Source organism: Blautia sp. MSK18_10, assembly GCF_020553185.1.
Lineage (GTDB): Bacteria > Bacillota > Clostridia > Lachnospirales > Lachnospiraceae > Blautia_A > Blautia_A wexlerae.
Map to the genome: position 1 here is coordinate 114,388 of NZ_JAJCGT010000003.1, position 57,671 is coordinate 172,058.

The following is a 57,671-nucleotide window of genomic DNA, read 5'->3' on the forward strand; positions in this document are numbered from 1 at the left end:
TTTCATTCAGTTATGATTTCAAGAATCCTATTACAGGTACCCGGCATTATGGACATTATGGTCTGTCTCTTCCCAGAGTACCAACTATACCTCATCTTGCAGAAGGCGGATTTGTACAGAAGAACACGCCACAGCTGGCAATGATCGGTGATAACCTTCATCAGGGCGAAATCGTCTCACCGGAGAATAAATTGCGCGAGATGGCGATTGAAGCAGCCAGAGCCGCATCCGGAAATGGGATTACCAGGGATGAGTTCGAAAGGATCATCAATAATGCGGTTATGCGTATTGTTGCAGCTCTGTCAGAAATGGGATTTTATCTTGACAGTACACAGATCGCAAAAGCAAGCAAGACAGCACAGGAAATTATTGATATCAGATACAACACAGTAGGAGTAGGCTGATGGCAAGAAGAATTTTATGGTCAGGGAGTGTTACGCTCCCTGCTCCAACAAGCATTACAGTAAATGACGAGATAATATGGACTTCTGACACAGGCAGAACATTAGCAGGATATATGGTAGGTGATCCTGTAGCAGAAAAGAAAACAGTATCAATTAAATGGGGAATACTTACGGAAGCACAGATGGCAGTTATAAAAAGTACATTGGTTCCGGGGTATTTCCCATTTTCGTTCCGTGATGACGGAATCGATATTACGATACAGTCATACAGGGGAACATTGTCAAAAGAACAGATTGGATGGCTGAGTGATGGAATATTTTATTACAAAAGCGCATCGGTTGACATAGTGCAGAGGTAACAAAATGATCAATACATCAAATGCATATAAAAATACAATCAAAGAAAACAGAGTAATTCATAATCAGGTAAGAATTACCTTTGCGGATGGCAGTATAAAGACAGCAGCAGATACAGGACTCTTGCAGTTTGGAATTACAGATGAGACATCAAATAACAGCAGCTTTGATATTGGTTCAGCTATTGCAAAACAGATTACTGTTAAGATCAACAATACAGACGGAGAATTAACGAAAAAGAATTTTTCCGGAGCTGAGCTAAGTGCAAAAGTTGGTCTGGAAGTGAATGGAACAGTGGAGTGGTTGGATAAGGGGACATTTTACGCAGAACCTGGAAAAGATACAGGTGATACCGTGACAGTATCAGCCTTTGACAAAATGTTGTCTTTTGACCAGCCATATACCAAAAGCAAACTGGCGTATCCGGTTACACTGAGAGAAATCTTACAGGATGCATGCACTTGTTGTGACGTTCCACTGGCTGCTGATACAGCAACCTTTGATAATTCAGATCTGACAGTGGAGAGCAGGCCTGACGATTCAGCACTGACATTCAGACAGATAATCCAATGGGTCGCACAGATTTCCTGTAAATATGCAAGAATCAATAATGATGGACAGCTGACTTTGAAATGGTATGATACATCATTACTCGGATTGTCGGTATCAGATATGCAGAACAATAACAGAATAGTCAAAATTGATACCATGAAAAGTGGAAGTTCAGTTGAAACAGATGATGTGGTGGTAACAGGGGTCCGTGTTACCGAAGAAAGTGAAACAGAATCTTCCGGAAAGACGGAAACGATTTATCAGTACGGAGCAGACGGATATGTTCTGGAGATTACAGGAAATAAACTGATCCAGAGCGGGAATGGAAGCAAAATAGCAGAATCTGTCGGGAAAAAACTTACAGGGCTTCAGTTCAGACCTTTAAATGTGATTTGCCAAAGTGATCCATCCACAGAGGCTGGTGATATAGGACTTGTAATAGACAGAAAGAATAATATGTATCGGACCATTATTACTGGAGTTCAGTATAATGGTGGTGGTACACAGACAATTACCAGTAGTGCAGAATCTCCTGAAAGATTATCTTCTACGCGATACAGTGAAGCAACGAAACTGTATAAACAGTTTAGAAATGGCTTGTCAAAAAACAAAACCGAATGGGAAAAAGCCATGGAACAGCTGACAAAAGCCATGAAAGAACAGGTGGGTCTTTATCCGGTTATAAAAACACTGGAGGATGGAAGCAAAATATATTATATGTGTGACCATCCGACGCTGGAGGAATCAAAAGTTGTATTTGAACTTAATGGAAAAGGATGGGCAGTAAGCACAGATGGCGGTAATACATGGAATGCAGGTCTTCTCGTAGATGGCACCATGATTACGAAAATTCTGAACAGCATCGGAATTAATGCGGACTGGATCAACACAGGAGCTCTTGTTGTAAAAGACACAAATGGAGATACTCTTTTCCGGGCGGATATTGATACCGGACAGGTCTATATTAATGCGACAACACTTAAAATCACCGGAAAAGATGTTGAAGAAATCGCACAGGACTCTGCAAAAAAATATGTCACTACAGTAGTTGATGATATTGCAAAAGACATTAATACTCAATATTTTGGGGCGTATGATCCAGGTTTGACAAACCTTCCGGCAAAAGAATGGACAGATATAGAAACAAAAGACAAGCATGTAAACGACCTTTTTTATAATACCGACACAAAGAAACTTTTTCGTTTTATTAAAGACGGAGAAAATTATACCTGGGAAGATTTTCAGGATTCGGAGATACAGAAAGCCCTGGAAGATGCAGCTACTGCTAAGGACACAGCAGACGGTAAAAGAAGAGTCTTTATCAATACCCCCACTCCGCCATATGACGAAGGTGACATGTGGGTAACGTCCATGGAAGATGGGAAAGGAAAGGTCAAAATCTGCAAGACTGCACGTGAAAATGGAACATTTGTTTCAACAGACTGGATTTTCCCAGGATATGTAGACAGTAACGATGTGCAGGACGCTATTGATAATTATGATAATAGTCTGGGGCAGCCTGAAATATTCAATAAACTGACCGACAATGGGAAAAATAAAGGTATTTATATTCAGGACGGTGAACTGTATATAAATGCGAGTTATATCTTATCCGGTGTTTTGGCCGGTAAGTTTATTAATGGAAAAGGCATGAGTGTCACTGATAAGGAAAATAAAACAACATTTTATATTGATAATGATGGCAATGTCATGATTGCCGCCAAAACTCTTACTATAGGTGGTAAGGATGTAGAAGATATTGCTGGAGATACTATTGATGAAAAAATAAAGAAAGCAATTCCGTTGGTTATACAGTTATCAAGTGAGTATCAGGCAATCCCGGTAAATGCGGATGGAAACTATTCAAGTTTTCCAAGATGCGAGGTAAAAGTACAGGTTTTTTATGGGGAATCGGATGTTACATCAGAAGCGGCTATATCGTACTCGACAGAAAACATAACAGGCACGTGGTCTTCAGGTACACACACTTATTCCGTAAAGAGCTTATCCGAAGACATTGGATGGGTTGATTTCTCAACGACTTATAATGGAATAACAATAACCAAGCGCTTTAATCTTGCAAAACAGTATGCTGGCGGGAACGGTACGAACGGAAAAGATGCCACTGTTTATTACCTTGAATGTGAAACAACAACGATCAAAAGATGTTCAAACAGCTCTGGCGGATATGATTATTCGCCTTCTCCGCTGGTGTTTCATTTGTATTCGCAGACAGGAGCAGAGGAGAGAAAACAAAACATTTCCGGTAGATGGACGTTTGAGTATACAGAAGACGGAAGCGCATGGAACGCTATTTCTGGAACTGGCGTGGGAATAGATATGAAATTCTCCACATGGGATAGGATAACTAACAGAACCACTGCCATCAGATGTACTGTCGGAAATTCTTCCGGAGTCATCCTCGGGATGTTGAGCGTATCCGTACTTGCGGATGCGGAAGTGACAAGAGAAGCTGTTTTTAACGCTCTGACTGACAATGGCGATCGTCAACTTATAGCCTATGGCTCAGATGGGAAATTGTACATTAATGGCGAATACATAAAGTCTAAAACCATAACGGCCGATCTTATCGACGTGAATACACTTGATGCGATTGTTGCAAAAATAGGCGGATTTGTGGTCGGGTCTACCAGTATACATACCAGCGGCCGCAATTCCATGACGTCAACTACGCAAGGTATATACATAGGAACAAACGGATTTAGCGTATATAAAGACGCGAGAAATTATTTTAATATGAACACTGGTGTAGGATTGCAAATAAAAGGCGGTACTATCAAATTAGGCAATGTAACTCTTGCGGAAGCATCTGATAAAAAGTCTCTGAGCGTTAAATACGGTATGCAGGTACACACTCAAAGATCATCTGGAGAATTCACGGACGGTTCAGGCGAATTTAAACTAATCAACTTGACTACTGTTTCATCGGGATATCAAACTCTTTGCATTGCGAGTAATATCGTATATAAGTTGTCGTCTTCTTCAAAAAGATACAAAAACCATGTTCGAAATATGGATAGCTCTGAAGCGGATAAACTCCTTAAAGTTCCAGTGGTATGGTTTCAATATAAAAAAGGCTATTTGAGAGAAGGAGACCCATTTGAAGACAAACCAGTGCCGGGATTCTATGCGGAAGACGTGTATAAACAATATCCTGAAGGAGTAATATTCAATGAGGATGGGCAGATAGAAGACTGGAATTACAGAACCATGATTCCGGCAATGATGAAAGTTATTCAGAATCAGAATGAAAGAATTAATACATTGGAAGATACAGTGAGCACATTGAACGAAAGACTGAGTAAATTAGAGGAAATGCTGAAAGGGGTGGTTAAATAATGCTGATTGCGAATTTTACGAAAAAGGATGAGGAAATTTCAATAGATGATGAATTGTGGCAGTATGATTACGGTCAAAAGCTTCAGATTAATGGTTTAAATCTACCCAACGTTTTTGAGGTCCATTTCTTCTGGAAAGGATTGGAAGAAGCAAAAGTTACTACGGGATATACCAAAGATGGGGTATCTTGCGTGGATATCCCGAATAAGGCACTTGAACAGAGACGTGCAATAAATGTATATATTTATCTTTCCACGCCAGAAGAAGGAGAGACTGTAAACACAGTCATAATGTCAGTGAATAAGCGTCCGATTCCGGAAGAGTTTGAATCTCCGGAGGATGTAGACCTGTTTCATTATACATTGGCAGCAGCCGAAGAGTATACAAAACAGGCAAAAGAAGCTGCACATATGGCAGATACCAGAGCAACTGAGTCGGAATCCTGGGCACATGGGCATAAGCTTTATCCAGAACGTGATAAAGACAATGCAAAGTATTATGCAGATCAGGCAAAACAGGTTGCCACACAAAATGGTTTCTGTCGTATGGAAATACGGGAAGATGGACATCTATATTTATCCCGTACAGAAAATATTGTACAGAGTTTGAATTTCAAGATAAATGATAAAGGGAGATTGGGGGTTATGATGTCATGATAGAAACAGATTTAGGATGTGTGACTGCCTATGCTGATGCAGTGGCACAGGGTTACACAGGAACTCGTAAAGAATTTAGTCAGGTGCTGGCTAATTTTGCAGATTCTGCAACACAGGTTGCAAAAGATAGAACTGCCGTAGAAACTGCAAAGAAATCAGTAGAAGTAATGCAGTCAGATGTAACACAGAAACAGGAGACTGCGACATCTAACATGAATACAGCTGTCGAAGCCGCTGAAAAGGCAAAACAATCCGCAAGCGATGCAGAAGCATCAAAACAGGCAGCTGCTCAGTCTGAACAAAACATCAATAATACAGTAACAGCTTTTGATGATCATGTTGAGGAAAAGATTGCCGGCTTTGACAGTAGAGTGTTCGAAGCGGTTGAACAGTCGAAAGAAGAGATTAATACTACAAAACAACAGGCAATAAATACAATCACCAATCAGCAGGACGCATCGGTCAACATCGTAAAAACTGAGGGAGAAAAAATTATAACCAAAATGGGGAATGATGCTAAAACTGTTGCGGATGATAGAGCGACTGTAGAAGAAGCCGCCCAAACGGTTTTGAATAATGCTCAGGAAGTAGCACAAAACACCCAAACGGTTGCCAGTAATACGGAAAAAGCTGCAGCATCAGCTGAAGGTGCAAAGACTTCTGCCGACAATGCGGCCCAATCTGCAAAAAGTGTAGAGGATGCATCAAAGCAGATCGAACAGAATAAAAAGGATGTTGATTCACTAAAGGAAGATATATCCACCAAAATCACAAAGTTCTACGCAAGTTCACAAGGCGAAACTCATATTACTGATTCTGATAATGGAAAGATTCAAGATATGATGATATATGGCAAATCATCACAGGATGGAACACCAACGCCAGAGAATCTAGTTGAGATTAAGAACGTTGTAAATCCGACTGTGAAGGTTTGTGGGAAAAACCTGTGGAATCCAATACTAGGAGGATATATAAATGGCACCAATGGATCAATAAAAGAAGCTTCAAAAACACAAGTCGCCGTAACAGATTTTATAAAAACAAGTGGAAAAGATATTACTGTTATAGCACGCAATTTTAGTTCGGCAATAGAAATAGGTTATGCATATAGAATTGGATTTTATAATGCAGAAAAAAAGTGGATAAAAAATATCAATCTTTCAAACGGAAACAAATATAGCATAAATACATTTAATGTAACGGGTACAGAATATATTAGAGTGTCAGCTCCGTCTGGTATATACGATACAATTCAGATCGAATATGGTTCGGAAGCCACCCCTTACGAGCCATACACCGAGCAATCCGTCCAGCTCCCCTATACTCTCAACGCTATCCCAGTAACATTTGGCGGCAATGTAACGATTGACGGTCAACAGTATATTGCGGATTATGTGGATGTGGAACGTGGGAAGTTGGTAAAGATGGTTGATTCTTCTAAGTTAGATAATACGCAATCTATTGTAGATAAAACCGAATGGTTATTAGCAGAACAGCAGGAAATCGACTTAATACAGGAAGAAGTACAGGCACTTAAAACACTTGCAACATATTATCCAACTACAAACATATTTATCAATTCCGAACAACTTGACGGATATACAGTATTTAACTATCCAATAAGCATGGCAAATGGGTGGAATTATGTCAAAAAGCAACTTAACGATAACCGAGATTATATCTATGACATGGATACACAATTAGCAGAAGCCTATGTCAACAGTGAATATGCAGTAGCACTTACAGAATTGGAGGTATGATTATGTTATTTAGAACATTATTAAAACTTAAAGAAAGAAATGGACTTACAGATGATTTGAAAAATAAGATTGATATTTTCTTCGCAACGGGCAGAATCACAGAGGAACAGTATAATGAGCTGATGGATATTAATAAGGAAGAAGAACCGAAAGCGGAAAATAATTAACTAAAGAGGGCTTTGACTAAGCATGAAGGGAAACAATGAGATAATTGAATAATATTCAAACAAATGATATAATGAAGCAAAAAGTGACAGAGGTGTTGACATGATTTATGCATTTTGGAATAATAAAGGAGGAACTGGAAAAACCAGTTTATCGTTTCAGACCATTACAATGTATGCTAAAATACATAAGAAAGAGAAAATATTAGCAATAGATTTATGCCCACAAGCGAATTTATCAGAACTGCTTTTAGGTGGCCTGCTTGGAAATGGAGCTGGAAATCTGAATAGTCTTTATGGAGAAAAGAGAAGATCTGTTGGTGGCTATTTTCAAGATAGACTTCCATCTCCATTTACTATGCCAGAAATTGATCCTCATGAATATATAACCAAACCGGCAATATGTAATTCGTCAATACCAGAAAATGTATCTTTGTTGGCTGGAGATCCAATCGTTGAATTACAAACAAATGCAATTGCGACATTAGCGAACACGCAGTTACCAGGTACTGATACTTGGATTGCGGTAATTGATTGGATAAGAGATTTTATTCAAAAATTAAATGGAGTCTATGATACTATTTTTTTAGATTGTAATCCCAGTTTTTCTGTTTATACACAGATTGCAATTGCTAGCGCAGATCGACTAATCCTTCCGGTTATGGCAGATGATTCGTCACGCAGAGCGTTACAAAATGCTTTTTCGCTAATTTATGGAATAAAATCTCCCTCAAGTATTTATAGAGAATATTCATTTTCTACAAAATTGCTAGGGGCTGGAAGAACACTTCCCCGAATACATTGTATAGTTAAAAATAGACTAACCCAATATATGGGAACATCTTCTGCATATCATTCAGTATTATTATCAATTGATAATGATGTTGAACAAGTAATGGAAAGCAATCCAGATATTTTTTCATTTTCAGATATACACGATGGAATTGTCAGTATTAGAGATTTTCAGACAACAGGAGTAGTTGCATTTGCGGAGGGAAAACCGTTCACAGAATTAGCAACAGGTATGCATCATATATTTGAAAAAGATACACAAATTAGCAAAGAATATTTAAATAAATGCAATGAAGCAATGGATAACTTAATTAAAAAATTTTGAAGTTTTGCCAGTCACTATTTTTGTGGCTGGTATTTTTATATTCAGAAGGTTAGTGATGATACGAAAATGCCAGAACATAAATGTTTTTTACTTAAAATTGCGCCGGCGCAATTGCCAGAAAGGAAAAAAGGTGGAAACAATTATTTCAGCCTGCATCAGTGCGGCAGTGACACTGGTTGTATGTGTGATCAGCAATAATGCACAGCAGGAAAAGACGCGAACTCTTATGGAGTACAAGCTGGAAGAGCTGACCAAAAGAGTAAATGAACACAATAACCTTATCAAAAGAACTTATGCTCTGGAAGAAAAAATGAGTGTACATGAGGAACAGATTAAGGTTGCGAATCATAGAATAGAAGACCTGGAAAGAAAAGGAGAATGAACATGGAACAGATCACAAATTATGTAAAACCGGAACTCATCGTAGTAGCAATTGCCTTATATTTTGTAGGAATGGCGCTCAAACAGGCACAGGCAGTAAAAGATAAGTATATCCCGCTTATCCTTGGCGGAATCAGCATTGCAATCTGCGCAATCTATGTGTTTGCCACTTGTACCTGCGGGACCGGCCAGGACGTTGCGATGGCAATCTTTACAGCAATCACGCAGGGAATTCTCATTGCGGGACTTTCTACATACGTAAATCAGATCATTAAACAGACAAATAAGGACGAATAATTCAGGGGATGAGTGATCATCCCTAATCCCTATTTTCTCTGTGAAAGGAGACGGACATGGAAATAAGAGGAATAGATGTTTCAGCATGGCAAGGAGCAATCGACTGGGATACCGTAGCAAACTACGGAATGGACTTTGCAATACTCCGGATCACAGAAGCCGGAAACGTGATTGATAGCTGCTTTGAGAAAAATTACTCCGGATGTCAGAAACATAACATTCCAACCGGAGCATATAAATACAGTTATGCCATGACAGTTGCGGAGATACAGAGCGAAGCCAGAAAAGTAGTGGAAGTTTTGAACGGGCGAAAACTGCAGTATCCGGTCTGGCTGGATCTGGAATGGAATAATCAGAGAAGCCTTGGAGCTGAACAGATCCATAAATTGGCAGAAGCATTCGAAAAGATTATCACGGCAGCGGGATATAAATTTGGTATTTATTGCAATGTGGATTGGTACCTGAATGTAATTTGTAGCCATCTGAAAAAATATGATTTCTGGATCGCACGTTATCCGGCATCAGATAACGGCACCTTACAGGAACGACTCCGGCCGGACTTTGGCGTGGGCTGGCAGTATTCCAGTAAAGCAAAGATACCTGGCATCAGCGGAACTGTAGATAGAAATATATTTTACAAAGATTATAACGAAGCAAAAGATATAAAAAAGGAAAACACAGTCATGACAAAGAGTGAAGCTATCAACGTAGTTCTGGGAATTGCAGAAGAAGAGATCGGGTACCTGGAAAAGAAAAATAACAGTAAGCTTGACAGCAAGACTGGAAATGCCGGATCAGCAAACTATACAAAATATTGGAGAGATATAAAACCATCCTATCAGGGGCAGCCCTGGTGCGCAGCGTTTATCTCCTGGTGTTTCATGAAAGCTTTTGGTCTGGATAATGCAAAGAAACTCTTAAAACACTGGCCGTATGTATACTGCCCAACCTTAGGCGTCTTATTTGTAAAAAATGCCAATCCAAAAGTTGGAGATATTGTTATATTTAAACACGGCGATACATTTACCCACACCGGCTTTGTAACAAAAGTAGCCGGAGACAGGTTCTGGACGATTGAGGGAAATACTTCCGGAGCATCCGGTATCGTGGCAAATGGTGGCGGGGTGTGCCAGAAGAGCTATTACAACAGTAATCTTCCGGGGACAAAATTTTGTACACCGGACTATTCAATTGTTTTATCTGCAGATAAAGATGAAACAGACAAGACAACAAACCCAGAAGGAGGCAGCTACATGTTTAATCCAGAGACAGTAAAAGCAGGAGACAAAAATACATCTGTGCTCCTCTTACAGGAAATCTTAAGAGCCAGAGGCTTTAAAGGCAAAAACGGCAAAGCCCTGAAACTTACATGGACAGCAGATGCAAACACGATTTACGCTCTGAAAGCTTATCAGGAATCCAGAAAAGAAGTTCTGGAAGTGGATGGTATTTGCGGATCTGCTACTTGGAAAGATTTAATTGCGATTTAAAGTAAATATAAATAAAAAAAGAGTATGGGTACAATGAGTACCCTTACCCATAAGATATTGTATCAGCTTCATTGCTTCTTATATATTATAGGGTATTACACTATGGGCCACCGTACTGGCTCATGATATACTGTGCAATTTTGGCATTGGGTTGTGTGATATTGATCGGATATTGAAGCCTTTTTTCATAATTCCACATAAATTATCTGCACGCTCCTTCCTTTTCCCATGGGAATGGCTGTTCCATCCATTTCCAGATGGATTCTCCGGTCTGATCTGTAATGTCAATAATCAGGGGACCATATGCTTCGGCGTATTCTTTTAATAGCTTTTTTCGTTCCAGCACAAGTTCGTGACAGTAAGTCAGAGCCTTTTCATCACAGGGATGTGTGTCAAGGTACAGAGTCATATCATTGACTGCGAAACTGACCTGATCGATACGGTTTAATAACTGTTTTTGGGAGCAATCTGTTTTCATCTTCGAATACCTCTCTTTCCACAAAATGGTTTGCATAACTGTGGGAAAATGGTTCCTGCATTTAATGCATACTGCAGTGGGAAATTCTCTGTAAACTTCTGGCAGGGAACATATGCCATTGCAGGTTCCAGATACTGAAGATGCGAAAACATTTCATGTTTTTTTTCTTTGACACCCGGTATAGTACAGTTGCAGCTTGTCGTGTTTCTGACAGAGCATTCGGAACTGTTCATATTTCTATTTGAAGGCTGAGGCATATTCATACCGCAGGTACGGTTATAAGGGCGGTTGCCGGAACATCCCATCCGATAATTTTCCATATATAATTCCCTTCTCTGAAAACTGTTTACATTATATTTTATGTCATGCTCATAAAACCGTGCTCATACAAGTCGAAATTTCATTGCCATAGTGAAGATTCGTTACTGTTCACATACCACTATCCCGCGAGGTGTTTTGGCATGAATATGCCAAAATCCCGAGACATACAAGCCAAAATTCCATTGCCGCAGGCAATCTGGAATTTTGGCTAAGTTACTGTGAACGGAGTGAACAGTAACGAAGATTCATATCGTCTGATAGACAGATTCCTTTTTACTTTAGAATATGCTATTATATATAGGAAATATTTGCTGCCTGCCAAGTGTCAGCATCCAAAGAAAGTCGGGAGGTACATAAAGATGAAACTTACAATATTGGGAACCGGAAATGCAAAGGTGACGAAATGCTATAACACTTGTTTTGCGCTAAATGAAGATAAAGAATATTTTATGATAGACGGAGGTGGCGGAAATACAATTCTGAAGCAGCTGGAGGACGCAGGAATCAGCTGGAAAGAAATCAGCACTATATTTGTGACACATAAACACATTGATCATCTGCTTGGAATAATATGGATGCTTCGTATGTATTGTCAGGGAATGGCAAGAGGACAGTTTGACAGTGAAGTGACTATCTATGGACATGATGAAGTGATCAGCCTGCTGAAACAGATGGCAGAGATGCTTCTCACACCAAAGGAAACGAAATTTATCGGAGACAAAGTCCATCTGGAAGAAATAAAGGACGGAGAAGATAGAACGATTCTGGGACACAGGGTGACATTTTTTGATATTCTGTCTACAAAGGCAAAACAGTTTGGGTTCTGCATGGAGTACGCAGAGGGAAAGAAGCTGACCTGTTGTGGAGATGAGCCATATAATGAATGTGAACAGAAATATGCCAAAAACAGCACATGGCTTCTTCATGAAGCATTCTGTCTGTTCTCTCAGGCAGATAAATTCAAACCATATGAGAAACATCATTCTACTGTAAAGGATGCCTGTGAGCTGGCACAGAAACTGGAAGCAGAGAATCTGATTCTGTATCATACAGAGGATAAAAATATTTCCAGACGAAAGGAGCTCTACACAGAAGAAGGCAGACAGTATTATAAAGGAAATCTCTGGATTCCTGATGATCTGGAAACCTACAAATTATAAAAAAGACAAACCTCCGGAGGCTTGCCTTTTTTACAGCAATCTTTTTAAATGTATCATTTATGAGGGTTGCCATAGTGATTATGCTGTATGGTCCACATGTGTTTTAGTGTCGGAAGACAAAACTTCACATGTAGTATGATCCTGTGAAAAAGTTTCCATAATTCCTGAAATAGTCCTGTGCAGATAAGGACGGTACTCAGCCAGAGACACAGGCTGCTGATACAGAATGCAGCTGTAGCAGGTGGAACCTACCAGCTCAATGATCGTAAAGAGCATCAGTTCTGGATTTTTATAATGTAGTCCGCTTTGAGCAAGCATATCCAGATAGGACTGATAAAAATTATATTCGTCGTCAGGCATTTTTTCCTCAAAAGCACCCTTGAAGACACCCCAGGCAAGATTCTTTGAAATAAACAGCAGGAGAGTACGGTCTTTATTCAACTCAGTAAGAATGTAATCTATAATAAAATGTACCTGCCTGTCAAATTCGCTGATATGTGCATTCTGCACAGCCTCATGGGCCCGGAAAAACAATTCTCCGGTCTTGTGGGAAACCAGTTTATTCCGGATATCATATTTATCCTTAAAATAGAGGTAAAACGTCCCCTTGGCAACCCCGGCCTGATCTACAATATCTGAAATTGTAGTTTTGGTAAGTCCCTTCGTCGTAAAAAGTTCAAAGGCAGTGTTGAAAAGAGCATCTTTTTTCTTCTTTTTATTCAGCTCCAGTTTTCCCATTTCAGATTCATTCCTTCCTCTACTGTATACATAACATTTTAACCGAATCAGGTAAGTCCCGCTGCGGAGTTTGCGAAAAGCAATAAGCGTCTTACTGTTCACAGCAACATAAGCTTACTTTGTAATTATATTGTGATCATATATAATTACTATTTTAAACAAAAATGACTGAAAGTCAATATTACATTTTTGTTCTGGAAAAATTTAGACAAATTGTGAAGAATGATTATTGACTGAAAGTCATTTTTGTTATATAACATTCCATGAAATAAAAAATGACTGTTAGTCATAGAATGATCAAACAGTATCAATAATAAAGAAAGAAGAGGAGAAAAAGATGATTAAGGTAGGAAAGTGGATTGCAAAACACAAGATACTGATCATTATCATCGGAATTGCATTGCTGATCCCTTCATATCTCGGTATGGCGGCGACCAGAATCAACTACGATGTACTGAGTTATCTGCCGGATACCCTTGAGACAGTTGATGGACAGGACATTATGGTAGATCAGTTTGGGATGGGAGCCTTTTCCATGATAGTGGTGGAGGATATGGAACTGAAGGATGTAGCTGCTCTGAAAGAGAAAATCGAAGCAGTTGATCACGTGAAAAAAGTACTGTGGTATGACAGTGTCCTGGATGTTTCCGTTCCTGTAGAAATGCTTCCAAAGGATTTAAGAGAGGCATTTTTTAACGGAGATGCAACTATGATGATCGCGTTGTTTGATAATACAACATCATCAGAAACTTCCATGGAAGCTGTGACGCAGATTCGTAAGATTACTTCAAAGAACTGTTTTGTCAGTGGAATGACAGGCATTGTTACTGATATCAAACAGATTGCACTTAAGGAAATGCCGATTTACGTTGTGATTGCTTCCTGCCTTTCTCTGATAGTGTTGCTCCTTGCAATGGATTCTCTGGTAGTTCCAGTTTTGTTTTTGCTCTGCATTGGTGTTGCAGTCTTGTATAATCTTGGAAGTAATATTTTTCTTGGTCAGATTTCATACATCACTCAGGCACTGACAGCAGTCCTGCAGCTTGGTGTTACCATGGATTATTCCATTTTCCTGCTGAACAGTTATGAGGAGAATAAGAAGCGGTTTGAGGGTGATAAAGAGAGGGCTATGGCACATGCCATCAATGCAACCTTCAAATCTGTAATCGGAAGTTCTATTACAACAGTAGCCGGATTTATCGCACTTTGCTTTATGACCTTCTCACTTGGACGTGATATGGGTATCGTAATGGCCAAGGGAGTTGTTATCGGTGTTCTGTGTTGTGTTACTTTGCTCCCTGCTTTGGTGCTTACTTTTGACGGAGCCATTGAAAAAACAACACATAAGCCGCTGCTTCCAAGCTTTGATAAGGCATCTGCTTTTATTACAAAGCATTATAAAGTATGGCTGATCATTTTCCTGGTAATGCTTTTCCCGGCAATTCATGGAAATAACAATCTGAAGAATTACTACAATATTGACAAGTCACTTCCTTCCACGCTGGACAGTAATGTGGCAAATGCCAAACTTCAGGAAACCTTTGATATGAATAATGTTCATATGGTGTTATTAAAGAAAGGTCTGACATCAAAAGAAAAAACAGAAATGCTTGACCAGATCAAGGATGTTGATGGTGTAAAATGGGCACTTGGAATGGACTCTTTCGTAGGTGCGGCATTCCCTGATACCATGATCCCAAGTAATCTGAAGAAGATGCTGGAAAGCGATGAGTACGAGATGGAATTTATCTGCTCCAAATATAAAACAGCCACAGACGAGGTAAACAATCAGATTGATGAGATCCAGAAGATTGTAAAAGGATACAGTCCGGAATCTATGGTAATCGGAGAAGCACCTCTGACCAAGGATCTTCAGGATGTTACGGATGTGGATTTAAAGACTGTAAATACTATCTCTATCCTGGCAATTTTCATTATTATCATGGTTGTGTTTAAATCCATTTCGCTTCCGTTTATTCTGGTTGCAGTTATTGAGTTTGCGATTTTTGTCAATATGTCCGTTCCTTATTATCAGGGAAAGGAAGTGGTGTTCGTAGCAAGCATTGTTATCGGTTGTATCCAACTGGGAGCTACTGTTGACTATGCAATCCTTATGACCAGCAGATACCAGAAAGAACGTGGTCTTGGAAAGAGTAAGAAAGAATCCATTGCCATCGCACATAAAACTTCCATGAAGTCAATTGTGATCAGTGGCTGCAGCTTCTTTGCGGCAACTTTCGGAGTTGGTCTTTATACACAGGTAGATATGATCGGAAGTATCACAAACCTGCTTTCACGTGGAGCTGTGATCAGTACACTGGTGGTATTGTTTATACTTCCGGCTATGTTTATGATATTTGATTCTCTCATCTGCCACACATCTATTGGATTTGCCAAGAAGAAACCGGCAAAAGAGAAGAAACAGTGATTCAGGATTTTTAAAAAGAAGCTTATTGTAAAGAGATAGAATAAAGGAGTAAGTTATTATGAACAGAAACAGAAAGAAAGCAGCTGCAGCAACGCTTGCAGCAGGAATGGCTGTAGTTCTCGGAGCAGGTACTGTAATGGCAGCTGCATCAACAGGTGATAATGGATTGCAGAAAGAAGAAACCGTTTATGTAAATACAACTGCCGGAGGAGAAGTAACGGATGTCACAGTATCTGACTGGCTGAAAAATTCCGGAGACAGTTCCAATTCTGAGGTGAAAGATGCCTCTGATCTTCAGGATATAAAAAACGTAAAAGGTGATGAAACATTTACTCAGAACGGAAATGATCTGACCTGGAGTACTGATGGAAAGGATATTTATTATCAGGGAAAGACAGAGAAAAATCTCCCGGTTTCCGTAGGAATTAAATATTATATGGATGGAACTGAGGTTTCTCCGGAAGCTCTGGCAGGAAAGACAGGACATCTGAAAATGGAAGTGACATATGCAAATACTTCTAAAACAACCAAAACAGTGAATGGCAAAAAGACTGATATTTATTCACCCTTTGTTATGGTGACAGGAATGATCCTTTCTACAGATAATTTCTCCAATATTACAGTAGATAACGGTAAGGTTATTTCTGACGGAAGCAGAAATGTTGTTGTCGGTTTTGGTATGCCGGGAATGAAAGAAAGTCTGGATATGTCTTCTGATATTGCAGATGAAGTGAATATCCCTGAAGGATTTACAGTGGAAGCAGATGTTACAGACTGTGAGATGAATTCTACATTTACCGTAGCACTTACAGATATTTTCAAAGATATTGATCTGGATGATGTGGATGGACTGGATGAGCTGAAGGATTCAATGAAAGATCTGACGGATGCAGCAGTAAAACTGGTAGACGGAACCAAAGATCTTTATGATGGAACTAATAAACTCAATGACAAATATAAAGAATTTTATGATGGAATCGGAACTCTGAAAAGTGGTGTCAGTGATCTGAATGACGGAGCAAAAGAACTGGATGACGGAGCAAAGGAATTAAGCAGCGGAGCACAGACACTGAATACAGGGGCACAGACTTTAAACAGTGGTGTTTCCTCTTATACAGCAGGGGCAGACACACTTTCAGATGGAATCAAACAATATACAGCAGGAGTAGATACGCTGGACAGCAAGATGGCGGACTATGAGGCAGGGATGAAATCTCTTTCCGATGGTGTAAATGCATATGTTGCAGGCGGCAATCAGCTTGCAGGCGGGGTGCAGAGCTATGTAACAGGAACAACTACTCTGACAGACGGAATGCAGCAGTATATTGCAGGAGTTAATCAGCTTGCAGGCGGTGTGGGTCAGTATGCTGGTGGTATCAAGAGCTTAGTGAATGGAATTGGTCAGGTTGTTCCGGGAATTGATACTGCTGTAAATGGAATCCAGACTGCTGTAGAAAAAATGACAGCTCTTTCATCTAAAATCGATGCAAATCAGATTGCTAATTTCAGTGACAGCATGACGGCTTATACAACAGGCGTTTCTGATTACACTTCTGCAGTTGGCCAGTATATTGAAAGTGTAGAACAGCTTGCATCAGGACTGAGCCAGCTTGAGAGCTCACTTGAAAACATGGGAGCTTCCACAGCTTCAGAAATAGAAGAAAGTGCAAATGCAATGTCCGGACAGTTAAATGACAGTGCTGAAACCATGAACAGTCAGGCAGATGCAATTGAATCCTGGATCAGTGATTCCGCAGAGGCTTCTGTAGATGCATCTTCTGTAGATGCAGGAGTTGCAGCAGTCAGCAGTCAGCTAGAAGCAGCAGAATCTGCTTTGTATAATATTGATACCAGCAATATGGATGATGAAACAGCAGCTGCTGTAGAAGCTGCGATTGATGGTGCGTTAGGTTCTATTCAGGCAGCTGAGGACAGTGCATCTAATATTGATACATCCACAATTACAGCCTCCGCACCTGATACGTCAGCATTGCAGTCAGCAGCAGACGCTTTAAGGGCATCTGCGTCCAGTGCAGAATCAACAGCAGATGCACAGGAAGAGGCAGTCAACAGCAGTATTGAACAGATGAAACAGCAATTACAGGCATTAACTCAGGGAATGCAGACAGTGCAGAAGACTGTATCACAGTTAAATGCAGGTGCAAAAGAGCTTACTTCTAATGATGGCACATTAAAAGCAAGTGGAACCCAGCTTGCTCAGTCAGGAACCCAGATTGCTACAGCAGTAAATCAGATGAGTACATTATTTACCGGACTTGGACAGCAGCTTCCGGAAATGCTGCAGGGAATCGATCAGCTGAAAGCAGGCTCTGATCAGCTGACTACTGCAAATAAATCTCTCCAGAGTGGATATGAAAGCCTTGCAAAAGCAAGCACAGAACAGATGATTTCCGGCGCAGATACACTGCTTAGTTCCGGAAAGACACTGACAGATGGAATTGCACAGCTTCAGGGTGAAAATAATGTTAATGCACAGACACTGTTAAAAGGAGCCAAGACTCTTAAGAGCGCAAGAAAGAGCCTGACCAGTGGTATGTCTCAGATCAATTCTGCAACAGGTCAGATTACAAGTGGTGTGGAAACTCTGGCATCTAACAGTGGAACACTGTACAGCGGAGCAGATCAGCTTTCTTCGAACAGTTCTACATTAAACAGCGGAGCATCTCAGCTTGCATCAGGAACTCAGACACTTGTATCAGGAGCACAGACCCTTGCATCAGGAACAGGCAGCCTTGTATCCGGCACTCAGACATTAATGGATGGTGCGGATAAGCTTTCTGATGGCAGTGATCAGCTTAAAGATGGTATCAGCGATCTGAATGACGGAGCAAAAGAACTGAACAAAGGACAGAAGAAATTCTATAAAGAAGGTATTAAGAAACTGGATGATACAGTAAACGGAGATCTTCAGGATATTCTTGACAGATTTGAGGTAATCCAGTCTGACGATGTAATGTACACAACATTCACAGACAGATCCGGCGATATGGACGGAAATGTTAAATTTATTTTCGAATCTGACCCGATTGAAATCAGTGATGATGAGAAATAGATATCATAAACCTGAGACATACAGAATAAGGGAAAGATGAACAGCCAGACTTATCTAAAATGGGGCAGATGCAATCAGGCAACTGCCCCATTGCTTATGAAAAAGCTTTCTGTTATAATAAAAAAGTCAGATGGGAATTTTAGAAAACAAGAAAGCATCAGGTGATTAAATGGAAAATACAAAATCACAAAAAAAGTCGTATTCAACAGCATCTTCCAAGAGCAGGGTGCGTCGAAAAACAAAAACAGATTATTATGATTACAGTCTGGTAGCAGTTATTGTACTGCTGACCTGTTTTGGGCTTATCATGCTGTACAGTACAAGCTCCTATATGGCTCAGATAAATTACGGAAGCGACATGTATTTTTTTAAAAAACAGGCCATCATCAGCGTGGCATGTATTATCATGGCACTGATCATTTCCAGGCTCAATTATCGGATACTGAACCGTTTTAGCACAGCTTTGTATGTAGCGGCACTGGTGTTGATGGCACTGGTAAAAACACCGCTGGGGCAGTCTTCTCATGGTGCCCAGAGATGGCTGAATCTTGGACCGGTTCAGTTCCAGCCGGCAGAGCTTGCCAAGATAGCAGTTATTGTCTGCCTCCCATATATGATCGTGCATATGGGAAAGAAAGTCCGTACCTTAAAGGGCTGTATGGTTCTTGCTGTTGTGGGAGGCGGACTGGCACTGGCTGCATATGTATTTACGGACAATCTGAGTACAGCAATTATTATTTTCTGTATTACTGCAGGACTGATTTTTGTGGCTCACCCGGATATTAAGATTTTTATTATTATTGCAGGTGTTGTTATTGCGCTGGCAGTGATCGGAGTCATTTTTCTGAATGCAACAGTGAGTGTTGATGGAAGTGGAAGCTTTCGTCTGAGACGAATCATGGTATGGCTTCATCCGGAAGAATATGCGGACAGTTGGGGGTATCAGACAATTCAGGCATTGTATGCGATTGGCTCGGGAGGATTTTTTGGCAGAGGACTTGGAAACAGTATTCAGAAGCTGGGAAGTGTACCTGAGGCACAGAATGACATGATTTTTTCAATTATCTGTGAAGAACTGGGGATTTTTGGAGGTCTTATCGTGCTGATGCTTTATGCATATCTGTTATACAGGCTGTTTGTTATTGCACAGAATGCACCGGATATGTTTGGCTCACTTATGGTCAGTGGGATTTTTATTCACATAGCATTGCAGGTTATTCTTAATATTGCGGTTGTTGTAAACCTTATGCCGAATACAGGTGTCACTCTTCCATTTATCAGTTATGGAGGTACGTCGATCGTATTCCTTATGGCAGAGATGGGACTTGCGCTGAGTGTGGCAAGGCAGATTAAATTTGAGGAATAAAAAATGTAATAAAATAGTGCTTGACAAACAGGAGGGAAGAATATATACTTTGAACATCAAAGTAATCAATCCCGATAAAACCAAATCTGAATAAATGAGACGTATTTACTGGTCTGACGGATGATAAGGTTGAAAACAAGAAAAAGCAGAATCATCATCTGCTTAACAAAATAATAAAAAACAAGTGATAACCGGAGCAGGAAAAAGAGAAGCATTCCGGGGCTTGAATTAAAGGAGAAGAGAAAATTATGTTAGAAAAAATGAGTGAAATGATCGCAGAGCAGTTAAATTGTGATGCAGCAGGAATTACTGCTGAAACTTCTTTCAAGGATGATCTTGGCGCAGACTCACTTGACCTGTTTGAGCTGGTTATGGCTCTGGAAGATGAATACAATATTGAGATCCCGGCTGAAGATCTTACAGATTTAACAACAGTCGGAGCTGTTATGGATTATCTGAAAAACAAAGGCGTAGAGGCTTAATCATATAGAAATGACAAATAACTCCTTGGAGCCAGAGATGGCTTCGGGGAGAATTTTTTGACATTATAATTTGAATATCAAAATATTTTAAACTGAAATAATTTGCAATCAGAAACAAATTGTTATCATCTGATATAAACATAAAAATAAAGGAAAGGAAAATGATATGTCTAAAATTGCATTTGTATTTCCGGGACAGGGTGCACAGTATACAGGAATGGCGAAAGATTTTTATGAAAAATATGCTGTAAGTCGCGAAGTATTTGAAAGCGCATCAAAAGCATCCGGACTTGATGTGAAAGCTTTATGCTTTGAAGAAAATGACAGATTAAATATTACAGAATATACACAGATTGCCATGCTGACAGCAGAAATCGCAATCTTAAGAGCTGTAGAGGAAGCCGGAATCAGGTCTCAGGTAAATGCTGGACTGAGCCTTGGAGAATACGGAGCACTGGTGGCCTCCGGTGTTATGAAGGAAGAGGATGCATTTACTGTAGTGCGAAAAAGAGGAATTTTTATGCAGGAGGCATATCCTACAGGTGGTGCAATGTCCGCTGTTCTTGGAACAGATGCAGAGCTGATTGAAAAAATCTGCAATGAGACACAGGGAATTGTATCCATTGCAAATTATAACTGTCCGGGACAGATTGTGATCACAGGCGAGGAGACAGCAGTTGCAGCAGCAGGGGAGGCATTAAAGGCAGCAGGCGCCAGACGTGTGATTCCTCTTAAAGTCAGTGGCCCATTTCACTGTGAGCTTCTCAAAGGCGCAGGGGAAAAACTGGGACAGGAACTTGAGAAGGTAGAAATCCAGTCATTTACAGTACCTTATGTGACAAATGTAACTGCACAGTATGTGACAGGACCGGAGCAGGTAAAGGAATTGCTTGTCAGTCAGGTTTCATCCTCTGTGCGCTGGCAGCAGTGTGTAGAACAGATGATTGATGATGGTGTAGATACTTTTATTGAGATTGGACCGGGAAAAACTCTGACAGGATTTCTCAAAAAGATCAACAGAAATGTAAAAGCATTACATGTTGAGAAAACAGAAGATCTGGATGAAGTGAGAAAGGAGTGTCTGTAAAATGCTGAAAAATAAAATTGCCCTGATTACAGGTGCAGGACGTGGAATCGGACGAGCCATTGCTATTGCTCTTGCAAAGGAAGGTGCAGAGGTGGTTATCAATTACAATGGTTCTGAAGAGAGAGCGAAGGAAGTAAAACAGACCATCGAAGAAAACGGTGGAAAAGCTTCCATATATAAATGCAATGTCAGTGATTTCGCAGCCTGTGAAGCAATGATCAAAGATATAGTTAAAGAATACGGACACCTTGATATTCTGGTTAATAATGCAGGAATTACCAAAGATGGTCTGATCATGAAAATGAAAGAAGAGGATTTCGATTCTGTACTTAATGTAAACCTGAAAGGTACATTCAATACAATCCGTCACAGTGCCCGTCAGATGCTGAAACAGAGAAGTGGAAAGATCGTCAATATTTCTTCTGTTTCCGGAATCCTCGGAAATGTGGGCCAGGCAAATTATGCTGCATCCAAAGCAGGTGTGATCGGTCTGACAAAAACAATGGCAAGAGAGCTGGGCAGCCGGGGAATTACGGTAAATGCTATTGCACCCGGATTTGTAGACACAGAGATGACAGAAGTACTCTCAGAAGAAATCAGGGAAAATGCATGTAAGCAGATTATCCTGGGACGTTTCGGAAAACCGGAGGATATTGCAAATACAGCGGTATTTCTGGCATCAGACAAAGCAGACTATATTACAGGACAGGTCATCAGCGTAGATGGCGGTATGAACGTATAAATAAGGAGAACAAAATGAGAAGAGTTGTAATTACAGGTATGGGAGCAATCACTCCGGTAGGCCTTAGTGTAGAAGAATTCTGGAACAGTGTAAAAGAAGGAAAAACAAACTTTGCAGAAGTAACACGTTTTGATTCCACAAATTACAGAGCGCATATGGCAGCAGAGATCAACAATTTTAATCCAAAGGATTATATGGATTTCAAATCTGCAAAACGTATGGAGCTTTTCAGCCAGTATGCGGTAGCAGCAGCAAAAGAAGCTATTGAGCAGTCCGGACTGGATATGACAAAAGAAGATCCCTTCCGTGTAGGCTGTAGCGTGGGAAGCGGTATCGGAAGTATGCAGGTGGTAGAGAAATCCTGCGAAATTCTCAACACAAAGGGACCAGGAAGACTGAATCCTCTGATGATTCCTCTTCTGATCTCCAATATGGCATCCGGAAATGTTTCCATTCAGTTTGGACTCCGCGGAAAGAACATTAATGTTGTAACTGCCTGTGCAACAGGAACCCACAGCATCGGAGAAGCATACCGTACTATTCAGTGCTCTGATGCAGATGTTATGGTTGCAGGTGGAACGGAAGCAGCTATCACACCAACAGGCTTTGGTGGTTTTGCGGCACTGACAGCATTGACCTCATCCACAGATCCTGAGAGATGTTCCATCCCTTTTGACAAAGAAAGAAGCGGTTTTGTAATGGGCGAGGGTGCCGGCGTGGTAGTTCTGGAAGAACTGCAACATGCCAAAGCACGTGGAGCGAAAATCCTTGGCGAGGTTGTCGGATATGGTGCAACAGGAGATGCTTACCACATTACATCCCCTGCAGAGGACGGTTCCGGTGCTGCCAAAGCTATGGAATGGGCTGTAAAAGAAGCAGGAATTTCCACAGATGATGTATGGTATGTAAACGCACATGGTACAAGCACACATCATAATGACTTATTTGAAACAATTGCCATTAAGAAAACATTTGGTGAACACGCAAAAGAAATGAAAATAAATTCTACAAAATCTATTACAGGACATCTTCTGGGAGCTGCCGGTGCAGTGGAAGTGATCACCTGTGTAAAAGAACTTCAGGAAGGCCTGATCCATCAGACTGTTGGTTATAAGGTGCCGGATGAACAGTGTGACCTGGATTATGTAGGAAACGGTAATGTAAAGATGGATATCAAATATGCACTTACCAATTCTCTTGGCTTTGGCGGACATAACGCATCCTTACTTATTAAAAAGTACGAAGACTGATCACGCAGATAATAAATGGTATGGTGATTTTGAAAACAATATACGACAGTGATCTTATAATATAGCTATTTCAGCAGGAGGAAATAAATGGAACTGGCAAATATATTAGAACTGATCCACGCAGTCAGCGATTCAGATCTCACAGAATTTAACCTGCAGGACGATACCTTAAATATTTCCATGTCAAAAGAGAAAACAATTGTACAGCAGATGGCAGTCAATACTGATCCGGCAGATGCTCAGCAGTATCAGCCGGTAGTGCAGCAGGCTGTACATGTAGAATCCGTCAATGCTGTTAACGATGAAGTACAGACAGGAAGTGTGGTAAAATCTCCTCTTGTAGGTACCTATTATGCAGCATCTTCTCCGGAAAATCCCCCCTTTGTAAAAGTAGGAGATAAAGTAAGCAAAGGTCAGGTCCTTGGCATTGTGGAAGCAATGAAGCTGATGAACGAGATTGAATCAGAATTTGATGGTACAGTAAAAGAAATCCTTGTAGAAAACGAGCAGATGGTAGAGTTCGGACAGCCGATGTTTGTGATAGAATAGAAGAAGGAGGTAAAAAACTATGAAACTTACAACAAAAGAAATCATGGAGATCATTCCCCACAGACACCCGTTCCTCCTGATTGATACTATTGAAGAACTGGTGCCGGGTGTGAAGGCAACAGGAAAGAAATGTGTTACCTATAATGAGCCGCATTTCGCAGGACACTTCCCACAGGAACCGGTTATGCCGGGAGTTCTGATCGTTGAAGCGCTTGCGCAGACAGGTGCAGTTGCAATTCTGAGTAAACCGGAAAATAAAGGAAAGATCGCATATTTTGCATCGATCAACAATGCAAAATTCAAGAACAAAGTAGTTCCCGGAGATACCCTTACTCTTGAAGTAGAGATCATTAAGGAAAAAGGTCCCATGGGAGTGGGAAAAGCAAAAGCAACAAACCAGGACGGTAAGGTAGCAGTGATCGCAGAGCTGACTTTTGCAGTAGGAGCATAACAGATGTTTAATAAAATTTTGATCGCCAATCGTGGTGAAATTGCAGTGAGGATCATCCGGGCATGTCGTGAGATGGGAATCCGCACAGTAGCCGTATACTCAGAAGCAGACAGAGATGCCCTGCATACCCAGCTTGCAGATGAAGCAGTATGCATCGGAAAGGCACAGTCATCAGACAGCTATCTGAACATGGAGCGAATCTTAAGTGCTACCATTGCCACAAAAGCAGAAGCAATCCACCCGGGATTCGGATTTCTCTCAGAGAACAGCCGTTTTGTGGAAATGTGTGAGAAATGTAATGTGGCATTTATTGGTCCTTCCGCAGAAGTAATTTCCAGAATGGGAAATAAATCTGAGGCGAAAAACACAATGCGGAAAGCTAAAGTCCCGGTAGTGCCCGGCACAAAGGAGCCGGTCTACACAGTAGAGCAGGCTTTGGAAGCTGTAAAGGAAATCGGTTTTCCGGTCATGATCAAAGCATCAGCAGGCGGCGGTGGAAAAGGAATGCGTGTAGCCGGAAATGAACAGGAATTTGCCAAATTGTTTGAGACAGCACAGCAGGAGTCGGTCCATTCCTTCTCCGATAATACCATGTATCTGGAACGGTTTGTGGAGAATCCCAGACATGTTGAAGTGCAGATTCTTGCGGATAAATACGGAAATGTAGTTCATCTGGGAGAACGAGACTGCTCTGTTCAGAGACGTCACCAGAAAATGATCGAAGAGTCTCCGTGTATCGCAATCTCTGATGATCTGAGAAAGAAAATGGGTGAGACAGCAGTACGGGCAGCAAAGGCAGCAGGCTATGAAAGTGCAGGAACCATAGAATTTCTTCTGGATCAGTCCGGAGAATTTTATTTCATGGAAATGAACACCAGAATCCAGGTAGAACATCCGGTAACAGAATTTGTGTCTGGTGTAGACCTGATCAAAGAGCAGATCTGCATTGCAGCAGGTGAACCGTTAAGCGTTCAGCAGAAAGACATAGAAATCCGCGGTCACGCCATGGAATGCAGAATCAATGCCGAGGATCCTGAGAGACATTTCATGCCATGTCCGGGTAAGATCACTGACTTACATCTTCCCGGTGGAAATGGAATCCGCGTGGATACAGCAGTTTATAATGACTACGCAATCCCGCCCTACTATGATTCTATGATTGCCAAGATCATTGTTTATGACAAAGACCGCCGCAGTGCCATTCGAAAGATGATCAGTGCACTTGGAGAAGTTGCCATCGAAGGAGTAAAAACTAACGTGGATTTTCTGTATGAACTTCTCAATCAGCCGGATTTTCAGGAAGGAAATATCACCACAGATTTCATTCCGCAGCATTATCCGGATCTGTAAAAGAAAACTGGTGCAAATATATTTTATAGTTCAGCAGAAAGTACATATTTATTATTGAAATGTAATTGATAAGCAAATCGATAAAATTATTTTTGACAGAATTAGTTTGATTAATAGTTATTAACGTTATTTTGTTGTCTGAAAGAACATCAAATTGGGTTACATAAAGGAGCAGGATTTTAATGGCAGACTTGAAGAGATTTTTTAAGAAAACAGTTTCAGAAGACCGGCATAAACAGGCCGCATCTGTTTCCGTACCTGAAGGCTTATGGATCAAATGTCCAAAGTGCGGAGAAATGGTTTACAGAGAAGACGTAATATCCAACGCCTATGTGTGCCCGAAATGCGGAGGATATTTCAGAATCAGTGCGAAACGCCGGATCAAAATGATCGCAGATAAAGGAAGTTTTAAAGAGTGGTTCACAGGAATTGACAACAGCAATCCACTGGACTATCCGGATTATCCGCAGAAAATTGAGGATCTGAGAGAAAAAACACACCTTGATGAGGCAATTCTCATCGGAGAAGCCACCATCGGAGGAATCCGTACAGTGATCGGAGCCATGGATACCAGATTTCTCATGGCTTCCATGGGATATGTGGTGGGAGAAAAGATCACCCGCTCATTTGAAGAAGCAACAAAACAGGGACTTCCGGTCATTCTGTTCTGTTGCTCCGGCGGTGCCAGAATGCAGGAAGGAATTGTATCACTGATGCAGATGGCAAAAACCTCCGCAGCCATTAAACGTCACTCCCAGGCAGGGCTTCTCTACACATCTGTGCTGACAGACCCGACTACCGGTGGCGTTACAGCAAGCTTTGCCATGCTTGGAGATATTATCCTTGCAGAGCCAGGCTCACTGATCGGATTTGCCGGCCCGAGAGTCATTGAACAGACTATAGGTCAGAAACTGCCGGAGGGCTTCCAGAGACCGGAATTTCTTCTGGAACATGGATTTCTCGACGGAATTGTTGAACGAGGCTCTATGCGGGATGTTCTTTCGCTGATCCTGAAACTGCATGATACCAGAAAATGTTACGGAGAATTTCCACAGGAAACATCTGCCAGATCTTTCGATACTTTTGGCAAAAAGAAAAAGCAGAAGAAACAAAAAAATCTCACAGCCTGGGACAGAGTCCAGATTGCCAGAAGCAGTGACCGTCCGTCAGCAGCGGAATATATTGATGCCATTTTTGATGATTTCATGGAATTTCATGGTGACAGAGGTGTCAGAGACGACAATGCCATCATCGGCGGCATTGCTACACTGGACGGACAGCCCGTTACAGTAATCGGAATCCGTAAAGGGCATACTACAAAAGAAAACATCAGATGTAACTTCGGAATGCCATCACCGGAAGGGTACAAAAAGGCTCTTCGACTGATGAAACAGGCAGAGAAATTCGGACGTGCAGTCATTGCATTTGTAGACACTCCGGGGGCATTCTGTGGACTGGAAGCAGAAGAACGGGGACAGGGCGAAGCCATTGCAAGGAATCTTCTGGAAATGTCCGATTTGAAGGTGCCGGTTCTTTCGGTTGTAATTGGTGAAGGCGGCAGTGGCGGTGCACTTGCACTTGCAGTCGGCAATGAAGTCTGGATGATGGAAAATGCAACCTACACCATCCTTTCACCGGAAGGCTTTGCATCCATTCTCTGGAAAGACAGCAGAAAGGCACCGGAAGCTGCGGAGGTCATGAAAGTAACGGCGGCTCATCTGAAAGAACTGGGAATCATTGAACGGATCATACCGGAGGAATATCCTGCAAGTGAGGAGAATTTGCCGGAAATTGCAGAGTATATGAAGATCAGAATGAAGCAGTTCCTGGAGAAACAGACTGGTAAAAGTGGACTGCAGATTGCACAGGAACGGTATGAGAGGTTTCGTAAGATGTAGCACGATGTTAAAAGGGACGCGCAGAAAAATATTTTATTTGGAGTGCGGTTTCGGGGTCTAAGATATTCTAAGCTCTCAGAAATCTGCTAAAGGCATGAGCCGTCTTGTCAAACTCGCTCCGTTGCAAACTTCGCTCAGACAGTGATGCAGCCGGCTCATAACGCAGATTTCTGAGAACTAAGAATATCTAAGACCCCTGCAAATGCACTCCAAATAAAATATTTTTCTGCGCTGTTTTGTTGCAGGTTGTCATGCACTTTCTTAGGGTTACTATAGTTATGTTGTGTAGCAGATATGTTATTTAGCTAATTGTTCTGTAAAGTCAGGAGTGGTATATTCTTTATTGTTGTACACTAAATATGTTATATAGCCGATAGTCAGCATGGGAAGCAATTATGTTTGGGGGCGAATTTGAGGGTTCATTGTAGTTCTTGGTATTTGGGAAGCCGCGTTATGAGCCGATCGTTTCACTGTCTGAGCGGAGTTTGCAACGGAGCGAGTTTGAGAGAGCGGCTCATGATTTTAGCGGCTTCCCGAATGCCTAGAAATACAATGGTTCCGAAACTGAGCCCCCAAACATAATTGCTTCCCATGCGTCCCTTTCCATAACAAACTTTTTTAAAATTTCCTCCATCCCGACTTGAAATAAGAAAGCCTCTGACGTATAATAAACCCGAAAGTAGAAAGGCGCTGCTTTTAAGCAGGGTCTTTTTTTACAGATTTTGAATATATAAAAAATTCAGGAGTGAAAAAAGTTATGACCAAGATCAGAACAAGATTTGCACCAAGCCCTACAGGCAGAATGCATGTTGGAAATTTAAGAACAGCATTATATGCATACCTTATTACAAAACATGAAGGCGGAGATTTCATCCTCCGTATTGAAGATACAGACCAGGAACGTTACGTAGAAGGCGCTGTAGATATTATCTATCGTACACTTGCAAAAACAGGACTTCTCCATGATGAAGGTCCGGACAAGGACAAAGGCTTTGGACCGTATGTTCAGAGTGAGCGTCAGGCACAGGGAATCTATCTGAAATATGCACAGCAGTTAGTAGAACAGGGTGATGCATACTACTGTTTCTGTAAGAAGGAAGAACTGGAAGGTATGAAACGTGTTGTGGCAGGAAAAGAGATTTCCATTTATGACAAACGCTGCCTTAAACTTTCCAAAGAAGAAGTACAGCGTCGTCTTGATGCAGGAGAACCACACGTAATCCGTTTCAATATGCCAACAGAGGGAACTACAACATTCCATGATGTAATCTACGGAGATATCACAGTAAACAATGAGGAACTGGAAGATCTGATCCTGATCAAATCTGACGGATACCCAACTTATAACTTTGCAAACGTAATCGATGACCATTTAATGGAGATCACACACGTAGTAAGAGGTAACGAGTATCTTTCCTCAGCTCCGAAATACAACCGTATCTACGAAGCTTTCGGATGGGATATCCCGGTTTATGTACATTGTCCGCTGATCACAGATGAGACACACCAGAAGCTTTCCAAACGTTGTGGACATTCCTCTTATGAAGACCTGCTTGATCAGGGATTTGTTTCAGAAGCAATCATCAACTATGTGGCACTTCTCGGATGGAGTCCTTCTGACAACAGAGAGATCTTTACACTGGATGAACTGGTACAGGTATTTGATTATCATCATATCAATAAATCTCCGGCAGTATTTGATATTGCGAAACTTCGTTGGATGAATGGTGAGTATATCAAGAAAATGGATGCGGATGAATTCTATGAGAGAGCACTTCCGTATATGAAAGAAGTTCTGAAGAAAGACTACAACTTCAAAAAGATTGCAGGAATGGTACAGACCAGAATCGAAACATTCCCTGACATTCCGGCTCTGATTGACTTCTTTGAGGAAGTACCGGAATATGATTCCGCCATGTACTGCCATAAGAAAATGAAGACAAATGAAGAGACTTCTCTTACAGTATTAAAAGAAGTACTTCCGGTTCTGGAAGAACAGGAAGATTATACAAATGATCCGTTATTTGAAACATTAAGTGCATTTGTAAAAGAGCATGGTTATAAGAACGGATATGTAATGTGGCCTCTGCGTACTGCTGTTTCCGGCAAGCAGATGACGCCGGCCGGTGCTACTGAGATCATGGAGATCATCGGTAAAGACGAGACAATCAAACGAGTAAAGGCAGCTATTGAGAAATTAAGCAAATAAATATGAAGAGAAATCCATCTCAACTTCGGGCAATCACTCACCTGTCAGGACCTATGATGGTCCTGGCAGGTCCCGGCTCGGGGAAAACTTCCGTTATTGTGGAGAGAACTGCATACATGATCAATGAGGGGAAGATACCGGCTTCTTCTATTTTGGTTGTAACTTTTTCCAGAGCAGCGGCAACAGAGATGAAAGAACGGTTTTTGAAATTCGTGGGACAGAACAGAAGCGAAGTGACTTTTGGAACTTTCCACGGAATTTTTTATGGGATTTTGAAAGCGGCCTATCATCTGAGTGCGGCCAATATTCTTTCTGAGGAAGAGAAATTCAGTATTCTACGTGAGATGACTGAGAAATATGGACAGGAAATGGCTCAGGAGGGAGATTTCATTGAAGAAGTTGCCAGGGAAATCAGTGTTGTAAAGGGGAACTGTATTTCTCCGGAGCATTATTATGCATCCTGTTGCTCGGATGAGATATTCAGGGACATTTTTCATGGCTATAAGCAGGCTCTGAAGGCGAAACGCAAGCTGGATTTTGATGATATGATCCTCTGTTGTTATGAACTTTTTTCTCAGAGACAGGATATCCTGAATGCATGGAGAAGAAAATTTGTCTACATTCTGGTGGATGAGTTTCAGGATATCAACAGCTTACAATACAAGATTTTGCAGATGCTGGCGGCACCTGTCAATAACCTGTTTATTGTAGGAGATGATGACCAGTCCATCTATCATTTCCGGGGCGCAAGACCAGAGATTATGTTAAATTTTACAAAGGATTATCCGAAGGCAGAGACAGTCCTTCTGAATGTGAATTACCGGTGCAGTAAGAATATCCTGCGTACAGCCATGGAAGTGATCGGATGTAATACCAGACGTTTCAAAAAGCAGCTGGATACTCCAAATGAAGAAGGGATGCCTGTGACGTGCAAGGAATTTGATAATCCAAGAGAAGAGTATATGTGCGTGGTGGCAGCACTGAAAAAAAGAATGGAGCGCGGCGAGGATCTGCTGAATACGGCAATCCTGCTTCGTACAAATCAGGAATCGGAAGGTCTGATCAATGTGCTGATGGAATATCAGGTTCCTTTTACAATGAAAGAACAGCTTCCCAATCTTTTCCGCCACTGGATCTGCCGGGCGCTTCTGGCTTATCTTGAAATGGCAGCAGGAGACAGGAGCAGGAAGAATTTTCTGGAGATTATGAACCGGCCAAATCGCTATATTTCCAGAGAAGCGTTGAACAGTTCGCAGATTAATTTTAATGAACTTCGGGAATATTATAAAGACAAGGACTGGATGTGCGACAGGATTACCACACTGGAAACGCATCTGAGGATTCTTGGTACTCTTTCCCCTTTTGCTGCGATTAATTTTATCAGAAAAGGAATGGGATTCGAAGAATACTTGCGTGAATATGCACAGTATCGTAAAATAAAACCAGAGGAACTGCTTGAGACCCTGGACCGGATCCATGAGAGTGCAAAAGGCATGAAAACCCTGGCGAAGTGGCAGGCTTACATAGAAGAATATACGAAGCGCCTGAATGAACAGGCAAGGAAACAGCAGGATAAAAAAGAAGGAGTGACTATATCCACACTCCATGCGGTAAAAGGTCTGGAATATGATATTGTGTATATTCTGAATGTTAATGAAGGAAGCATTCCATATCGCAAGGCGGTTTTGGCAGAAGCAGTGGAAGAAGAACGAAGATTGTTTTATGTAGGGATGACCAGGGCGAAAAAGAAGCTGGTGCTTGCCTATGTGAAACGCCAGTATGAGAAGGAACGGGAGCCTTCCCGGTTTCTTGAGGAGACAGGCCTATGAATAAAGGAATTATTTACTGTACAAAAATACGGGAAGAATATGAAGGCGCACATATGGAGCATATGATCGCAGAGAAACTTCTGGAAATCGCACTGAAAAAAGAATATGGAATCAATCTGTACAATGAACCCAGAGCAGAGGGAGAACATGGAAAACCATTCCTTTCCTATCGTCCGTCCCTGCATTATAATATCAGTCATTCCGGAAAATATGTGGTATGTATTCTGGCTGATCAGGAGGTTGGAATTGATGTGCAGATTCATTGCAGAGTCAATTATGAAAGAATGCTCAGACGTATGGTACCCCGGGAACAGTATCTCGAAATTCTCTCAGATATAAATGTGGAAAAGAAATTTTTTGAACAGTGGGTACTGAGGGAAGCTTATATCAAATGGACCGGTGAGGGGCTTTCCAGAGACATGAGGACTATATCCATGGATGAAGGCAGTCATATGCTGCTTGATATGGAAGACGGTTACAGTGGAGCAGTATGGGCAATGAATCCCATGGAAATCAACTGGAAATATGAAGACATCATACTTGGGTAAGACATGAACAGACAAACGAAGAAAGAAATCCGGAGACTGGCAGTGAAGATTCTTGTAGCAGTACTGGCACTTGGACTGGCTTTCTGGGGATATGCTTTCGTATACAGGGGTAAGACGGAACCTCCTGCAAAATATCCGGTAACCAACCAGGATGCTGCAGTGTATTCATTACGCGGACAGATACAGATGCTGTCGCAGCAGGAGGAGTTAAATACCTTTGCCTTTGAGGGCAGAAAAAAAGAAAAAGAGTACGGAACTTATATTATTCCCGGACTGAGATATACAAGAACATTCCTGAATGCAGAGGGTACAAAACAGGCGGTATGTACTTCCATGACTCCTCAGGGACTTGCAGTGACCGATGAGTATGTACTTGTAAGTGCCTATTGCCATACGGAAAAACATAACTCTGTTATTTATGTGATCAACAAAGAAACTCACAGATTTATCAAAGAGGTAGTCCTGCCAGGTCTGCCTCATGTAGGCGGGCTTGCCTATGATCAGGAACATGATATGCTGTGGTATTCTTCAAATACCAATGGAATCGCACAGGCGATCAGCATTAAGATGGATGTGCTGCGTGACTATAATTATGCGGATAACCATATGCCTGTGCAGGTAAATCAGACATGTAGTCTTTATGGAATCGTGAGAGATTCTTTTATGACTTTCTATAAGGGGTGCCTGTATGTAGGATGTTTTAACAAATATACAGAGAGCACCATCGCGAGATATGCGGTGGATTCAAAAGGTGATCTGGTGAATACTTTTAATGAGGAACTTGGCATGATGTTTGAAATGGCGGTTCCGCTGGATTATTCTACAATATCAGAACAGGCACAGGGAATGGCTTTTTATAACGATAAGCTGTTGTTGTCTCATTCTTTTGGTATTCTGCCATCCAGGATTGTTTTTTATGAACAGTCGGATAAACGTCTGTATGTCAATGAAAATTCTGCAAGATCATACAGAATGCCTGAGATGATCGAGCAGATTGTTGTAGAAGGGGATGAACTTTACGTACTCTTTGAATCAGGAGCTTATGCGTACAGGGGGTATGCAGGAAATGTGGTAGACCGGGTTCTGAAGCTGAATCTGATAAAAATGGAAGAGTCTTATCAGGAAGAGTACTAAAATCGGTTTGTCCACATATATTAAGTGTAAAGAGGTGAGACATATAGAAGCGCAGCAGATTGAAAACCTGTTTGCCGGAAATATCCGGAATCTTTTAATGGATGCGAAGCTGGATTATGATAAATTATATGAGATACGCCTTCGTGTAGGGCGCCCGTTGTTTTTAACTTATGACGGAGGAGAGTGTTTTCTGCGAAAACCGGGTCAGGAACAGTATCTGGTGACAACGGAAGATCTGAAAGAAACACTGGAATATGTCACAGGATATTCCCTGTATGCTTATGAGGATGAGATCAGACAGGGATTTATCAGTGTTCAGGGTGGTCACAGAGTAGGTGTGACCGGAAAGGTAGTGTTGGATCGGGGCAGGATCATGGGAATGAAATATATTTCCTGCATCAATGTCCGTCTGGCACATGAGATTCAGGGATGTGCGGATAAGGTGATGCCTTATATCCGTACAGAGAAATGGGTTGCAAATACATTGATCATTTCACCGCCAAGGTGTGGAAAGACTACGCTGCTCAGAGATATTATCAGGCAGCTCAGTAATGGATGGGCCAATACCCAGGGTCTGACAATAGGTGTGGTGGACGAGAGAAGTGAGCTGGCAGGCTGTTATCAGGGAATTCCTCAGAATGATCTGGGAATGCGTACAGATGTGCTGGACTGCTGTCCGAAATCAGAAGGTATGCAGATGCTGGTCCGTTCCATGTCACCGGATGTGGTTGCAGTGGACGAGTTAGGCTGTGAAGAGGATTTCAAGGCAGTTGACTCAGTGATCCATTGTGGATGTAAGCTGATTGCGACTGCACATGGAAGCTGTCTGGAGGATGTTCTGGATCAGCCATTCTTTTATAAGCTTATGGGCGAGAAAGTATTTGAACGTTATATTATCCTGGACAAAAATGATCAGGCAGGATGTCTGAAAGCTGTATTAGATGAAAATGGAAAAGTATGCTTAGAACAGTAGGATTGTGTGTAATTGTAATTTCCGGTGTCGGTTGCGGTTTTGCCATGAGCAATGAACTTGGCAGACGCAAAAAGATGATGGAAATGATCTTACGGATGATCATCCTCCTAAGAGGAGAAATACGTTATGGAAATAAATCTCTGTACGATGCCTTTACAGGTGCTTCCGGGAAACTGGAAGGGAAGTACAGAGAATTTTTTATACTTACGGCACAGAAAATGAAAGAAAAAACAGGGGATTCCTTTGGGACAATCTTCAGAGAATCGGCCGGAAAGTGTCTGGATCTGGATTGTCTTTTGCAGGAAGAGAGAGACAGATTTTATTCACTGGGAGATCAGCTTGGTTATCTTGGACTGGATATGCAGCTAAAACAGATGGATCTGATGGAAAAGGAAACAGAATATGCGATCAGGGAACTCAGGAAAGATTTTTGTGAAAAAAGAAAATTATACCGCAGTATGGGAATACTGGGCGGAATATTTGTGGCTGTGTTTTTTTGGTGAGCATGTATTTATAATCTGTTTCTTTACTGTGTAGATTACTGTTTTGCTATATTTGGCAGCAGAAGCCGGAAAGGAGAGACTGTGGAGGTAAGTCTTATTTTTAAAATCGCTGCAGTAGGGATTCTGGTTTCTGTTCTCTGCCAGATCCTAAAACACAGTGGAAGGGATGAACAGGCATTTCTGGTAAGCCTGGCGGGGCTTCTGATGGTGCTGTTCTGGATTGTTCCATATATTTATGAACTGTTTGAAAGTATTCAGCAGTTGTTTGTGCTGTGATTTCAAATCAACTGTTATGGCAGTTGACAGAACAGAAAGAGGTTTGAATGGCATGGATATTGTGAAAGTTTCAATCATGGGTATCTGCGGAATGATGCTTGGTTTTATTCTAAAAGAAACCAGACCGGAATTTGCTGTACTTGTGACCATGATGACGGGTTTTCTGATTCTTGGTCTTGCAGCAGGAAAAGTTTCTTATCTGTTTGAAACCATGAACAGGCTGAGAGAAAGCTTCCCCATAGACAGCAGTTATCTCACAGTTCTGGTTAAGATTATCGGGATTACATATATCGGACAGTTTTCATCTGCAATCTGCAAAGATGCCGGATATCAGATGATCGGAACACAGATTGACCTGTTCTGTAAACTGTCTGTGATGGTTCTGAGTATGCCGGTACTACTGGCAATTCTGGATACGATTTCGGAGTTTATGATATGAGGCAGGATAAAGAGAGAAGTATCAGGGAACAGGCAGATCTGTGGAAAGGTTACTGGTGTATACTGGCATGTATACTTTTGGTGGGAAGAGTGTCATATCTTACATTCTTTCAGAATCATATAGTATCCGTATATGCCGCTGCGCAGACAGAACAGAAAGAAGATTCTTCAGTACAGATCCTGCAGGAGAATCTAATGGAAGAGATACAGATTGATGATGTGCAGAAAATGTTGGATGAGATTATGGATGACCATGTTTTTTCTGTCAGAGAAGCACTGATGAATATCATAAACGGGGAGGATCCTGTTTCAAAAGAGACTGTACGGAGCTTTTTGTATAGTCTCTTTTTTTCGGATATAGAGAATGAAAAAGGATTAATACTGAAACTTTTACTTGTGATTTTTATTGCAGCGGTGCTGGCGGAGTTTGCTGATGTTTTCGGAAACGGACAGGTTGGCAGTATCAGCTTTTATATTGTCTATCTTGCGCTGTTTACAATGCTTATGGAGAATTTCTCAAGGCTTGGAAGTACGCTTACAAACTGGCTTCTTGGACTGACGGATTTCATGAAAGTTCTGTCTCCGGCTTATTTTATGACAGTGGCTGCATCAACCGGATCATCAACAGCTGCTGCATTTTATGAAGGAATTTTGCTGATGATCTGGGCGGTTCAGTGGCTTCTTGCAAATCTGTTTCTGCCTGCTGTAAACCTGAGTTTGCTTCTGAAAATGGTTAATTATTTGTCAAAAGAGGAGATGCTTACAAAAATGGCAGAACTTTTGGATGTAGCTGTAAACTGGGGGTTGAAAACTCTTCTGGGAGCTATTGTTGGTCTGCAGATTGTGCGGAATATGGTGAGCCCGGTGATGGATGCCATGAAGCGTTCTGCTGTTGGCAAGGCAGCGAGTGCGATTCCCGGCATTGGAAATGCAGTGACCGCTGTAACAGAATTAGTGCTGACCAGTGCAGTGATGGTGCGAAACAGTTTTGGCGCAGTAATCGTGATCCTTCTGTTGCTGATTGGAGCAGGACCGATTATCCATTATGGAAGTCTTTCTCTGGTTTATCGTTTTCTGGCTGCGATTGCACAGCCAATTTCTGACAAAAGAGTTGTGGGAGCCCTGAGTACAATGGGGGAGGGATGTGCAATGCTTTTAAAGCTTTTGCTGACAGCAGAAGTACTTTGCATGCTGACATTCCTGATAGTTGTAGTTTCTGTATCCTGATGAACTGACAGAAAGATTGCCGGAGGAAACATATGAAAGAAGAGCTGTATTTATGGATTCGGAATCTGGCAGTATTTTATATCTTTTTCACTGCGGTTCTGAATCTGATACCTGACCAGAAGTATGAGAAATATGTACGCTTTTTTATGGGCCTGCTGCTGATTTTTATGATGAGTACCCCGATATTTTCCATTCTTGGAAAAGGTTCGGAACTGACGGAAAGTTTTCTGGATAATTTTTCTGAAGAAAACAGAGAGAAAGAACTCCGGGAATTTCAGAATATTCAGAAAGTCTATCTGGAAAAAGGTTACGAACTGGAACTGGAACAGAAAATCCGGGAAACTCTGGAAAAAAGAGGCATAGAAGTATATAAGGTGAAAGTAAATATAGAAGGGGAGGAGACGCAGGCAAACCTTGTACTGAAGACAGAAATTTCTCAGGAGGAGAGAAAGGAGCTTAAAGATGCGCTGGTGGAAGAGTGGGGACTTAAAGAAAACAGAATTTGTATCCAGATTGTCCGAAATGAATCCGGCAAAATGGGGAATCCTGTTGCTCATCGGAGTACTTCTGGCAGTAGCGGCGATGCCTGTATCCAGTAAGCAGCAAAAGAAAAATACGGCAGGAGAGCAGAGTGAAGATATGCAAAAAAGTGTTCTGGAAGAGAAACTTGAAGCATTTCTTGAAAATACGGAAGGGGTGGGAAAGGTACAGGTTATCCTGATGACAGATGAGAAGAAAGACAGGCAGAGCTTCTATAATTCAGAAACCATACAGGTGACCGGTGTTCTGATTTCTGCGGAAGGTGGAGGAAATCCTGTAGTGGTCCAAAATATTCAGGAGGCGGTCATGGCATTATTTCAGGTGGATGCTCATAGAATTAGAATAATGAAAATGAAATGAGGAGATAAATGTGAAAAAAGTCATCGGAAAAAATCAGGTCATTATTACATCGCTGGCAATTCTGATTGCAGTGGCAGGATATCTGAACTTTGCGGATGTAGATCTTGGATTCAGGGATAAGGAGGCAAGTACGGACAGCAGCAGTATCCTTGAAGATGCAGGATATGATCTTACAGATGAAACTGCTCTTCTGGATGAAAATCAGGCAGATGGAGGTCTGACTGATAACAGTCTTACAGACAGTCAGGAAACGGATACTCCCGGGGAGGCTGTGTTTACGGGTTCTACAGGATTTGCTGCACAGGCAAAGATCAGCAGAGAACAGGTGCGCTCACAGAACAAGGCAGATCTGCAGGACATTATCAATAATGAAGAAATTGATGATGAAGAGAAGCAGGAGGCAATACATACGATGGTCTCGATGACAGACCTTTCAGAAAAAGAAGCGGCAGCAGAGCTTTTGCTGGAGGCGAAGGGCTTTAAGAATGTAGTTGTAAATCTTACCGGAGAAACTGCGGATGTTGTGATCCCTGAAGCAGAACTTTCTGATGCACAGAGAGCACAGATTGAAGATATTGTAAAAAGGAAAACAGGAATTGCGCCAGAAAATATTGTGATCACCCCACTGAAGGAGAGTGAAGATGCAGAAGATACAACACAGACAGATGAAACATCAGCAGATACTTCGTATGAGGAAGACAGCGAAACATCAGCACAGCCATATGAGGATACCGCAATCGATACAACTGATATTTATGACTGATATTTTGATATGAATATGCGAACATATATCTTGACAGAAAAGAGGTGCATATACTAGAATAGGAATGCTGTAAAAAAATAGAAAACGTAACTGATACCGGCTGTTGCCGGTGTTTTATGCAAACAATTATAAAAAAGCGCAACAGGAGGCTGAACGTGTCTAAGTATACGAATGAAATAGAAAAAAGAAGAACATTTGCCATTATTTCCCATCCGGATGCAGGTAAAACTACACTGACTGAGAAATTCCTGCTGTATGGCGGAGCAATCAATCTTGCCGGAAGTGTTAAAGGTAAGGCAACAGCCCGCCATGCAGTGTCAGACTGGATGGAGATCGAAAAAGAGAGAGGTATTTCCGTTACTTCCTCTGTTCTGCAGTTTCATTATGATGGTTACTGCATTAATATTCTGGATACACCGGGACATCAGGATTTCTCGGAGGATACTTACCGTACACTGATGGCAGCAGATTCTGCAGTCATGGTAATCGACGGTTCCAAGGGTGTGGAGGCACAGACCAGAAAACTGTTCAAGGTCTGCGTAATGCGCCATATCCCGATTTTTACATTTATCAATAAGATGGACCGCGATGCAAACGACACATTTGACCTTCTTGATGAGATTGAGAAAGAACTTGGCATCGCAACCTGCCCGATCAACTGGCCAATCGGTTCCGGTAAGAAATTCCGCGGTGTTTATGACCGTAATACAGAGAAAATACTTACCTTTTCTGATACACAGAAAGGTACCAAAGAAGGTGTGATCGAGGAAATCCCGTTAAGTGACAGCCGGGCAGATGAGATTATGGATCCGGAGCAGAAAGCACAGCTTCTGGATGAGATTGAGCTTCTGGACGGCGCAAGTGCAGATTTTGACCAGGAGCTGGTAAGCAAAGGTAAGCTGACACCTGTATTCTTCGGATCTGCGCTGACAAACTTCGGTGTGGAAACATTTCTGGAACATTTCCTGAAGATGACAACATCACCGCTTCCGAGAGTGTCTGATATTGGGGAAATTGACCCCATGGATGATGATTTCTCAGCGTTTGTATTTAAAATCCAGGCAAACATGAACAAGGCACACAGAGACAGAATCGCATTTATGAGAATCTGTTCCGGTAAATTTGACGCTTCCCAGGAAGTATATCATGTGCAGGGTGATAAAAAGATGCGTCTGCTTCAGCCGCAGCAGATGATGGCAGAATCCCGCCATGTGGTAGATGAGGCATATGCCGGAGATATTATCGGTGTTTTTGACCCGGGTATCTTTTCCATCGGAGATACAATCTGTGCACCCGGTAAAAAGTTTGCATTCGAAGGTATTCCTACATTTGCACCGGAACATTTTGCGAGAGTCCGTCAGATTGATACTATGAAGAGAAAACAGTTTGTTAAAGGTATCAATCAGATCGCGCAGGAAGGTGCTATTCAGATTTTTCAGGAGTTTAATACCGGTATGGAAGAAATTATTGTAGGTGTTGTAGGTGTCCTGCAGTTTGATGTTCTGAAATATCGTCTGGAAAATGAATATAATGTAGATATCCGTCTGGAAACACTTCCATATGAACATATTCGCTGGATTGCAAATAAAGAAGAAGTAAAAGTGGATAAGATCATTGGAACCTCTGATATGAAAAAAGTTACTGATCTTAAGGGAAATCCGCTGCTCCTCTTTGTAAATTCCTGGAGTGTGGGTATGACAGAGGACAGAAATCCTGGCTTAATATTAACGGAATTCAGTAAATAACCCTTTTCATTTATCTGTCGATTTGGTATAATGAACAAAGATTAAAGAATCCCTCAGGAGGTTTTCAGATGGCAGAGAAAAGAATAACATATAAAATACAGGATTTAGGAGGCATTGGTGAGGTCCAGATTGCAGATGAAGTGGTCGCTATCATTGCCGGACTTGCTGCTACGGAAGTAAACGGAGTTGCTTCCATGGCAGGCAATATCACAAACGAACTGGTAAGCAAACTTGGAATGAAGAATCTTTCCAGAGGTGTTAAGGTTACTGTACTCGAAGGAGTTGTAACAGTAGACCTGAACCTGAATATCGAATATGGTAAGAACATTCTTGAGACAAGTAAGAAAGTTCAGGAGAAAGTAAAATCATCCATAGAGAATATGACAGGTCTTGAGGTTGCAGATGTTAATATTCATATTGCCAGTGTAGATATGGAGAACGAAAAAGGAAAGTAACCCTTTCCTTTTTTGTGTACTTAAGAGATATTTAGAAAGGAAAGCTGTTTATACAGCAAAAATTATGCGAAGAAGAGAGCAGAGAGAACATATTTTTAAATTACTGTTCATGACAGAATTTAATTCAGAGGAAGAGATGAGTGAGCAGCTTTCACTTTATTTTGATACTCTGGAGGAACTTTCAGAGAAAGATCAGGAGTATATGAGCCGGAAATACCGCCATGTACTTGAAAAATTAGACGAGATCGATGCACTGTTAAATGAGACAAGCAATGGCTGGAAGACAAAGAGAATGAGCCGCGTTGACCTGACTGCCCTGCGTCTGGCAGTGTATGAACTGAAATATGACAAAGATGTACCTACAGGTGTAGCTATCAATGAGGCGGTAGAGCTTGCCAAACGTTTTGGCGGTGAGACTTCCGGTTCCTTTGTAAACGGTATCCTTGGCAAGATTGCCAACAGTGAAAGCGAAGAAAAATCAGAATGAAAAACACATATTCTGTAGGTCAGGTAAACCGTTATATCAAAAATATGTTTACCCAGGATTATTTACTGCAGAAGATTTATGTAAAAGGCGAGGTGTCCAATTGTAAATATCATACAAGCGGACACATCTATTTTTCCCTGAAAGATGAGACAGGAACATTGAATTGTGTGATGTTTGCCGGACACAGACGGGGACTTGCATTTGCCATGAAAAATGGCGATAAGGTGATCGTTGGCGGGAGTGTGGATGTATATGAACGCGACGGCCGCTATCAGATGTATGCAAAGGAGATTACCCTGGAAGGTGCAGGAACTCTGTATGAGAGATATCTTGCATTGAAGCAGGAACTGGAAGATATGGGAATGTTTGCACAGGAGTACAAACAGCCCATTCCGAGATTTATCAGACGTCTGGGTGTGGTAACTGCACCGACAGGTGCGGCTGTTCAGGATATCCGCAATATTTCCTATCGAAGAAATCCCTATTTACAGATTATTTTATATCCGGCTCTTGTACAGGGGGCGGGTGCGGCAGAAAGTATTGTAAAAGGAATACAGATGCTTGATAAGACAGATGTGGATGTGATCATTGTGGGAAGAGGAGGCGGCTCTATTGAAGATCTCTGGGCGTTTAATGAAGAAATCGTGGCCAGAGCTATTTTTGAGTGCAGTACACCTATTATTTCCGCAGTAGGTCATGAAACGGATTTTACAATTGCTGATTTCGTTGCTGATCTGCGAGCTCCTACTCCTTCTGCTGCGGCAGAGCTTGCGGTGGATGATTACAGAAGTGTGATTGAAGCAGTAAGTATTTACAGGCAGCGGTTATATCGTGCAATGAGTGGTAAAATGGATCTGTACCGCAGCAGACTGGAGCATTTTCAGACAAAATTTGCTTATCTGAGTCCGGAGAACAGGCTGCGGGAGCAGAGACAGCGTCTGGCAGATCTGGAGAATGCTGTACAAAATGGAATGAACAGGAAACTTCAGGATGAGAGACACAGATTGTCTGTTTATCTGGAACGTTTTGCAGGACTTTCCCCTTTAAAGAAACTGAATCAGGGATATTCTTATGTGGCAGATAAATATAAAAAGACATTGACAAGTGTAGAACAGGTACAAAATGGGGATACCATTTATATATCTGTGACAGACGGTACGATAGAAGCAGATGTTACAGGTACGGTGAAGGAGGAGAGAATCTATGGCGAAGAAAGAAAACTGTGAGCAGTTACAGGAGGAGAAATCTCTGGAAGAGATGTTTGCAGAACTGGATCTGCTGGCTGAAAAACTGGAAAACAGAGACACATCGCTGGAGGACTCTTTTATACTGTACAGACAGGGCATGGAACTTTTGAAACTTTGCAGCGGGAAGCTGGATACAGTGGAGAAGAAAATGCTGCAGCTTAATGAGGATGGTACATTTAGTGAATTTTCAAGATGAATTAGCAAAGAGAACGGAAGAAACAGAGAAAGTGATCAGAAGCTTTCTGCCTGCAGAGGCGGGATTCGCCGGAACAATGGCTCAGGCTATGAATTACAGTATGCTGGCAGGAGGCAAGCGCCTTCGGCCAATGTTGATCCGGGAGACATATTGCCTGTTTGATGGTAAGGAAGAAGTTGTAAAACCGTTTATGGCAGGAATGGAGATGATCCATACTCATTCCCTGATTCATGACGATCTTCCTGCACTTGATGATGATGATTACAGGCGCGGCAGACTGACTACACATAAGGTATATGGGGAAGCCATGGGAGTGTTAAGCGGTGTTGCGCTGCTTAATTACGCATACGAAACCATGTTTCAGGCATTTGCCCTGACAAAAGAGCAGGATCGGGTAATCCATGCGTTGAGAGTGGTCTCACAGAAAACAGGCATTCATGGAATGCTTGGAGGACAAAGTGTTGATGTGGAAAATGACGGAAAGCCCCTTGAAAAAGAGATGCTTGACTATATTTACAGAAATAAGACGTCAGCATTGATCGAAGCCTCCATGATGACAGGCGCAATTCTTGCAGGAGCAAATGAGCAGGAAGTATCTGCAGTGGAGAAAGCTGCCGGAAATATAGGACTGGCTTTCCAGATTCAGGATGATATTCTGGATGTGACCAGCACTGCAGAAGAACTGGGAAAACCTGTACACAGTGATGAGAAGAATAATAAAGTTACTTATGTGACTCTTTTTGGAACAGAGAAGGCTGCTGAACAGGTGGAAGAACTCTCAGAAAAGGCTATCGATCTGCTGAAGAGTCTGAATAAAAATAACGAGTTTCTGTATTTGTTAATTGAAAAATTAATAAACCGCAGAAAATAAAGGAAGGATACAAATGATTCTGGAAAAGATTAAGAAACCCAATGATATCCATAAGATACCATTGGAAGATTTCGAGCCTCTGGCAGCGGAGATCAGGGACTTTTTAATCCGGTCAGTAAGTCAGACAGGCGGACATCTTGCTTCAAATCTGGGAGTAGTGGAACTGACTCTGGCTCTTCATAATGTGCTGGATTTTCCGGAAGACAAACTAATCTGGGATGTAGGACATCAGGCATATACACATAAGATTCTTACCGGAAGAAAAGATGAATTTAAGAATCTGCGACAGGAAGGTGGATTAAGCGGTTTTCCTAAGAGAAGTGAGAGCCCCTGTGATGCATATGATGCAGGACACAGTTCCAATTCAATTTCGGCAGGACTGGGATATGTGCATGCCAGAGATATTCTGGGACAGAAGCATCATGTGGTTTCTGTGATAGGAGATGGTGCTCTCACCGGAGGAATGGCGTATGAGGCATTAAATAATGCTGCAGAGTTAAAGACAAATTTTATTATTATCATAAATGACAATAATATGTCCATTTCCAGAAATGTAGGAGGCATGTCCACTTATCTGAGTGCACTGAGAACTGCAGAAGCTTATACAGGAATGAAGATGGGTGTGACAAAGGCACTGAAGAAGGTTCCGAAGGTAGGGACTGCTCTGGTAGATACTATGAGAAAAACCAAAAGCAGTGTCAAGCAGCTTTTTATTCCGGGAATGCTGTTTGAAAATATGGGACTGACATATCTGGGACCTGTTGATGGTCATAATATGCGTCAGATGATGAAACTCTTTAATGAAGCAAAACGGGTAGAGGGACCGGTAGTTGTTCATGTCCTGACAAAGAAAGGCAGAGGATACGAACCTGCAAGTGCCCATCCGGACAGGTTTCATGGAACAGGTCCTTTTGATATTAAAACAGGCCGGGTACTTCAGAAGAAAACAGTGCCGGGTTATACAGATGTTTTTTCCAAAGCACTGGTCTCTCTTGGTGAGAAAAATAAAAAACTGACAGCTATTACCGCAGCCATGCCGGATGGAACCGGACTTGTGGAATTTTCCAGGAGATTTCCGGACAGATTTTTTGATGTGGGAATCGCAGAGGAACATGCGGTGAGTTTTGCGGCGGGTCTGGCTCTTGGCGGCCTGGTTCCTGTTGTTGCCATCTATTCATCTTTTCTGCAGCGTGCTGTAGATCAGATCCTGCATGATGTATGTATGCAGAAGCTTCATGTGATTTTTGCTGTTGACAGGGCAGGGCTTGTAGGCGCAGACGGGGAGACGCATCAGGGCTGCTTTGATCTGTCTTATTTGTCCATGATGCCGAATATGACTGTTCTGGCACCGAAGAATGACAGAGAACTGGAAGAGATGCTTGCATTTGCGGTAAGCTTTGACGGACCGATTGCAATCCGCTATCCGAGAGGCAGTGCGCATCAGGGGCTTCGGGAATATCAGGCACCTGTGGAATATGGCAGAAGTGAGATTATCCGCAAAGGAAAAAAAATCGCTGTGCTGGGAGTGGGAAGTATGATCCCGTCCTGCATGGAAATCTGTAAAGGACTGAAAGATGACGGCTATGATCCTACTTTTGTAAATGCCAGATTTGTGAAACCACTGGATGTGGATCTTCTTGATGAACTGGCAAAGGATCACAGTCTGTTTGTGACAGTAGAAGAGAATGTGAAAAGCGGCGGATACGGAGAGCATGTGTCTGCTTATATGGAAGCCTGTCATCCGGAAATAAGAGTGTTGTCGGCAGCTGTCTGGGATCGTTTCGTACCCCAGGGAAATGTAGAAAGCCTGCGCAGCCGGATTGGACTTGGAGTGGAAGACATCAGACAGGCAATAGAAGATAGTGAGGAATTAAGAGAGCAATGAAGAAACGTTTGGATATGCTTATGATGGAACGTGCCCTTGCACCATCCCGCGAGAAAGCAAAGGCATTCATCATGGCAGGCGATGTATATGTTGATGGTCAGAAAGAAGATAAGGCGGGAACCATGTTCCCGGAGACTGTAAAGATTGAGGTCAGAGGAAACACTCTTCCGTATGTAAGCCGCGGTGGGCTGAAACTTGAAAAAGCTATGAAAAACTTTGATGTCACATTGGATAGTAAGATCTGTATGGATGTAGGTGCGTCCACCGGAGGGTTTACAGATTGTATGTTACAGAACGGGGCAGTAAAAGTTTATTCCATTGATGTAGGATATGGACAGCTTGACTGGAAGCTTCGTAACGATCCGCGTGTAGTCTGTATGGAGAAAACCAATATCCGCTATGTGGTACCGGAGGATTTGGGAGAACCGGCAGATTTTTCATCAATTGATGTGTCCTTTATTTCTCTTACAAAAGTACTGCTTCCTGTAAGAAATCTCCTTACAGATGAGGGTGAGATCGTATGTCTGATCAAGCCGCAGTTTGAGGCGGGGAGAGAGAAAGTCGGAAAGAAGGGGGTTGTAAGAGATCCTGCTGTTCATCAGGAAGTGATCGAAAAAGTGCGCGATTATGCCATGAGTATTTTTATGGAGCCATGTCATCTTTCTTTTTCGCCAATTAAAGGACCGGAAGGAAATATCGAATATCTTCTTCATCTGAAAAAACATCCGGAAGGTACCGGGGTTACCGACAGCCTGAAGGTATCTGTAGAAGCTGTTGTGGCAGAGGCTCATGGACAGTTGGATTAAAAAGGCTGAGTCAGGAAGAAACTATGGACAGGTTTTATATTATTACAAACAGTGACAAGGATAAAAAACTTGAAATCACAGAAAAAATCGCAGATTATCTGAAAACACATCACAAAAACTGTGAAGTACAGCAGGCAGAAAGGAAACATGAGGGTTCCTTTCATTATACAGATCCTGATAAGGTTCCGGACGATACACAGTGTATTATTGTTCTGGGAGGAGATGGCACACTTCTTCAGGCAGCAAGAGATGTGGTGCATAAGGAAATTCCTCTTCTTGGAATCAATCTGGGAAATCTGGGTTTTCTTGCAGAAGTGAATCAGACCTCTCTGTACAGTGCTCTGGATCAGCTAATGGCGGATGATTACGAGGTAGAAGAACGCATGATGCTGGAAGGAAGGGTGTACCGCGGCAGAAAACTGATCGGACAGGATATTGCATTGAATGACATTGTGATCGGCAGAGACGGTCATCTCCGCGTGGTCCGGTTTAAGAATTATGTAAATGATGTTTATCTTAACTCTTATAATGCTGATGGAATTATTATTTCAACACCTACCGGATCTACCGGATACAGTCTGTCAGCGGGAGGACCTATTGTATCGCCCAATGCCGCCATGACGATCATGACTCCCATAGCACCACACACGCTGAATACAAGAAGCATTATTTTTCCTGCGCAGGATGTGATCACTGTAGAGATAGGAAAAGGAAGACACTGTGACTGTGAAAAGGGAATCGCATCTTTTGACGGAGATACATTTATCCCCATGGTCACCGGTGACTGCATTCAGATCCGGCGGGCAGATGTAAAGACAAAGATTCTGAAGCTGAACCATTTAAGTTTTGTTGAGGTATTGCGCCGGAAGATGAGAGACAGCTGATCAGCAGGAGGAAATAAGGTGAAAGTTGCGAGACATGAGAAAATTATTGAACTGATTCATCAGTATGATATTGATACACAGGAAGAGCTGGCCTCCAGACTTAATGAGGCAGGATTTAAGGTGACACAGGCGACTGTATCCAGAGATATTCGTGCTCTCAAGCTGACAAAAGTGGCAGGAAAGGACGGAAAGTCCCGTTATGCAATTATTAATAATGAATCAGGAAGTCTTGGAGAAAAATATACAAGAGTACTGGAAGATACCCTGCTTTCTATTGATGTGGGACAGAATATCATTGTGATCAAAACCGTTTCCGGAATGGCCATGGGCGTGGCAGCAGCCCTGGATGCGTTGAAATGGCCGGAAATACTGGGATGTATTGCAGGTGATGACACTATTATGTGTGTTGCAAAGACTGCAGACATGGCACTGGGAGCAGCAGAGAAACTGAGAAGTTTTGTCAGATTGAATAAGTGATCCCACGAGTAACTGCTCAATACCTTTGCAGTTGCGATCCTGAACTTTTAACATTACAAATGACTTGATTATGGAGGCAATAAATGTTAGCTCATCTGCATGTGAAAAATCTTGCACTGATAGAAGAAATAGAAGTAGAATTTGGTCCCGGACTGAATATCCTGACCGGTGAGACCGGAGCAGGTAAATCTATCCTTCTGGGGTCTATGCAGCTGATCCTGGGTGCAAAAACTTCTAAAAATATGATAAGGGAAAATGCATCCTATGCACTTGTGGAGCTGCTTTTTCAGGTAGAAAACGAGAAAGCACTGGAGACACTGAAAGCACTGGATATCTGTCCGGAAGATGGACAGGTACTTCTGTCCAGAAAAATCATGGATGGAAGAAGCATCAACAAGATTAATGGAGAGACAAGTACTGTAGGTCAGATGAAGGCCGCTGCTGCATGCCTTTTGGATATCCATGGACAGCACGAGCATCAGTCACTTCTGTATCAGGATAAGCAGCTTGCAATCCTGGATGCATATGGAAAAGAAAAAATCCTTCCTGCAAAGGAGAAAGTATCTCTGGCATATAAAGAATACAGCAAATGCAAAACAGAACTTGGTTCCATGAATATGAATGAGGAGCAGAGGAATCGTGAGCTGGCTTTTCTGGAGTTTGAGATCAAAGAAATCGAGAAAGCAAATCTGCAGCCGGGAGAGGATGAGGAACTGGAAGCCCGGTACAGAAAAATGAGCAATGCAAAACTCATCGTTGACTCCCTGCAGCTTGTACATAATCTCACAGGCTATGAAAGCAAGGAAGGCGCCGGAGAGACTGTCGGAGAGGCATTAAAGGAATTCTCTCATGTAACACAGTATGATCCGGAGCTTACACCTCTTGCAGAGACACTTACTTCTGTAGACGGTCTTCTGAATGATTTTAACAGAGAATTATCCGCTTATCTGGACGAGCTGACCTTTGATGAAGGAGAGTTTTATGAGACAGAGAGAAGACTGGATCTGATCAATGGACTGAAGGCAAAATATGGACGTACCATTGAGGAAATTTTCACATATCGCAAACTTCAGGAAGAAAAACTGGAAAAATTACATAAATATGAAGAAAATTTACAGGAATTAAAGGAGCGTCTCAGAGAACTGGAAAATATTCTTGAGAAAAAGTCGGATGAATTAGCAGAAATCCGTAAAGAATACAGTAAACAGCTTGAGCAGAAGATTATTCAGGGATTGAAGGATTTAAATTTCCTGGATGTGAATTTTGCCATTGATTTCCGGAAAAAGAAAAACTACACAGATAATGGAACCGATGATATCCAGTATCTCATTTCTACAAATCCCGGAGAAACTCTGAAGCCACTGGGACAGATCGTATCCGGCGGTGAGTTGTCTCGAATCATGCTTGCATTAAAGGCAATCCTTGCAGACAGAGATGAGATTGAGACATTGATCTTCGATGAGATCGATACTGGTATCAGTGGAAGAACTGCACAGAAAGTCTCTGAAAAGATGGCAGTGATCGGACAGCATCATCAGGTACTCTGCATCACGCATCTGCCGCAGATTGCAGCTATGGCAGACAGTCATTTTGAAATTGAAAAACATCTGCAGGGAACTGAGACTATTACCCAGATCCATGTGCTTAAAGAACATGATTCCATCCGCGAACTGGCAAGACTGTTAGGTGGTGCAGAAATTACACCTGCAGTTCTTGAGAATGCGAAAGAGATGAAAGAATTGGCACAGAAACAAAAAAATACAAGATTTAAATAAAATAATTGACCACATACTAAGAGAGGATAATCTTTGTGACGGATTGTTCTCTCTTATTTTTGTACCTTTCGGATTTGCTGTGATGGGAAGTGTTTTATGGCAATTTCACAGTTACAGAATTTCATAAATACAGAATGAAAGGATGTGCATAACAATGAACAAAAGAAAATACAGACTTTTTGTCATCTGTTGTCTTGTGCTGGATCTGTTGGTGATGCTGATATCAGGTTACAGATATCTGGACAGAAAGATACCTGACGAAATTCAGATTTCCAGAGGCAAAAAAACAGAAGATGTCACAGAAGTTTTGTCAACACCATTTGTTACATTTGAAGAAGCAGTTACTGTTTCGCAGGATGGAGGCTATATTCTGCCATGTAAACTTTTGGGTTATATTCCATTTAAAGAAATAAAAGTGACACCTGCAGATGATCAGGAAATTTATGTCAGCGGAAGCACCATAGGAATTTATATGCAAACAGAAGGTGTTCTGGTGATTGACACCGGTGAAATTCAGAATCGGAATGGTGAGACAGAGGAGCCTGCGAGAAATATTATCAGACAGGGAGATTACATTATCTCATTTAACGGAGAAAAAATCTCTACAAAAAGAGAACTGATAGATGACATCTCAGAACTTGATGGCAGCGAAGTTACACTGGGGATAAGCCGCAAAGGAGAGAGTATTCCTGTATCTGTAACTCCTGTAAAAGACAAAAAAGGAGACTATAAACTTGGAATCTGGGTAAGAGATGACACGCAGGGGATAGGAACGCTTACCTACGTAGATCAGAATGGTAATTATGGTGCCCTTGGCCATGGAATCAGTGATATAGACACTGCCCAGCTTCTGAATATCCGAAACGGAGCTTTGTATAAAGCCCGGATTCTTGCGATTAACAAAGGAAGTAAAGGCAATCCCGGCGAACTTGCAGGATACATCTGCTATGATGACAGAAATATTCTTGGAACTATCGAAGCAAACAGCAGAAACGGAATTTATGGTCAGTTCACAGGGATTGCAGATGATGCGATCACTTTAAAGAAAATGCCGGCTGCGTATAAGCAGGAAGTGAAGATTGGAACAGCCACAATTCTCTGCAGTACAGATGGCGAGGTAAAAGAATATGATGCAGAGATCAGAAAAATAGATTTGAATCATGAAGATACCAACAAAAGTTTTGTGATAAAGGTGACAGATAAAGAACTTCTGGAAGCTACAGGAGGGATTGTACAGGGGCTCAGCGGAAGCCCGGTTATCCAGAATGGAAAAATCATTGGTGCGGTAACTCATGTATTTGTTCAGGATGCTTCCAGCGGATATGGAATCTTTATTGAAAATATGCTGAAAAATACAGAAAGACTCTTTTAATGGATGATCAGGATTATGAAACAAAAATCTGATTATTGTCGAAATATATCAGATGCCTGTGAAAAATGAAAATAAAGAAAAAAGAATCACCAAAGCTGTCGACATAAAATAGGACAAATTTCCCTCTGTGTCTTGATTTTTCCGTAAGCATTCCTCTATAATATGTGATGAACCGAAAAAGAAAAGAGATTTATTGAAAAATGGGGGAGGAGTGAAATTTATGGAAAAATTAAATGTGGCAATTGCAGATGATAATGAGAAAATGGTGGAAGTACTTGGTCAGATAATAGAAGAAGACAAAGATCTGGAACTTGTGGGAAAAGCGCATAACGGAGAAGAAATCTGTAATATTATACGTGAAAAGGAACCGGACGTTGTGGTTCTGGATATTATTATGCCGAAAATGGACGGACTGGCAGTAATGGAGAAATTTGCCAATGACAAAAGTCTCAAAAAGATCCCATCATTTATCGTAGTTTCGGCAGTCGGTCAGGAACGTATTACAGAAAATGCATTTAACTTAGGGGCAGATTATTATATCCTGAAGCCTTTCGATAATCAGATGCTGCTTAATCGTATCAAACATGTGCGCAGAGCCAGCGAGAGAAGAATACGTCAGATCGGGCGGCAGCCTGAAAGGACAGAAGACAATCCGGTACCTGTGAGAAATCTGGAAACAGACGTGACAAATATCATTCATGAGATTGGAGTGCCTGCACATATTAAAGGATATCAGTATCTGCGTGACGCCATCATCCTGTCAGTTAATGACATGGAGATGCTCAATTCCATTACCAAGATACTGTATCCTACGATTGCAAAGAAACATCAGACAACAGCCAGCAGAGTGGAACGGGCTATCAGACACGCCATTGAAGTTGCCTGGAGCAGAGGAAAAATGGACACAATAGATGAATTATTCGGTTACACAGTCAGTACAGGAAAAGGGAAACCCACAAATTCAGAATTTATTGCTCTGATTGCAGATAAAATCAGACTGGAATATAAAAATCGCTCTTTCCAATAGTCATAGTTTGGAGTATAATTATTCAATAAAGGCTACCAAGGAGGGTTTTTCGCATGAAAAATATTTTATTTGCAACATCTGAAGCTGTACCATTTATCAAAACAGGAGGTCTGGCAGATGTAGCTGGCTCATTGCCGAAATATTTTGATAAACGATATTTTGATATTCGTGTGATCTTACCGAAATATGCCTGTATGAAACAGGAATGGAAAGATAAAATGAACTATATCACACATTTCTATATGGATCTTGGATATAAGAACTGCTATGTAGGAATCATGCACATGGAGTACGAAGGAATTCAGTTTTATTTTATTGACAATGAATACTATTTCAGCGGACCCAAACCGTATGATGGAGGAACATGGGATCTGGAGAAATTTGCATTCTTCTCCAAAGCTGTACTGTCAGTTCTTCCGGTTATCGGATTCAGACCGGATATTATACACTGTCATGACTGGCAGACCGGACTTGTTCCCGTATATCTGCACGACAGCTTCCAGCAGAATGAATTTTTCTGGAATATCAAGACGATCATGACAATACATAACCTTAAATTCCAGGGTGTATGGGATGTACAGACAATCAAGAATATCACAGGACTGTCCGATTATTATTTTACAGCAGACAAACTGGAAGCATATAAAGATGCCAACTATCTGAAGGGCGGTATTGTGTTTGCAGATGCAGTCACTACTGTAAGCAATACTTATGCAGAGGAAATCAAGACACCGTTCTATGGAGAAAAACTGGACGGCCTGATGTGTGCGCGTGCAAACAGCCTGCGTGGAATTGTAAATGGTATTGATTACAATGAATTCAATCCTGAAACAGATCCATATATCACAAAGACTTATAATGCAACAACTTTCAGAAAAGAGAAAGTTAAGAACAAACTTCAGCTGCAGAGAGATCTTGGATTGCAGGAAGATCCGAAGACGATGATGATAGGTATTGTATCACGACTGACAGATCAGAAAGGGTTTGATCTGATCGCATATGTGATGGATGAGCTTTGCCAGGATGCTATCCAGCTTGTAATTCTTGGAACCGGTGATGAACGTTATGAGAATATGTTCCGTCACTTTGACTGGAAATATCATGGAAAGGTATCTGCTCAGATCTATTATGATGAGAAAATGTCTCACCGTATCTATGCATCAGCAGATGCGTTCCTGATGCCGTCCTTATTTGAGCCATGTGGTTTGAGCCAGCTGATGAGTCTCCGTTACGGAACACTTCCGATCGTCAGAGAAACAGGTGGACTGAAAGATACGGTCGTACCTTATAATGAATATGAGGGAACTGGAAACGGATTTTCTTTCAGAAACTACAATGCGCATGAGATGCTTGCAACAGTGCGCAATGCGGAAAGAATCTATTATGATAAGAAACGTGAATGGAATAAAATGGTTGATCGTGCTATGGCAGCTGATTTCTCATGGGGTAATTCCGCACGTCAGTATGAAGAAATGTACAACTGGCTGATTGGTGATAAATAGAAACAGAGAGAAATATTAAAAACTACGAAAGAGCAGGGAATGTAAAAAAAGCACATTCCCTGCTTTTACTGTTATGTTGTTACTGTTTACACACCATTATCCCGCGAGGTGTTTTGGCATGAATATGCCAAAATCCCGAGACATACAAGCCAAAATTCTATTGCCGCAGGCAATCTGGTATGAATTTTGGCTACGTTACTGTGAACGGAGTGAACAGTAACCAGTAACATGAAAAGGTTATTCAGGCAGAATAAAAAGCTTGACATTTGACAGGAAGTATAATACTATAATAAATAGAAAACGAACATAAGTTCTTAAAGGGCTGAAGGAGATTAAAATAAATGATAAATGAAGAAAAGCAGAAAGCACTGGAAGCAGCGCTTGGACAGATTGAGAAACATTACGGGAAAGGATCAGTCATGAAACTCGGGGAATCCGGAGCAAATATGCAGGTGGAGACAGTCCCTACCGGATCTTTAAGTCTTGATATTGCACTTGGAGTAGGCGGTGTTCCCAAGGGACGTATCATCGAGATTTACGGACCGGAATCCAGCGGTAAGACAACCGTTGCACTTCACATGGTTGCGGAAGTGCAGAAACGAGGCGGGATTGCCGGATTTATTGATGCAGAACATGCTCTGGATCCTGTCTATGCAAAGAATATCGGTGTAGATATCGATAACCTGTACATATCACAACCGGACAATGGAGAACAGGCACTTGAGATCACAGAGACGATGGTGCGTTCCGGAGCTGTGGATATTGTGATCGTTGACTCGGTTGCCGCACTTGTACCGAAGGCGGAGATTGATGGAGATATGGGTGACAGCCATGTAGGTCTTCAGGCCAGATTGATGTCACAGGCTCTCCGTAAACTTACAGCAGTGATCAGTAAATCTAATTGTGTAGTTATCTTTATCAATCAGCTGCGTGAGAAGGTTGGAGTTATGTTTGGAAACCCTGAGACAACGACAGGTGGGCGTGCTCTGAAATTTTATTCATCTATCCGCATGGATGTCCGCAGAGTAGAGACATTGAAACAGGGCGGTGAGATGGTGGGAAACCACACCAGAATCAAAGTTGTGAAGAATAAAGTGGCTCCGCCGTTTAAACAGGCAGAATTTGATATTATGTTCGGAACCGGCATTTCCAAAGAGGGAGATATTCTTGATCTGGCAGCGGAATGCGGAATTGTAAATAAGAGCGGTGCATGGTACGCATATAACGGAGATAAGATCGGACAGGGACGTGAAAATGCGAAGATTTTCCTGAAAGAGCATACAGATATCTGTGATGAGATTGAGAAGCAAGTCAGAATCCATTATCATCTTCTTCCGGATGAAGAAGGACAGGCCAAAGAGCCGGTGCCGGCAACAGGTGATGCACCGGATGCTTCTGAGGAGTGATCATGGGGAATTCATCCGGAGATCTGAGAGAATTTCTCAGGAATGCAGAGGCTTTAAAGAGACAGACTGTACAGAAACAACAGAAAAATTTAACGGAAGAACCTGAAGAATACAGAGACGCAAGGCGTAAAGCCATGCGTCTCTTAGAACATATGGATCGGACGGAGAAGGGATTGAGAGAGAAATTGCGCCAGGCGGGATTTACCAGTCAGGCGGTTGATCATGCTCTGACATATGTTGAAGCCTATGGATATATAGATGATGAACGATATGCCAGAACTTATATTGCATACAGAATGGATACAAAGAGCCGGCAGAAGATCATCCGGGAACTTATGGGAAAGGGAATAGACAGGAAAACAGCGATAAATGCATGGGAGGAAGAGGCTGCCTTAAATATGCCTGATGAAAAAGAAATCCTCTATCGAACCATAGAAAAGAAATATCCGCCGAATACTGAGCTGGATGAGAAAAAAATGCGTCGGCTCTATGGTTATCTTGTGAGAAGAGGATTTGGATATTCAGACATTGCAGATACTCTTGAGAATATGAATATCAGACTTGTACATACATATTCGGATGAATCATAGTATACTCCATTGTATGTATATTGCAAAATATATTACTGAGAACAGAACGAACAGTAATTAAATATAGGAAAAATATTCAAACAATTATCCTGAAAAACTTGACATAAGTATGAAAAAAAGATAAACTTGTATTGTTGTATTTGTACAATGAAAACTAAATAAGGAGGTGCTCCTGTGACAACAACAATTATTGTTGCAATTGTCGCTGTGGTAGTCGCGCTACTTATTGCAGTTCCTGTTACTTGCAAAGTCGCTGTGAACAATAAAATCCAGAAGGATGCCGAGATTGTTGGGACAGCAGAAGACAAAGCAAGAAGCATCATAGATGAAGCTCTGAAAACAGCTGAGACTAAAAAAAGAGAAGCTTTATTGGAAGTGAAGGAAGAATCTCTCCGTACAAAAAATGAACTGGAGAAAGAAACCAAGGAACGAAGAAACGAACTGCAGAAATATGAAAATCGTGTATTAGCAAAAGAATCCGCGGTTGACAAGAAAGCAGATGCAGTTGAGAAGCGTGAAGCGGAATGCACAGCGAGAGCAGCTGAGGTGCAGAAGAAAGAAAAACGGGTAGAAGAACTTGAGCAAAAAGGAGTACAGGAACTGGAACGAGTTTCAGGTCTGACCTCCGAACAGGCAAAAGAAGAATTACTCAGATCCGTTGAAGATGATGTAAAAGTGGATGTAGCCAGACTTTACAGGGAATTGGAAAGCAGGGCAAAGGAAGAAGCTGGTAAGAAGGCTAAGGAATATGTTGTCAATGCCATCCAGAAATGTGCAGTTGACCATGTAGCTGAAACTACCATTTCGGTTGTTCAGCTTCCGAGCGATGAGATGAAGGGAAGGATTATTGGTCGTGAAGGCCGTAATATCCGTACTCTTGAGACACTTACAGGTGTGGATCTTATTATTGATGATACACCGGAAGCAGTTGTGTTATCTGCTTTTGATCCGATCCGTCGTGAAGTTGCACGTGTAGCTCTTGAGAAACTGATCGTAGATGGACGTATCCATCCGGCCAGAATCGAAGAGATGGTTGAGAAAGCCCAGAGAGAAGTAGAAGCGCAGATTCGCGAAGATGGTGAGAATGCAGCTATGGACGTTGGAGTTCATGGTATTCATCCTGAATTACTGAAACTTCTTGGACGTATGAAGTTCCGTTCAAGTTATGGACAGAATGCTTTAAGACATTCTATTGAGGTAGCTCAGTTATCCGGAATGCTGGCCGGTGAGGTTGGCGTAGATGTCCGTATGGCTAAGAGAGCAGGTCTTCTTCATGATATTGGTAAATCAATTGACCATGAAGTAGAAGGATCTCATATTCAGATTGGTGTGGATCTCTGTAAGAAGTATAAGGAATCCCAGATTGTTATCAATACGGTCGCATCTCATCATGGTGACTGTGAGCCGGAATCTCTGATTGCATGTATTGTACAGGCTGCAGATGCTATTTCAGCGGCGAGACCTGGTGCAAGAAGAGAAACGCTGGAAACTTATACCAATCGTCTGAAACAACTGGAGGATATTACGAACCAGTTTAAAGGTGTTGATAAATCTTTTGCCATTCAGGCGGGAAGAGAAATACGTGTAATGGTAGTGCCGGAGCATGTTAATGATGCAGATATGGTTCTCCTTGCGCGCGATATTGCGAAACAGATTGAAGCAGAACTTGAATATCCCGGTCAGATTAAAGTCAACGTGATACGTGAAAGCAGAGCGATTGACTATGCGAAATAATATGATTGTTCATTTTATGGACTATCGTGGACAGTTTTTTGCAGATATAAACTGTGCAGATTGTATTTATACAGTCTGTGCAGTTTTTTTATGTTATGTTATAGGAAATTACTCCGTAATGTTCCTATAACATAAAAAAGCCCTCCGGACACGATTCTTTCTTGTAAAGACAGGAATACTTCCTGGAATTTCTCAGTAAACTGGTACAGGGTGATAGAATGAAGAAAAACAGAACGGGAACCAAAAAATTTCCTGCGCTTATTTTATTTCTTCTTGGATTTCTGGCCGGAAATCTGATACCGAATATAATCTGGAAGGCAAAATGGCAACAGAAAACATGGGCATCGGTATATTTTCTGAGTACATTTGCAGGAAAAAATACAGGCAATATTGAATATCTGAAAGAAATATTAAAATACAGAGGTGTTTTTTATCTGTTGAATATAATCTGTGGATTTTCGGTTTTTGGTGCGCCGCTTGCTGTTATAACGCTTCTGGGAT

The 57,671-nt window shown here is 41.6% G+C and carries 55 protein-coding genes and 1 pseudogene (2 of these 56 only partly in view); 52 read left to right on the plus strand and 4 right to left on the minus strand.

What is annotated here, in order from left to right; all coding sequences use genetic code 11:
- The 10 genes from LI074_RS02765 to LI074_RS02810 all read left to right on the plus strand — a co-directional run.
- Positions 1 to 404 carry the 3' portion of a hypothetical protein gene (locus LI074_RS02765; protein ID WP_173697663.1) on the plus strand. The gene continues 2,611 nt to the left of window position 1, outside the view, so only the last 404 of its 3,015 coding nucleotides appear in the window; the start codon falls outside the window, past its left edge; it ends in the stop codon at positions 402 to 404.
- Entirely contained in the window at positions 404 to 763 is a 360-nt protein-coding gene (locus LI074_RS02770) for a hypothetical protein (RefSeq protein ID WP_173697664.1), read from the plus strand. The genes LI074_RS02765 and LI074_RS02770 overlap by 1 nt, the downstream gene beginning before the upstream one ends.
- A gap of 4 nt (positions 764 to 767) precedes the next feature.
- Positions 768 to 4,673 carry a tail fiber domain-containing protein gene (locus tag LI074_RS02775; protein WP_173697665.1) on the plus strand — a complete coding sequence of 1,302 codons (3,906 nt, stop codon included), beginning with the start codon at positions 768 to 770 and terminating at the stop codon, positions 4,671 to 4,673.
- Positions 4,673 to 5,329, plus strand: coding sequence for a hypothetical protein (locus LI074_RS02780; RefSeq protein WP_173697666.1), 657 nt, complete (start codon positions 4,673 to 4,675; stop codon positions 5,327 to 5,329). The genes LI074_RS02775 and LI074_RS02780 overlap by 1 nt, the downstream gene beginning before the upstream one ends.
- Positions 5,326 to 7,089, plus strand: a complete 1,764-nt coding sequence (locus LI074_RS02785; RefSeq protein ID WP_173697667.1) for a hypothetical protein — start codon at positions 5,326 to 5,328, stop codon at positions 7,087 to 7,089. Before LI074_RS02780 ends, LI074_RS02785 begins: the two co-directional genes overlap by 4 nt.
- A gap of 2 nt (positions 7,090 to 7,091) precedes the next feature.
- The gene (locus tag LI074_RS02790) at positions 7,092 to 7,256 is read left to right on the plus strand and encodes a hypothetical protein (RefSeq protein ID WP_173697668.1); all 165 of its coding nucleotides are present in this window, start codon (positions 7,092 to 7,094) and stop codon (positions 7,254 to 7,256) included.
- Between the two features lie 100 nt (positions 7,257 to 7,356).
- A complete protein-coding gene (locus LI074_RS02795; RefSeq protein ID WP_119243455.1) occupies positions 7,357 to 8,370 on the plus strand; it encodes a ParA family protein in 1,014 nt (337 codons plus the stop codon).
- A gap of 130 nt (positions 8,371 to 8,500) precedes the next feature.
- Positions 8,501 to 8,752: a hypothetical protein gene (locus LI074_RS02800; RefSeq protein WP_119243521.1), complete on the plus strand. Its 252-nt coding sequence runs from the start codon at positions 8,501 to 8,503 to the stop codon at positions 8,750 to 8,752.
- A 2-nt stretch (positions 8,753 to 8,754) separates the two neighbouring features.
- Positions 8,755 to 9,048, plus strand: coding sequence for a phage holin family protein (locus tag LI074_RS02805; protein ID WP_161276349.1), 294 nt, complete (start codon positions 8,755 to 8,757; stop codon positions 9,046 to 9,048).
- A gap of 56 nt (positions 9,049 to 9,104) precedes the next feature.
- On the plus strand, positions 9,105 to 10,538 hold the full coding sequence (locus LI074_RS02810) for a GH25 family lysozyme (RefSeq protein ID WP_173697669.1): 1,434 nt from the start codon (positions 9,105 to 9,107) through the stop codon (positions 10,536 to 10,538).
- A 103-nt stretch (positions 10,539 to 10,641) separates the two neighbouring features.
- On the opposite strand, the pseudogene LI074_RS17715 reads toward LI074_RS02810, so the two are convergent.
- The 3 genes and pseudogenes from LI074_RS17715 to LI074_RS02825 form a co-directional block, all read right to left on the minus strand.
- Positions 10,642 to 10,737 (minus strand): annotated as a pseudogene (locus LI074_RS17715) (manganese catalase family protein); the annotation flags it as partial.
- Between the two features lie 3 nt (positions 10,738 to 10,740).
- Entirely contained in the window at positions 10,741 to 11,016 is a 276-nt protein-coding gene (locus LI074_RS02820) for a spore coat protein CotJB (RefSeq protein ID WP_119253444.1), read from the minus strand.
- Positions 11,013 to 11,336 carry a spore coat associated protein CotJA gene (locus LI074_RS02825; RefSeq protein WP_226839503.1) on the minus strand — a complete coding sequence of 108 codons (324 nt, stop codon included), beginning with the start codon at positions 11,334 to 11,336 and terminating at the stop codon, positions 11,013 to 11,015. The genes LI074_RS02820 and LI074_RS02825 overlap by 4 nt, the downstream gene beginning before the upstream one ends.
- 360 nt (positions 11,337 to 11,696) lie before the next feature.
- On the opposite strand from LI074_RS02825, the gene LI074_RS02830 reads away from it, so the two are divergent.
- The gene (locus tag LI074_RS02830; RefSeq protein WP_173697670.1) at positions 11,697 to 12,497 is read left to right on the plus strand and encodes an MBL fold metallo-hydrolase; all 801 of its coding nucleotides are present in this window, start codon (positions 11,697 to 11,699) and stop codon (positions 12,495 to 12,497) included.
- Positions 12,498 to 12,575: 78 nt separating this feature from the next.
- Here the strand turns inward: LI074_RS02830 and LI074_RS02835 are convergent, their stop codons facing one another.
- A complete protein-coding gene (locus LI074_RS02835) occupies positions 12,576 to 13,235 on the minus strand; it encodes a TetR/AcrR family transcriptional regulator (RefSeq protein ID WP_022381012.1) in 660 nt (219 codons plus the stop codon).
- A 337-nt stretch (positions 13,236 to 13,572) separates the two neighbouring features.
- On the opposite strand from LI074_RS02835, the gene LI074_RS02840 reads away from it, so the two are divergent.
- The 41 genes from LI074_RS02840 to LI074_RS03040 all read left to right on the plus strand — a co-directional run.
- Positions 13,573 to 15,663 carry an efflux RND transporter permease subunit gene (locus tag LI074_RS02840; RefSeq protein ID WP_022381013.1) on the plus strand — a complete coding sequence of 697 codons (2,091 nt, stop codon included), beginning with the start codon at positions 13,573 to 13,575 and terminating at the stop codon, positions 15,661 to 15,663.
- Positions 15,664 to 15,721: 58 nt separating this feature from the next.
- Complete coding sequence (locus tag LI074_RS02845) at positions 15,722 to 18,736, plus strand: hypothetical protein (RefSeq protein ID WP_173697671.1); 3,015 nt, start codon at positions 15,722 to 15,724, stop codon at positions 18,734 to 18,736.
- Positions 18,737 to 18,905: 169 nt separating this feature from the next.
- Positions 18,906 to 20,102, plus strand: coding sequence for an FtsW/RodA/SpoVE family cell cycle protein (locus LI074_RS02850; RefSeq protein WP_022381015.1), 1,197 nt, complete (start codon positions 18,906 to 18,908; stop codon positions 20,100 to 20,102).
- Between the two features lie 248 nt (positions 20,103 to 20,350).
- Complete coding sequence (gene acpP / locus LI074_RS02855; protein WP_008704123.1) at positions 20,351 to 20,584, plus strand: acyl carrier protein; 234 nt, start codon at positions 20,351 to 20,353, stop codon at positions 20,582 to 20,584.
- A 166-nt stretch (positions 20,585 to 20,750) separates the two neighbouring features.
- Positions 20,751 to 21,671, plus strand: coding sequence for an ACP S-malonyltransferase (gene fabD / locus LI074_RS02860; RefSeq protein ID WP_022381155.1), 921 nt, complete (start codon positions 20,751 to 20,753; stop codon positions 21,669 to 21,671).
- A 1-nt stretch (position 21,672) separates the two neighbouring features.
- Positions 21,673 to 22,413: a 3-oxoacyl-[acyl-carrier-protein] reductase gene (gene fabG, locus LI074_RS02865; protein WP_022381154.1), complete on the plus strand. Its 741-nt coding sequence runs from the start codon at positions 21,673 to 21,675 to the stop codon at positions 22,411 to 22,413.
- Positions 22,414 to 22,427: 14 nt separating this feature from the next.
- A complete protein-coding gene (gene fabF / locus LI074_RS02870) occupies positions 22,428 to 23,663 on the plus strand; it encodes a beta-ketoacyl-ACP synthase II (protein WP_022381153.1) in 1,236 nt (411 codons plus the stop codon).
- Positions 23,664 to 23,750: 87 nt separating this feature from the next.
- Entirely contained in the window at positions 23,751 to 24,212 is a 462-nt protein-coding gene (gene accB, locus LI074_RS02875; protein ID WP_022381152.1) for an acetyl-CoA carboxylase biotin carboxyl carrier protein, read from the plus strand.
- Between the two features lie 19 nt (positions 24,213 to 24,231).
- Positions 24,232 to 24,663, plus strand: a complete 432-nt coding sequence (gene fabZ, locus LI074_RS02880) for a 3-hydroxyacyl-ACP dehydratase FabZ (protein WP_008704118.1) — start codon at positions 24,232 to 24,234, stop codon at positions 24,661 to 24,663.
- Between the two features lie 3 nt (positions 24,664 to 24,666).
- Positions 24,667 to 26,013: an acetyl-CoA carboxylase biotin carboxylase subunit gene (locus LI074_RS02885; RefSeq protein ID WP_022381151.1), complete on the plus strand. Its 1,347-nt coding sequence runs from the start codon at positions 24,667 to 24,669 to the stop codon at positions 26,011 to 26,013.
- Positions 26,014 to 26,195: 182 nt separating this feature from the next.
- Positions 26,196 to 27,911: an acetyl-CoA carboxylase carboxyl transferase subunit gene (locus LI074_RS02890; RefSeq protein WP_022381150.1), complete on the plus strand. Its 1,716-nt coding sequence runs from the start codon at positions 26,196 to 26,198 to the stop codon at positions 27,909 to 27,911.
- A 757-nt stretch (positions 27,912 to 28,668) separates the two neighbouring features.
- Positions 28,669 to 30,120, plus strand: coding sequence for a glutamate--tRNA ligase (gene gltX / locus LI074_RS02895; RefSeq protein WP_022380849.1), 1,452 nt, complete (start codon positions 28,669 to 28,671; stop codon positions 30,118 to 30,120).
- Positions 30,121 to 30,122: 2 nt separating this feature from the next.
- Positions 30,123 to 31,949 (plus strand): ATP-dependent helicase, encoded by a 1,827-nt coding sequence (locus LI074_RS02900; RefSeq protein ID WP_008704113.1) that lies wholly within the window; start codon positions 30,123 to 30,125, stop codon positions 31,947 to 31,949.
- Positions 31,946 to 32,497 carry a 4'-phosphopantetheinyl transferase family protein gene (locus LI074_RS02905; protein WP_022380848.1) on the plus strand — a complete coding sequence of 184 codons (552 nt, stop codon included), beginning with the start codon at positions 31,946 to 31,948 and terminating at the stop codon, positions 32,495 to 32,497. Before LI074_RS02900 ends, LI074_RS02905 begins: the two co-directional genes overlap by 4 nt.
- Before the next feature lie 3 nt (positions 32,498 to 32,500).
- On the plus strand, positions 32,501 to 33,631 hold the full coding sequence (locus LI074_RS02910; RefSeq protein ID WP_025577324.1) for a hypothetical protein: 1,131 nt from the start codon (positions 32,501 to 32,503) through the stop codon (positions 33,629 to 33,631).
- A gap of 34 nt (positions 33,632 to 33,665) precedes the next feature.
- Positions 33,666 to 34,604 (plus strand): stage III sporulation protein AA, encoded by a 939-nt coding sequence (gene spoIIIAA, locus LI074_RS02915; protein ID WP_008704110.1) that lies wholly within the window; start codon positions 33,666 to 33,668, stop codon positions 34,602 to 34,604.
- A complete protein-coding gene (locus LI074_RS02920) occupies positions 34,589 to 35,107 on the plus strand; it encodes a stage III sporulation protein AB (protein WP_022380846.1) in 519 nt (172 codons plus the stop codon). Before spoIIIAA ends, LI074_RS02920 begins: the two co-directional genes overlap by 16 nt.
- An 81-nt stretch (positions 35,108 to 35,188) precedes the next feature.
- A complete protein-coding gene (gene spoIIIAC, locus LI074_RS02925; RefSeq protein ID WP_008704108.1) occupies positions 35,189 to 35,383 on the plus strand; it encodes a stage III sporulation protein AC in 195 nt (64 codons plus the stop codon).
- 52 nt (positions 35,384 to 35,435) lie between these two features.
- Positions 35,436 to 35,822 carry a SpoIIIAC/SpoIIIAD family protein gene (locus LI074_RS02930; RefSeq protein ID WP_022380845.1) on the plus strand — a complete coding sequence of 129 codons (387 nt, stop codon included), beginning with the start codon at positions 35,436 to 35,438 and terminating at the stop codon, positions 35,820 to 35,822.
- Positions 35,819 to 37,048 carry a stage III sporulation protein AE gene (locus LI074_RS02935; RefSeq protein ID WP_022380844.1) on the plus strand — a complete coding sequence of 410 codons (1,230 nt, stop codon included), beginning with the start codon at positions 35,819 to 35,821 and terminating at the stop codon, positions 37,046 to 37,048. Before LI074_RS02930 ends, LI074_RS02935 begins: the two co-directional genes overlap by 4 nt.
- Positions 37,049 to 37,080: 32 nt before the next feature.
- Positions 37,081 to 37,647 carry a stage III sporulation protein AF gene (locus tag LI074_RS02940; protein ID WP_008704104.1) on the plus strand — a complete coding sequence of 189 codons (567 nt, stop codon included), beginning with the start codon at positions 37,081 to 37,083 and terminating at the stop codon, positions 37,645 to 37,647.
- Positions 37,648 to 37,687: 40 nt separating this feature from the next.
- Positions 37,688 to 37,948, plus strand: a complete 261-nt coding sequence (locus LI074_RS02945) for a hypothetical protein (protein WP_226839499.1) — start codon at positions 37,688 to 37,690, stop codon at positions 37,946 to 37,948.
- A 10-nt stretch (positions 37,949 to 37,958) separates the two neighbouring features.
- Positions 37,959 to 38,711 carry a SpoIIIAH-like family protein gene (locus LI074_RS02950; protein WP_020994069.1) on the plus strand — a complete coding sequence of 251 codons (753 nt, stop codon included), beginning with the start codon at positions 37,959 to 37,961 and terminating at the stop codon, positions 38,709 to 38,711.
- A gap of 155 nt (positions 38,712 to 38,866) precedes the next feature.
- On the plus strand, positions 38,867 to 40,456 hold the full coding sequence (locus tag LI074_RS02955; RefSeq protein ID WP_008704101.1) for a peptide chain release factor 3: 1,590 nt from the start codon (positions 38,867 to 38,869) through the stop codon (positions 40,454 to 40,456).
- A gap of 68 nt (positions 40,457 to 40,524) precedes the next feature.
- Positions 40,525 to 40,911 carry an Asp23/Gls24 family envelope stress response protein gene (locus LI074_RS02960; protein ID WP_008704100.1) on the plus strand — a complete coding sequence of 129 codons (387 nt, stop codon included), beginning with the start codon at positions 40,525 to 40,527 and terminating at the stop codon, positions 40,909 to 40,911.
- A gap of 64 nt (positions 40,912 to 40,975) precedes the next feature.
- Positions 40,976 to 41,398 (plus strand): transcription antitermination factor NusB, encoded by a 423-nt coding sequence (gene nusB, locus LI074_RS02965; RefSeq protein ID WP_008704098.1) that lies wholly within the window; start codon positions 40,976 to 40,978, stop codon positions 41,396 to 41,398.
- Entirely contained in the window at positions 41,395 to 42,624 is a 1,230-nt protein-coding gene (xseA, locus tag LI074_RS02970) for an exodeoxyribonuclease VII large subunit (RefSeq protein ID WP_022381298.1), read from the plus strand. Before nusB ends, xseA begins: the two co-directional genes overlap by 4 nt.
- Positions 42,602 to 42,841 carry an exodeoxyribonuclease VII small subunit gene (gene xseB / locus LI074_RS02975; protein ID WP_008704094.1) on the plus strand — a complete coding sequence of 80 codons (240 nt, stop codon included), beginning with the start codon at positions 42,602 to 42,604 and terminating at the stop codon, positions 42,839 to 42,841. Before xseA ends, xseB begins: the two co-directional genes overlap by 23 nt.
- Positions 42,825 to 43,712, plus strand: coding sequence for a polyprenyl synthetase family protein (locus LI074_RS02980; protein ID WP_022381297.1), 888 nt, complete (start codon positions 42,825 to 42,827; stop codon positions 43,710 to 43,712). Before xseB ends, LI074_RS02980 begins: the two co-directional genes overlap by 17 nt.
- Positions 43,713 to 43,725: 13 nt before the next feature.
- Entirely contained in the window at positions 43,726 to 45,597 is a 1,872-nt protein-coding gene (gene dxs, locus LI074_RS02985) for a 1-deoxy-D-xylulose-5-phosphate synthase (RefSeq protein WP_022381296.1), read from the plus strand.
- Entirely contained in the window at positions 45,594 to 46,403 is an 810-nt protein-coding gene (locus LI074_RS02990; RefSeq protein WP_022381295.1) for a TlyA family RNA methyltransferase, read from the plus strand. The genes dxs and LI074_RS02990 overlap by 4 nt, the downstream gene beginning before the upstream one ends.
- A gap of 23 nt (positions 46,404 to 46,426) precedes the next feature.
- Positions 46,427 to 47,287: an NAD(+)/NADH kinase gene (locus tag LI074_RS02995; protein ID WP_062807870.1), complete on the plus strand. Its 861-nt coding sequence runs from the start codon at positions 46,427 to 46,429 to the stop codon at positions 47,285 to 47,287.
- Positions 47,288 to 47,305: 18 nt separating this feature from the next.
- Positions 47,306 to 47,764 (plus strand): arginine repressor, encoded by a 459-nt coding sequence (gene argR / locus LI074_RS03000; protein WP_062807869.1) that lies wholly within the window; start codon positions 47,306 to 47,308, stop codon positions 47,762 to 47,764.
- A gap of 83 nt (positions 47,765 to 47,847) precedes the next feature.
- Complete coding sequence (recN, locus tag LI074_RS03005) at positions 47,848 to 49,539, plus strand: DNA repair protein RecN (protein WP_118521356.1); 1,692 nt, start codon at positions 47,848 to 47,850, stop codon at positions 49,537 to 49,539.
- A 154-nt stretch (positions 49,540 to 49,693) separates the two neighbouring features.
- Complete coding sequence (gene spoIVB, locus LI074_RS03010) at positions 49,694 to 50,911, plus strand: SpoIVB peptidase (RefSeq protein ID WP_020994066.1); 1,218 nt, start codon at positions 49,694 to 49,696, stop codon at positions 50,909 to 50,911.
- 220 nt (positions 50,912 to 51,131) lie between these two features.
- Positions 51,132 to 51,938 (plus strand): sporulation transcription factor Spo0A, encoded by an 807-nt coding sequence (spo0A, locus tag LI074_RS03015; protein ID WP_022381058.1) that lies wholly within the window; start codon positions 51,132 to 51,134, stop codon positions 51,936 to 51,938.
- A gap of 53 nt (positions 51,939 to 51,991) precedes the next feature.
- The gene (gene glgA, locus LI074_RS03020) at positions 51,992 to 53,440 is read left to right on the plus strand and encodes a glycogen synthase GlgA (protein ID WP_008704084.1); all 1,449 of its coding nucleotides are present in this window, start codon (positions 51,992 to 51,994) and stop codon (positions 53,438 to 53,440) included.
- A gap of 341 nt (positions 53,441 to 53,781) precedes the next feature.
- Positions 53,782 to 54,846 (plus strand): recombinase RecA, encoded by a 1,065-nt coding sequence (recA, locus tag LI074_RS03025; RefSeq protein ID WP_022381059.1) that lies wholly within the window; start codon positions 53,782 to 53,784, stop codon positions 54,844 to 54,846.
- Between the two features lie 2 nt (positions 54,847 to 54,848).
- Complete coding sequence (locus LI074_RS03030) at positions 54,849 to 55,436, plus strand: regulatory protein RecX (RefSeq protein ID WP_179962914.1); 588 nt, start codon at positions 54,849 to 54,851, stop codon at positions 55,434 to 55,436.
- Between the two features lie 174 nt (positions 55,437 to 55,610).
- On the plus strand, positions 55,611 to 57,170 hold the full coding sequence (gene rny, locus LI074_RS03035; RefSeq protein WP_008704078.1) for a ribonuclease Y: 1,560 nt from the start codon (positions 55,611 to 55,613) through the stop codon (positions 57,168 to 57,170).
- A 218-nt stretch (positions 57,171 to 57,388) separates the two neighbouring features.
- Positions 57,389 to 57,671: the beginning of a stage II sporulation protein M gene (locus LI074_RS03040; protein ID WP_008704076.1), read on the plus strand. It continues 311 nt past the right edge of the window; 283 of the gene's 594 nt are visible here — the first part of the coding sequence; the start codon lies at positions 57,389 to 57,391; its stop codon lies beyond the right edge, outside the window.

What these genes read in the sequence shown, in the direction of transcription:
- LI074_RS02945 (WP_226839499.1), top strand. Translation starts at nt 37,688, where the DNA reads ATGCAAAAAAGTGTTCTGGAAGAGAAACTTGAAGCATTTCTTGAAAAT.
- LI074_RS02990 (WP_022381295.1), top strand. Translation starts at nt 45,594, where the DNA reads ATGAAGAAACGTTTGGATATGCTTATGATGGAACGTGCCCTTGCACCA.
- LI074_RS02930 (WP_022380845.1), top strand. Translation starts at nt 35,436, where the DNA reads ATGGATATTGTGAAAGTTTCAATCATGGGTATCTGCGGAATGATGCTT.
- xseB (WP_008704094.1), top strand. Translation starts at nt 42,602, where the DNA reads ATGGCGAAGAAAGAAAACTGTGAGCAGTTACAGGAGGAGAAATCTCTG.
- fabF (WP_022381153.1), top strand. Translation starts at nt 22,428, where the DNA reads ATGAGAAGAGTTGTAATTACAGGTATGGGAGCAATCACTCCGGTAGGC.
- LI074_RS02775 (WP_173697665.1), top strand. Translation starts at nt 768, where the DNA reads ATGATCAATACATCAAATGCATATAAAAATACAATCAAAGAAAACAGA.
- LI074_RS02900 (WP_008704113.1), top strand. Translation starts at nt 30,123, where the DNA reads ATGAAGAGAAATCCATCTCAACTTCGGGCAATCACTCACCTGTCAGGA.
- LI074_RS02920 (WP_022380846.1), top strand. Translation starts at nt 34,589, where the DNA reads ATGCTTAGAACAGTAGGATTGTGTGTAATTGTAATTTCCGGTGTCGGT.
- recA (WP_022381059.1), top strand. Translation starts at nt 53,782, where the DNA reads ATGATAAATGAAGAAAAGCAGAAAGCACTGGAAGCAGCGCTTGGACAG.
- accB (WP_022381152.1), top strand. Translation starts at nt 23,751, where the DNA reads ATGGAACTGGCAAATATATTAGAACTGATCCACGCAGTCAGCGATTCA.
- LI074_RS02885 (WP_022381151.1), top strand. Translation starts at nt 24,667, where the DNA reads ATGTTTAATAAAATTTTGATCGCCAATCGTGGTGAAATTGCAGTGAGG.
- LI074_RS02905 (WP_022380848.1), top strand. Translation starts at nt 31,946, where the DNA reads ATGAATAAAGGAATTATTTACTGTACAAAAATACGGGAAGAATATGAA.
- dxs (WP_022381296.1), top strand. Translation starts at nt 43,726, where the DNA reads ATGATTCTGGAAAAGATTAAGAAACCCAATGATATCCATAAGATACCA.
- LI074_RS02780 (WP_173697666.1), top strand. Translation starts at nt 4,673, where the DNA reads ATGCTGATTGCGAATTTTACGAAAAAGGATGAGGAAATTTCAATAGAT.
- LI074_RS02910 (WP_025577324.1), top strand. Translation starts at nt 32,501, where the DNA reads ATGAACAGACAAACGAAGAAAGAAATCCGGAGACTGGCAGTGAAGATT.
- nusB (WP_008704098.1), top strand. Translation starts at nt 40,976, where the DNA reads ATGCGAAGAAGAGAGCAGAGAGAACATATTTTTAAATTACTGTTCATG.
- LI074_RS02890 (WP_022381150.1), top strand. Translation starts at nt 26,196, where the DNA reads ATGGCAGACTTGAAGAGATTTTTTAAGAAAACAGTTTCAGAAGACCGG.
- LI074_RS02960 (WP_008704100.1), top strand. Translation starts at nt 40,525, where the DNA reads ATGGCAGAGAAAAGAATAACATATAAAATACAGGATTTAGGAGGCATT.
- LI074_RS03030 (WP_179962914.1), top strand. Translation starts at nt 54,849, where the DNA reads ATGGGGAATTCATCCGGAGATCTGAGAGAATTTCTCAGGAATGCAGAG.
- fabD (WP_022381155.1), top strand. Translation starts at nt 20,751, where the DNA reads ATGTCTAAAATTGCATTTGTATTTCCGGGACAGGGTGCACAGTATACA.
- LI074_RS02820 (WP_119253444.1), bottom strand. Translation starts at nt 11,016, where the DNA reads ATGAAAACAGATTGCTCCCAAAAACAGTTATTAAACCGTATCGATCAG.
- xseA (WP_022381298.1), top strand. Translation starts at nt 41,395, where the DNA reads ATGAAAAACACATATTCTGTAGGTCAGGTAAACCGTTATATCAAAAAT.
- gltX (WP_022380849.1), top strand. Translation starts at nt 28,669, where the DNA reads ATGACCAAGATCAGAACAAGATTTGCACCAAGCCCTACAGGCAGAATG.
- glgA (WP_008704084.1), top strand. Translation starts at nt 51,992, where the DNA reads ATGAAAAATATTTTATTTGCAACATCTGAAGCTGTACCATTTATCAAA.
- LI074_RS02940 (WP_008704104.1), top strand. Translation starts at nt 37,081, where the DNA reads ATGAAAGAAGAGCTGTATTTATGGATTCGGAATCTGGCAGTATTTTAT.
- LI074_RS02825 (WP_226839503.1), bottom strand. Translation starts at nt 11,336, where the DNA reads ATGGAAAATTATCGGATGGGATGTTCCGGCAACCGCCCTTATAACCGT.
- acpP (WP_008704123.1), top strand. Translation starts at nt 20,351, where the DNA reads ATGTTAGAAAAAATGAGTGAAATGATCGCAGAGCAGTTAAATTGTGAT.
- LI074_RS02845 (WP_173697671.1), top strand. Translation starts at nt 15,722, where the DNA reads ATGAACAGAAACAGAAAGAAAGCAGCTGCAGCAACGCTTGCAGCAGGA.
- recN (WP_118521356.1), top strand. Translation starts at nt 47,848, where the DNA reads ATGTTAGCTCATCTGCATGTGAAAAATCTTGCACTGATAGAAGAAATA.
- LI074_RS02785 (WP_173697667.1), top strand. Translation starts at nt 5,326, where the DNA reads ATGATAGAAACAGATTTAGGATGTGTGACTGCCTATGCTGATGCAGTG.
- fabG (WP_022381154.1), top strand. Translation starts at nt 21,673, where the DNA reads ATGCTGAAAAATAAAATTGCCCTGATTACAGGTGCAGGACGTGGAATC.
- LI074_RS02805 (WP_161276349.1), top strand. Translation starts at nt 8,755, where the DNA reads ATGGAACAGATCACAAATTATGTAAAACCGGAACTCATCGTAGTAGCA.
- fabZ (WP_008704118.1), top strand. Translation starts at nt 24,232, where the DNA reads ATGAAACTTACAACAAAAGAAATCATGGAGATCATTCCCCACAGACAC.
- LI074_RS02790 (WP_173697668.1), top strand. Translation starts at nt 7,092, where the DNA reads ATGTTATTTAGAACATTATTAAAACTTAAAGAAAGAAATGGACTTACA.
- LI074_RS02830 (WP_173697670.1), top strand. Translation starts at nt 11,697, where the DNA reads ATGAAACTTACAATATTGGGAACCGGAAATGCAAAGGTGACGAAATGC.
- LI074_RS02935 (WP_022380844.1), top strand. Translation starts at nt 35,819, where the DNA reads ATGAGGCAGGATAAAGAGAGAAGTATCAGGGAACAGGCAGATCTGTGG.
- LI074_RS02850 (WP_022381015.1), top strand. Translation starts at nt 18,906, where the DNA reads ATGGAAAATACAAAATCACAAAAAAAGTCGTATTCAACAGCATCTTCC.
- LI074_RS02770 (WP_173697664.1), top strand. Translation starts at nt 404, where the DNA reads ATGGCAAGAAGAATTTTATGGTCAGGGAGTGTTACGCTCCCTGCTCCA.
- LI074_RS02835 (WP_022381012.1), bottom strand. Translation starts at nt 13,235, where the DNA reads ATGGGAAAACTGGAGCTGAATAAAAAGAAGAAAAAAGATGCTCTTTTC.
- spo0A (WP_022381058.1), top strand. Translation starts at nt 51,132, where the DNA reads ATGGAAAAATTAAATGTGGCAATTGCAGATGATAATGAGAAAATGGTG.
- LI074_RS02795 (WP_119243455.1), top strand. Translation starts at nt 7,357, where the DNA reads ATGATTTATGCATTTTGGAATAATAAAGGAGGAACTGGAAAAACCAGT.
- LI074_RS02840 (WP_022381013.1), top strand. Translation starts at nt 13,573, where the DNA reads ATGATTAAGGTAGGAAAGTGGATTGCAAAACACAAGATACTGATCATT.
- LI074_RS02995 (WP_062807870.1), top strand. Translation starts at nt 46,427, where the DNA reads ATGGACAGGTTTTATATTATTACAAACAGTGACAAGGATAAAAAACTT.
- spoIVB (WP_020994066.1), top strand. Translation starts at nt 49,694, where the DNA reads ATGAACAAAAGAAAATACAGACTTTTTGTCATCTGTTGTCTTGTGCTG.
- LI074_RS02810 (WP_173697669.1), top strand. Translation starts at nt 9,105, where the DNA reads ATGGAAATAAGAGGAATAGATGTTTCAGCATGGCAAGGAGCAATCGAC.